Source organism: Paraburkholderia sp. J69-1 (genome assembly GCF_905220255.1).
Classification (GTDB): Bacteria; Pseudomonadota; Gammaproteobacteria; order Burkholderiales; family Burkholderiaceae; genus Paraburkholderia.
In genome coordinates this window covers 1-52,261 of the sequence record NZ_CAJMZG010000035.1, presented here as the reverse complement: position 1 = coordinate 52,261, position 52,261 = coordinate 1, and the positions used below count along the sequence as shown (strand labels likewise).

General features: G+C 55.7%; 35 protein-coding genes and 1 pseudogene. 24 read left to right on the top strand and 12 right to left on the bottom strand.

Annotation, left to right across the window (positions count from 1 at the left end; all coding sequences use genetic code 11):
- The first annotated feature begins 1,351 nt into the window (after positions 1 to 1,351).
- From U5A67_RS38280 to U5A67_RS38235, 10 genes are all read left to right on the top strand, one after another.
- On the top strand, positions 1,352 to 4,042 hold the full coding sequence (locus U5A67_RS38280) for a type VI secretion system Vgr family protein (protein ID WP_321818647.1): 2,691 nt from the start codon (positions 1,352 to 1,354) through the stop codon (positions 4,040 to 4,042).
- 25 nt (positions 4,043 to 4,067) lie between these two features.
- Complete coding sequence (locus tag U5A67_RS38275) at positions 4,068 to 6,011, top strand: alpha/beta hydrolase (protein WP_321818646.1); 1,944 nt, start codon at positions 4,068 to 4,070, stop codon at positions 6,009 to 6,011.
- A 77-nt stretch (positions 6,012 to 6,088) separates the two neighbouring features.
- Positions 6,089 to 7,045 (top strand): T6SS immunity protein Tli4 family protein, encoded by a 957-nt coding sequence (locus tag U5A67_RS38270; RefSeq protein ID WP_321818645.1) that lies wholly within the window; start codon positions 6,089 to 6,091, stop codon positions 7,043 to 7,045.
- Between the two features lie 10 nt (positions 7,046 to 7,055).
- Positions 7,056 to 7,343 carry a PAAR domain-containing protein gene (locus tag U5A67_RS38265; RefSeq protein WP_321818644.1) on the top strand — a complete coding sequence of 96 codons (288 nt, stop codon included), beginning with the start codon at positions 7,056 to 7,058 and terminating at the stop codon, positions 7,341 to 7,343.
- Between the two features lie 362 nt (positions 7,344 to 7,705).
- A complete protein-coding gene (locus U5A67_RS38260; RefSeq protein ID WP_321818643.1) occupies positions 7,706 to 9,055 on the top strand; it encodes a type VI lipase adapter Tla3 domain-containing protein in 1,350 nt (449 codons plus the stop codon).
- Positions 9,056 to 9,496: 441 nt separating this feature from the next.
- Positions 9,497 to 11,704: a UDP-forming cellulose synthase catalytic subunit gene (gene bcsA / locus U5A67_RS38255; protein ID WP_321818642.1), complete on the top strand. Its 2,208-nt coding sequence runs from the start codon at positions 9,497 to 9,499 to the stop codon at positions 11,702 to 11,704.
- A complete protein-coding gene (locus U5A67_RS38250; RefSeq protein WP_321818641.1) occupies positions 11,701 to 14,028 on the top strand; it encodes a cellulose biosynthesis cyclic di-GMP-binding regulatory protein BcsB in 2,328 nt (775 codons plus the stop codon). The genes bcsA and U5A67_RS38250 overlap by 4 nt, the downstream gene beginning before the upstream one ends.
- A 319-nt stretch (positions 14,029 to 14,347) precedes the next feature.
- On the top strand, positions 14,348 to 16,849 hold the full coding sequence (locus U5A67_RS38245) for a cellulose synthase subunit BcsC-related outer membrane protein (RefSeq protein WP_321818640.1): 2,502 nt from the start codon (positions 14,348 to 14,350) through the stop codon (positions 16,847 to 16,849).
- An 810-nt stretch (positions 16,850 to 17,659) separates the two neighbouring features.
- Positions 17,660 to 18,349 (top strand): MotA/TolQ/ExbB proton channel family protein, encoded by a 690-nt coding sequence (locus tag U5A67_RS38240; protein ID WP_321818639.1) that lies wholly within the window; start codon positions 17,660 to 17,662, stop codon positions 18,347 to 18,349.
- A gap of 307 nt (positions 18,350 to 18,656) precedes the next feature.
- Positions 18,657 to 20,159 (top strand): diguanylate cyclase, encoded by a 1,503-nt coding sequence (locus tag U5A67_RS38235; RefSeq protein ID WP_415768260.1) that lies wholly within the window; start codon positions 18,657 to 18,659, stop codon positions 20,157 to 20,159.
- A 624-nt stretch (positions 20,160 to 20,783) separates the two neighbouring features.
- Here the strand turns inward: U5A67_RS38235 and U5A67_RS38230 are convergent.
- The 3 genes from U5A67_RS38230 to U5A67_RS38220 all read right to left on the bottom strand — a co-directional run bounded on the left by U5A67_RS38230 (position 20,784) and on the right by U5A67_RS38220 (position 22,427).
- Complete coding sequence (locus tag U5A67_RS38230) at positions 20,784 to 20,945, bottom strand: hypothetical protein (protein ID WP_321818638.1); 162 nt, start codon at positions 20,943 to 20,945, stop codon at positions 20,784 to 20,786.
- 525 nt (positions 20,946 to 21,470) lie between these two features.
- Positions 21,471 to 22,091 carry a hypothetical protein gene (locus tag U5A67_RS38225; protein WP_321818637.1) on the bottom strand — a complete coding sequence of 207 codons (621 nt, stop codon included), beginning with the start codon at positions 22,089 to 22,091 and terminating at the stop codon, positions 21,471 to 21,473.
- A gap of 66 nt (positions 22,092 to 22,157) precedes the next feature.
- On the bottom strand, positions 22,158 to 22,427 hold the full coding sequence (locus U5A67_RS38220; RefSeq protein ID WP_321818636.1) for a hypothetical protein: 270 nt from the start codon (positions 22,425 to 22,427) through the stop codon (positions 22,158 to 22,160).
- A gap of 785 nt (positions 22,428 to 23,212) precedes the next feature.
- Between U5A67_RS38220 and U5A67_RS38215 the strand changes: the two genes are divergently transcribed.
- Both U5A67_RS38215 and U5A67_RS38210 read left to right on the top strand, forming a co-directional pair.
- Positions 23,213 to 23,704: a hypothetical protein gene (locus U5A67_RS38215; RefSeq protein ID WP_321818635.1), complete on the top strand. Its 492-nt coding sequence runs from the start codon at positions 23,213 to 23,215 to the stop codon at positions 23,702 to 23,704.
- A 74-nt stretch (positions 23,705 to 23,778) separates the two neighbouring features.
- Positions 23,779 to 26,043 (top strand): TonB-dependent receptor, encoded by a 2,265-nt coding sequence (locus tag U5A67_RS38210; RefSeq protein ID WP_321818634.1) that lies wholly within the window; start codon positions 23,779 to 23,781, stop codon positions 26,041 to 26,043.
- Positions 26,044 to 26,194: 151 nt separating this feature from the next.
- On the opposite strand, the gene U5A67_RS38205 is transcribed toward U5A67_RS38210, so the two are convergent.
- Positions 26,195 to 26,767, bottom strand: coding sequence for an MFS transporter (locus U5A67_RS38205; RefSeq protein WP_321818633.1), 573 nt, complete (start codon positions 26,765 to 26,767; stop codon positions 26,195 to 26,197).
- A 278-nt stretch (positions 26,768 to 27,045) separates the two neighbouring features.
- Here U5A67_RS38205 and aepX point away from each other — a divergent pair, with 278 nt between their 5' ends.
- The 5 genes from aepX (at position 27,046) to U5A67_RS38180 (ending at position 32,697) form a co-directional block, all read left to right on the top strand.
- Positions 27,046 to 27,954: a phosphoenolpyruvate mutase gene (aepX, locus tag U5A67_RS38200; protein ID WP_321818632.1), complete on the top strand. Its 909-nt coding sequence runs from the start codon at positions 27,046 to 27,048 to the stop codon at positions 27,952 to 27,954.
- Between the two features lie 42 nt (positions 27,955 to 27,996).
- Positions 27,997 to 28,833 (top strand): methyltransferase domain-containing protein, encoded by an 837-nt coding sequence (locus tag U5A67_RS38195; protein WP_321818631.1) that lies wholly within the window; start codon positions 27,997 to 27,999, stop codon positions 28,831 to 28,833.
- Between the two features lie 23 nt (positions 28,834 to 28,856).
- Positions 28,857 to 30,029, top strand: coding sequence for a TauD/TfdA family dioxygenase (locus tag U5A67_RS38190; protein WP_321818630.1), 1,173 nt, complete (start codon positions 28,857 to 28,859; stop codon positions 30,027 to 30,029).
- A gap of 216 nt (positions 30,030 to 30,245) precedes the next feature.
- A complete protein-coding gene (locus U5A67_RS38185; RefSeq protein WP_321818629.1) occupies positions 30,246 to 31,682 on the top strand; it encodes an aldehyde dehydrogenase family protein in 1,437 nt (478 codons plus the stop codon).
- A 178-nt stretch (positions 31,683 to 31,860) separates the two neighbouring features.
- A complete protein-coding gene (locus U5A67_RS38180) occupies positions 31,861 to 32,697 on the top strand; it encodes a DMT family transporter (RefSeq protein ID WP_321818628.1) in 837 nt (278 codons plus the stop codon).
- Positions 32,698 to 32,744: 47 nt separating this feature from the next.
- On the opposite strand, the gene U5A67_RS38175 is transcribed toward U5A67_RS38180, so the two are convergent.
- From U5A67_RS38175 to U5A67_RS38155, 5 genes and pseudogenes are all read right to left on the bottom strand, one after another.
- Positions 32,745 to 33,332: an IS110 family transposase gene (locus U5A67_RS38175; RefSeq protein ID WP_321818627.1), complete on the bottom strand. Its 588-nt coding sequence runs from the start codon at positions 33,330 to 33,332 to the stop codon at positions 32,745 to 32,747.
- Positions 33,333 to 34,150: 818 nt separating this feature from the next.
- Positions 34,151 to 35,008: pseudogene (locus tag U5A67_RS38170) on the bottom strand (L-serine ammonia-lyase); the annotation flags it as partial.
- A gap of 112 nt (positions 35,009 to 35,120) precedes the next feature.
- The gene (locus tag U5A67_RS38165; protein ID WP_321959812.1) at positions 35,121 to 36,497 is read right to left on the bottom strand and encodes a hypothetical protein; all 1,377 of its coding nucleotides are present in this window, start codon (positions 36,495 to 36,497) and stop codon (positions 35,121 to 35,123) included.
- Between the two features lie 471 nt (positions 36,498 to 36,968).
- The gene (locus tag U5A67_RS38160) at positions 36,969 to 37,277 is read right to left on the bottom strand and encodes a hypothetical protein (RefSeq protein WP_321818733.1); all 309 of its coding nucleotides are present in this window, start codon (positions 37,275 to 37,277) and stop codon (positions 36,969 to 36,971) included.
- Between the two features lie 156 nt (positions 37,278 to 37,433).
- Positions 37,434 to 37,652, bottom strand: coding sequence for a hypothetical protein (locus U5A67_RS38155; protein ID WP_321818744.1), 219 nt, complete (start codon positions 37,650 to 37,652; stop codon positions 37,434 to 37,436).
- Positions 37,653 to 38,066: 414 nt separating this feature from the next.
- On the opposite strand from U5A67_RS38155, the gene ligD reads away from it, so the two are divergent.
- From ligD to U5A67_RS38140, 3 genes are all read left to right on the top strand, one after another.
- Positions 38,067 to 40,586, top strand: coding sequence for a DNA ligase D (ligD, locus tag U5A67_RS38150; protein WP_321818734.1), 2,520 nt, complete (start codon positions 38,067 to 38,069; stop codon positions 40,584 to 40,586).
- A 72-nt stretch (positions 40,587 to 40,658) separates the two neighbouring features.
- Positions 40,659 to 41,591: a Ku protein gene (locus tag U5A67_RS38145; protein ID WP_321818735.1), complete on the top strand. Its 933-nt coding sequence runs from the start codon at positions 40,659 to 40,661 to the stop codon at positions 41,589 to 41,591.
- A 47-nt stretch (positions 41,592 to 41,638) separates the two neighbouring features.
- On the top strand, positions 41,639 to 42,427 hold the full coding sequence (locus tag U5A67_RS38140) for a tetratricopeptide repeat protein (protein WP_321818736.1): 789 nt from the start codon (positions 41,639 to 41,641) through the stop codon (positions 42,425 to 42,427).
- A gap of 61 nt (positions 42,428 to 42,488) precedes the next feature.
- Here the strand turns inward: U5A67_RS38140 and U5A67_RS38135 are convergent, their stop codons facing one another.
- The gene (locus U5A67_RS38135; protein ID WP_321818737.1) at positions 42,489 to 42,692 is read right to left on the bottom strand and encodes a cold-shock protein; all 204 of its coding nucleotides are present in this window, start codon (positions 42,690 to 42,692) and stop codon (positions 42,489 to 42,491) included.
- A gap of 1,170 nt (positions 42,693 to 43,862) precedes the next feature.
- Positions 43,863 to 44,222, bottom strand: a complete 360-nt coding sequence (locus U5A67_RS38130) for a hypothetical protein (protein WP_321818738.1) — start codon at positions 44,220 to 44,222, stop codon at positions 43,863 to 43,865.
- Positions 44,223 to 45,684: 1,462 nt separating this feature from the next.
- Between U5A67_RS38130 and U5A67_RS38125 the strand changes: the two genes are divergently transcribed.
- From U5A67_RS38125 to U5A67_RS38110, 4 genes are all read left to right on the top strand, one after another.
- A complete protein-coding gene (locus U5A67_RS38125; protein ID WP_321818739.1) occupies positions 45,685 to 46,932 on the top strand; it encodes a hypothetical protein in 1,248 nt (415 codons plus the stop codon).
- 202 nt (positions 46,933 to 47,134) lie between these two features.
- Positions 47,135 to 47,629: a hypothetical protein gene (locus tag U5A67_RS38120; protein WP_321959811.1), complete on the top strand. Its 495-nt coding sequence runs from the start codon at positions 47,135 to 47,137 to the stop codon at positions 47,627 to 47,629.
- 3 nt (positions 47,630 to 47,632) lie between these two features.
- Positions 47,633 to 48,319 (top strand): C39 family peptidase, encoded by a 687-nt coding sequence (locus tag U5A67_RS38115; RefSeq protein ID WP_321818741.1) that lies wholly within the window; start codon positions 47,633 to 47,635, stop codon positions 48,317 to 48,319.
- Positions 48,320 to 48,327: 8 nt separating this feature from the next.
- Complete coding sequence (locus U5A67_RS38110) at positions 48,328 to 49,047, top strand: hypothetical protein (RefSeq protein WP_321818742.1); 720 nt, start codon at positions 48,328 to 48,330, stop codon at positions 49,045 to 49,047.
- Positions 49,048 to 49,073: 26 nt separating this feature from the next.
- Here U5A67_RS38110 and U5A67_RS38105 read toward each other — a convergent pair whose 3' ends face one another.
- Complete coding sequence (locus U5A67_RS38105; protein WP_321818743.1) at positions 49,074 to 50,477, bottom strand: acetate kinase; 1,404 nt, start codon at positions 50,475 to 50,477, stop codon at positions 49,074 to 49,076.
- Between the last annotated feature and the right edge of the window lie 1,784 nt (positions 50,478 to 52,261).

The window sequence follows — 52,261 nt, the reverse complement described above, 5'->3', positions numbered from 1 at the left end:
CCCGTCCTTTCCGCCTTCTGGCGGCGACCGAAGGTCGAGGGCGGGGAGGATGTCAAACGCGAATGAATAATCCACAAGGACGGCCGGCCACTTGGGATGGCAGTGGCGATTCGCAGGAGTCGATACCGGTGATTCGTCTATCAAGACGACCGGCACGAAGGCTGACGGTGCTTGCGCGATAGCATCACGTGAAACGCCGATAACTTCCCGTCGTTCTTGCCGCTGTACCCATTTGCGTAACTGGTTCGCATTGAACCCAACTTCAGTGCCAGACCAGCCAATGACGCGTCCGGTTGGCGGCAGGTTTCGATCAACTTACGCTTGTCATCCGCGCACGTCCGGGTCAGAGATAGTAGTCGTTAGCGCCAACAACTGCGCAGCTTGGCCATCAGAATCAACCTAAGGGCGTTGGGGAGCAGCGGCAAGCCTTTCGCTGCTGCCGGCAAACTTCCGGTATCGACCCGTTGCGGCCGTTCGCCGCTGCCCTGAGCAATGGCTGTTAGCGGGGTAGTGCGGTCGTTCCAACGGCAGGTTCGTCCGCTCGTTAAACGGCTGGTTATGTCAGAACCCCGCCGCAGCCCAAAGCACTACGGGCACCGAACCGTTTCCAACTGTGCCGGCGAGAGGCGAGCATCGCCAGTGTGGCCCAGTTGGTGATCATCGATGGGACCATCCTATTCCCTCGGAAATTGTTTGTCTTGGCTTCGTCGCTTTTCGCTTAACAAGTCAACTGTCTCAGCGGTTATCCCGGCCGTAACAGTATCCGTTGCCAGCTTCACCCGTGAGGCTCACAGTCTTGCGATATTCAGCCCGGTTTGTTCGAATAGATGCGACGCCTTGATGCAACGAATGCGATTAGAGAGTTTTACAAGGAAAAACGCGTCTCATTCCTGAGGGTATGATCGATTTGGCATATTTTTTAAATCATTCGTGACGATGATGCTATTTGCATATAATTAGCTATGAATGTTGGGGCAGTGACTGGCCGAGTCTGTGCTTGTAAAAAAATTCATTGATTGCCTATACTGGCTTGATGTACTCAGATTTGTGCCGATTCATGATGTGATGGTATTCACATGCGGCTATCTAAACCGCATCGTCATGCCATCGTCTTAAATGCCGACCTCAGCACAACGTTCAGGCAATGTAGGTAACATCAGCGCGGTGCTGGACATCAAGAGATGTCGCAGATTTTTCGTGACAGTGATACGTGCATTGCGCGGAGGGGAATCTCCGTAGTAACGTGAAAATTTTCAAGATTAAATTTTTGAAAGGTAGATTTTTATTTATATCGAATTTTCTTTTCTAAAAATCGCGAGATATAACGAGCGTAATTAATTAGAGAGGCGGTATGGGCACGGGGGACTTGGCTATCGGGGCGATCGTGGGCGGCCTTTCGCAGAGCGGGCGCCTGCTGAAACTGGATACGACAGCAGGTGATGGTGTATTGCTGCCACATCGCGTAGAAGGCCGTTCTCGAATAGGTCGTGATTATCTTTTCACGGTCGACTGCGTTTCCGTCTCGGACAACGTAGAACTGAAAACGCTGGTCGCCCAGCCTGTCACGCTCTGGATCCACCAAAACGATGGCTCTTATCGGCCGCACAACGGCTACGTTCATACCGCACGTCGTCTGGGTGCCGATGGCGGCTTGACCAGTTACCAACTGGTGTTTTCTTCGTGGATGCATTTCCTGAGATTTCGCCGTGACCAGCGGCACTGGCAAGATATGAGCGTCGACGAGATCGTCACCGACGTGTTCAACCAGCATCCGCAAGCCCAAGGCATGTATCGCTTTGTCCTGTCACAACCGCTGCCCACGCGTTCGTATTGCCGGCAGGACGATAGTGACTGGAATTTCGTGCATCGACTGCTGGAATCTGAGGGGCTTTATGGCTTCTGGCAACAGGCAACTGACGGCAAGTCGCACACGCTTGTCATTACTGATCGTCTAGATACGTTCCCGTCACTGTCACCCGCAACGGTCGGCTTTTATCGTGCGGGCACACGAAGCGAGGTCGATGCGATCACGCAGTGGTCGGGAACGCGGACGCTGCAATCCGTTCTGCTTTCGACGCGCACCTTCGACTATAAGAGTCCGCCTTCTCCATTCAATCCCAAGGCAACGTCCACCCCGACACGTGAAAATCAAGGTGCACTGCCGGCTCAAATGGAAGTCTATGAATACACGGGTGGCTATACCTATGCCGAGCAAAACCGAGGTGATCAACTATCGAGGATTCGGATGGAGGAGTGGGAGTCCCGGGCGAAGCGGTTCTATGGCATCGGGAGCCTCCGAGGGGTGGATTCTGGACAGCGATTTACGTTCTCAGGTCATCCGGAGCATGACCGGGACGAGGTGGATCGGCGCGAATTTGCGACCATCGAGGTCGAGTGGGCAATCGAAAACAATCTGCCTCTTGCCGGGCACGATGCGAATTACCCTCACAGCCTGGGTCAGCAACTTGCTCTAGTGCGTGCTGACGATGCTGCCCAAACATCGAGTGTGCGTTACCCCGACGGATCTACGGGCTTCTATCGTGTCGGTATCGAGGCGCAACGCACGACGGTGCCGTACCGCAGTCCATTCGAGCACTCCAAGCCTGAAGCAAAGCTGGAATCGGCAATTGTGGCCGGCCCGAAGGGGGAAGAGGCATATACGGACGAATTAAATCGGGTGAAGGTACTCTTCATCTGGGATCGGATCAACCAGGGCGATGAACGTGCGTCCTGCTGGGTGCGCGTCGCACAGTCGGACGCCGGCGACGGCTACGGTGGCGTCCATATGCCTCGCGCTGGCGAGGAACTGCTTATCGGTCATATCGGAGACGATATTGACCGTCCGATAGCGCTTCATCGTGTATATAACGGGGCAGTGAAACCGCAGTGGCATTCAAATGCTTTGCTCTCCGGCTATCAATCGAAAGAGTTTGGCGGCGCCGGCTATAACCAGTTGGTCATGGACGACTCGAGCGGCCAGAGCCGTATGAGAATGATGAGCAGTCACGGCATGAGCATGCTGCACATCGGCTATCAAATCATTCAAGACGGCAATTCGCGCGGTGCCTATACCGGCAGTGGATTTACGCTGAGAACCGACTACGCCGGCGCGGTCCACGCAAGTGACGGGCTGTATATCAGCACGCATCGGATCGGCGCAGACGATCAGCCGCTCAACACTACTGAGCCACGGGAAATTCTGGCGCGAGCGGATTTGCTGATTGAATCGCTGTCTTCCGCTAGTTCGATTGCCAAGGCCGAGGACTTGAAGCCGGGTCGGGAAGCACTTGCGCAGTTTGCCAAGGCAACCGAGCACAACAAAGCTGGCTCTGCGAACGGCAACAACACGGCAGGCGGCGGAACGGGTAACGCAAATGGCTTCGCTAAACCAGTCATGCTGGCTTCGAGTCCGGAAAGCATGGGTCTCACAACGCACGCGTCGGCACAGCTTGTGGCGGATGATCATCTGAACCTGGTCAGCGGCAAAGATACGTATTGGGCCGTCGGTAAGTCGCTGGTTGCCAGCGTGGCCGACAAGATTAGTGTGTTTGTGCAACGTGCGGGTATGAAATTGATCGCCGGTAAGGGGACGATCGATATTCAGGCGCTCTCTGATCAAATACGACTGCTCTCGGAACTCGGCCTGTCACTCAAGAGCAATAACGGGAACATCGAGATCGATGCAAAAACCGAGTTGATGCTCAAGTGTGGCGGTTCGTACATTCGCATCACGCCACAAGGTATTGAAGACGGCACGCGTGGCACTCGCACGATCAAGTCAACTTCATTCAGCCGGGAGGGACCAAGTTCAGTAGCCGAGCATCTGAACAGCCTCGAAAAGCCGGCGTTCAATGATAAGTATCTGTTGCGCGACCGTATCACTGGCAATCCATTAAAAAACCACCCGTACGAAATCATCCGCGCGGACGGTTCCCGCCTGAGTGGTGTAACTGACGAACTGGGCCATACCAGCGAGCAGAAAAACAACGACATCGAAACCGTGGTGATCCGGGCGTTACGCCCTGGCAAGAGCAACGCCTGAGCGGACTAACCATCAGCGAGAATCCATGAGCAATACTCAGTCTGACAATGCTGACTCGACGGGCCAGACATCTGGCGATGACGCTGAACAGGAAGTCGTTCGCCTCGCCTCGCGGACCGACAAAGACGGTCACTCTTCTGCTCAGGCGCCGTTGACGCCAGCCGATGACACGCGTGTCAAAGAGACGCTTCATTGCATACGTCCTACGATCCCTGTGATTTTCATTCCAGGCGTGATGGGCTCGCCGCTGGCCGCCAAAGACAGCGGTGAGATGGCATGGTCTGCACCGAATACCGACACGGTTTCTTCAACGCTTTCCGGATTATGTTCTCTTATTGCCGGGTGGTTTCGTAGCGCATCTTCGCGCGAGGAAGTTTTTGATCCTCATATCGTCACTGTGACACCTCTCGGTCCGCTGATTGACTTCGACGAGGAAAGTCCACTTACAGAGGACGAGGCGAGGCGCCGCGGCTGGGGTTCGGTCTATAGGACCAGCTATCAACCTGTCCTTTTGTGGCTCGAACACCAGTTGAACAATCCGAAGCATTTGGGTGAGTTGCAAGGCGCCTGGATCGATGGTGATCCTACGGGGGAGAAGTGGACGCTCCATCCTGTGCTAGGCACTGATCCGAAAACATACGGTGCATTTGGAGAGGGTCAACCAATTACCGAGGACTCAGCGGAGTTCACCCAGTTCATGAAGTACGCTTATCGCGTATACGCGATTGGGTACAACTGGCTACAGTCCAATAACGATTCCGCACGTGATGTGATGAGCGGTCTGGACGTCGTTGACCCGAAGACAAAGAAGACAACGCGCCTAATGGGTGTGACCGAGATCTGCAAGGAAAATGATACTGGGAAGGCCATTATTCTCACGCACTCTATGGGTGGTCTGGTGGGGCGCTTCGCCGTGTTGAATCACGGGCTTGAAGATCTGGCACACGGCATATTTCACGGCTGTCAGCCGGCGACAGGCGCGCCGCTGGCCGCTAAGCGATTCAAAACCGGCGGCGGGCCTGAAGGAGGCCTGAATGGCTTCATCAACGGGAGTTTGCTAGGGCGCGACTCCAACGAATTTATGGCAGTGATGGCGAATGCACCTGGGCCGATGGAGTTGACACCGATGCCGGATTATCACAACGGCGAACCTTGGTGGATTTTTGCGCGACCGGATGGGAGCGTAGTGATGCAGTTTCCTGAGGAGGGAGACACGTATAACGAGTTGTATGTGAATTCCCAGTGGTATGGGCTGATGCCGGATAACGATCAACTCGATCCAGCGGGGACGGTGAAAAAGCGGCTTGATAAAGGCGGAAGTCACCAGACCGTGGTGGGCAACTATAGGGAAACAATGGCGACTGTTGTGTCCAATCAAAGTCAGCTGAAAAACAAATACCATGGCAACACTTATGTCGCATATGGCGTCGGCGGCCTTGACTTCATGTCGGGGCAGCCTGCCGAAAAGGCAGGGAACGCCAATGGTGACAAGCCGACGATCGAAAAAGGCGCGCCGACAAAGGGCCTATTGACTTGGGGTAATGCCGTTTGGACGGGGGACGTGCCATCGGACGCTACGAAAGACGAACTCATGAGAGCCCGCTTGTTACACAACTCAGGTAAGGGCGAAATCCGGGTATTTCTGGAGCAGCGGCAACTAAGTGTTACCTTCACGGTCCAGAAGACAAATACTTTGCCAGATGTCAGTGCCAATATCGATTGGGCCAGAGTAGCGGCGAGGACGGGCATTATTCGTGGTGATGGCACCGTGCCGTCCTGGTCAGCGGATGCACAGGCGCGTGGATTGAAACCTGATGTGCCCGGTGACCGGGCTCAGGGGGTCCAGGTCGCCTTTGTTCAGGGCGGATACGAGCATATGAAAAGCAATGCTCACTCGTGGACTCATTGGGCCATGCTCTATAGCACAGTTCAGATCGTGAAGCATATTGATGTACCGGGAGCATGTTAATGGTTCGAGTCTTTCGAAGTTTATTTTTGCTGACAGGTCTTTGCATCTGTTCTCTCGTGCTTTCAGTGGAACCGACAATGAATAATCCGCTTTTATTGAAAATGCGCCCATGGTGTGTTGGTCGACTTGTATTTGATCGCCCCCTGAAAAGCGAAATTTCTAACCAGAATTATTCGTATAGGGGAAATAAAATCGAAACGACTCACAATGTTTCTCTTGATGCTTTCAACGAAAGAGTTCATGTGCGTGAGACTGAGCTGCGGACGAAGCAGCGACATAACCCTGCAAACTTCGATGAGAAGACTGGGAAAGCATGGCTTGAGGAGGCTTTTTCGCCCGTCGCTGATTCTCGCGTATTCGTCTATCAAGAGGCAGTGGCGAAGGTTAAATTGCCTTTCAAATCAGAAGGATTTCTCTTTTCAAATAACACTCTTTTTCACACGATAGGGGGTATTGGCGAGGATGGCCTCTACGACGCTCAGAATATATACAACGACATCTATCGGCGTATCAAAGCGCGGGATAACTCGGCAGTACCCACAGAAACCGGATTTTGTATTGACGGCGGAATAGTCACAGGGGCGTCTACGCATACTGAAGAGGTGAGCCAGTCGTTCGCCCTGATGCCGGGGCGAGCGGCACTGTTGTTGATCAAGCTCCGTGATTCGATGGACGATGATCAACGCCAGACACTCACCAAGAACCTGTCTGACTTGCGCGCGCAACTCGATCGTATGCCCGGCAGCTATCGAATTTTGCGTAAGGGGAAACGGGTGGTCGCGGGCATGGACGCGGAAGAGGTTCTTTTTGAACTTCATGATGGTCCAGTGACGGTTTTCCGTTTTTATCTGCTGGCGCCAGGCAATCCCGCGACGCTCGCACAACCGCATACTTCGATTGAATTGTTGCTGGGAGCGCCATCACAAGGTGATCTGCCACCCGATCAGGCAACTTCGCCGGTCGACGAAGCAGGCGCGCTGCAACTGTGGGATACCTTGCTGAACAGTCTGCGCCCCAGACCGGGTGCCGTGTAAAGGGGGAACGATGCGACGTTACGACATCCTAAAAGGAGACCTGACGACGGTGGGCGGTGTCGTACAGAGCGGCGACGGACAGGATCTTCTCATCGGTCGGGAGCAAGCTTACGAAGCCGACCCGGTCTGGTGTCCCGTCTGCAAGACCACGGGACAAATCAAATGTGAGGGGCCGCGCATTTCCACGACAGGACCAGATGGGCGGCAAGCGGCATTGAGCGACGATCTGTGCATCTGTCTTTGCACGCCGCATCCTCACCTTGTACCGTCACAGGATAAATCTTATGTCGACGTGTAGTTGCGGCATGTGCCAGAGCTAGCTCAAATTTCGGCTTGCATAGCCTGTCCGCTTCTGGCAGTCACTTCTCGAACCGCCCGGTGCGGACCGGCATGCCTGGTGGTGTGGCAGGGGCGCAGCTAACTGCTGCCCCTATGCCGATCAAGAGCGCGCAAGCAGCGATGGGCGACTATCCATAGCATGTTATTTTCGGGAGACTGTATTCAATGGGCGTCTTGTCTATGCCGCAACGTTTGCTCATTCGTTTCACTCCGCTCCTCATTGCGGCTGTTGGCGCAATAACTTCCTGTGGATATGACCGTCCGAGCGGTGGGTCAGCGAGCGGTGCTCGCGATAGTGTGCTTACGGCGAGCTCGTCAACATTGAGCACGACGATCTCTTCTGTGGGTGACCCGCAGTTCACGCTGGAGATACAGCGGGTTGGTGTGGTGGTGGACCGATTCCGCCAACGTGCTTTGCTGATGCGGCTTGAGGAGGTCGGGCCGAATGGCGCTGTGCTGTTGACCGACCCCAAAGATTACGAGTGGTCCTTCATGACCCGCATGCTTCAATTCGGCAGACGGTCGAACAACGTCGTGAGCTATACCGTTCTCGACTGGGTTGACTACTGGCCTATTCCAACGGTAATCGTGGGGCCGCCGATGGATGTGTTTAACAAGGATGCTGAACATCTTGACGGATTTCTTGGAGACGCCGATAACGGCTCAGGCGTGGGCAATAGTTTTTACATCCGCCTGAGCGATCTGAACACTGCTGACGGCTCAGAAGTGGTCGGAAAATTGTTCCAGTTTTTCGATGAGCACCCAGACCTTCCAGCTATCTTCGTCCTTGTTCAGGACGGAGCGAATACACGCACCTTTACCAGGATGCCCGGTGGTCAGGTGCCGGGAAACAACGAGAATGCAAACTTTGTACCGACACGCCCCGACGCGATCGTCGCGCTAATGGTCACGCGCACGGATCGTGTCGACCGGACCATCCGACCTTATACGACTAAGACCCGGGGAATCATCGAAAAGACCAAGACCCAATATGATGTTGTCAAGCTGTCTAACTTCTACTGGAAGGAGCAACGGGCCTACCCGAAACCTGCGTCTGATGTAGATAATCCTACCTTCGAGTACTGGCAGTCAAAGCTGCCAGAGTTTTACAAGACCGAAGCCCTCAATTTCCCGAAGGGATTCAAGCCCACCCCGTGGGTGCCGGTGCCATGGACAACCTGGCAGCTAAAAGAATACGACCAATGGCCGGTGCTTGCATACTTGCACCGCCCTGTAACGGTAGATCTTTCCAAAGGTCATAGCGCACCCGCGAAAAATGCTGACAGGATCAAGGCACTGCGCAATGGCTGGCAGCAGGCGTTGACCACGTTGCCATCGGGCACACAGCCGGAGCGTATGTTCTACGACACGGGCGCGTCGACGGCGAATCTCTCGCTGCTCCTGCAATCGTTGCACGACAACGAACAGAAGATTGATCTGGACGATGCGGCAGACGGTTTTGACATGCAACGTCGCATCGGCGCAGACACCGGGATTAGTTCTACATTTGTGCAGATTGCGCTTGCGACCATGATGGGCTACGGCGATGGCAAGACGAATGCACTCGTCAATTTTCGCGACCCTGAGCACGTGACCATCATGATGGTCAGCCCGCCGGATAAAGCCTCGCGTCAGGCCAAGCCACAAACGTTCAGTTGGAGTGCCCCGTGATTCGGTACGAGCATGATTGATGCGCTGCTTTCGCGACGGCGACCCGAGTCGACGTAGATAGCCCCGTCCGTCACGTTGCGCATCTGAGCCTAATTGCCCGCCGATCCTCCAGGACTGACGAGATAACCCAGTTTAACGATTCCGCCTTCCCTCCGATTGGTGATCTTGGATCCTGCCGTAAGCAGGGTTACGAGACTGCTGAAAGTCGATGAAAGGGTTTCTGTGCGGTAGATTTCCCCGAATTACTATTTCCGATGCTATCGTGACGAGCCATTTTTACTGCTGTGTCTGCACATCACTGTGGAAAAACTCGTCAATACGGTTTCTGGCGCATGCGCACGGAAGCGAAGCGAGAGGGAGGCGGAGGCGGAGGCGAAGGCGTGCGGGGCATCGCCGGGATCCAGAGTGCCCTCAAGGCTAACCACTCGAGGGGCGGGCGTCGTGCTTGCATGGGGCTTTACGGTTGCTGCGGTGGGACTGGCGGTGGCACTGAAGGTCGATCTGGCTGCCCAGTTCACGCTTTCGTATTCTATTCTTGCTGCGATGATCCTGTTGAGGCGAACCGGCCACTTCGAGCATGTTCGCCTGTTTTTTCTGCTCTGCTCTGCATTCCTTACGTTTCGATATCTCTACTGGCGTACGACGTCGACACTTGACTACTACGGGGTGGCGGACTTCATATTCTCCATGCTGTTATATGGCGCGGAGATCTACGGCATCGTGGTCGCATCAATCGGCCTGTTCGTCAACAGTCGTCCGCTCAATCGTGAGGTTGCGCCACTAATCACCCGTGCGGGACCGGTGCCGTCGGTGGATGTGTTCATTCCGACTTATAACGAGTCGCCAGAGTTGCTGGAAACGACGCTGCGCGCGGCACTCGACATGCGTTATCCGAGCGGGCGTTTCAACGTCTATCTGTTAGACGATGGCGGTACGCAACAAAAACTTACTCAGGCTGACCTCACCAAAGCTGCCGATGCGCTCGCGCGCGCACAGGCCTTGCGTGAAATGTGCGCGCGCCACGGTGGCCGTTATCTCACACGTGTTCGCAATGAACATGCGAAAGCAGGCAATATCAATGCCGCGCTTGGACAGACTCATGGTGACCTCGTCGCGATTTTCGACGCCGATCACGTGCCTACTGCCGACTTCCTTGAGAAGACCGTTGGTTTTTTCCAGCGGGACGAACAGCTTTGCCTGGTGCAAACGCCGCACTTTTTCACCAACCCGGATCCGCTTGAAAAGAACCTTGGACTGTTCGGTAAGATGCCACCCGAAAGCGAGATGTTCTATTCGGTCATCCAGCCCGGACTCGACTTCTGGAACGCCTCTTTTTTCTGTGGTTCCGCCGCATTACTGAGCCGTCGTTGCGTGATTGAAATTGGCGGCATTACCGGCCAGTCGATCACTGAAGATGCAGAAACCGCACTCACGCTGCATTCGCGTGGCTACAGGAGTCTGTATCTGAATGAGCCGCTAATTTCTGGGCTTCAACCGGAAACGTTTGCGAGTTTCGTCGTGCAGCGCGTGCGTTGGGCACAGGGCATGATCCAGTTGCTTTTGTTGCGCAATCCGCTGACGATGGACGGGCTCTCATTGCCACAGCGAATCTGCTATTTCTCCAACGCGTTTTTCTGGTTCTTCTGCTACGCACGGGTGGTGTTTCTGGTTGCGCCCGCCATGTATCTGCTATTCGGATTGCAGTTCTATCACGCGACAATTCCGCAATTTTTCGCGTATGGCTTACCGCAAATGATCGGCGCTATTCTCACTACCGATTATCTCTTCGGCCGCCATCGCTGGACCTTGATTTCCGAAATCTACGAATTGCTTGTGTCGATGTTCTCGCTGCGTGGCGTGATCTCGGTGCTGGCCAAGCCACGCGCGCCCACTTTCAACGTGACGCCCAAAGGCGAGCAGATGGAGCAGGATTCGATCTCCGAGCTTGCTGGGCCTTTCTACGTAGTCTATCTCTGCGTGCTGGCCTCGGCGATCGTGGGCATCTGGAAGCTCGTACACGGCGCGCCACACGCGGATGTGATCGGTGCCTCGCTGGGTTGGAGCGTGCTGAATCTCGTGCTGCTGAACGCCTGCATCGGCGTGCTTTACGAGCGCAAGCAGCGGCGCGCGACGCCGCGCATTCCGACCGATCTCGCCGCGAAGCTTCATATCGACGGGGCGGAAGACGGGATCGATTGCCGGATCGCCGACATGTCGGCGGGCGGTGTGAAATTGATCTTTCCCGGCGATTTGCAAACCTCATCGTCCGCGAGCGCCGTGCTGGAAGTCTTTAACGCCGCGCTCGGCCGTCTGAGCCGTATCCCGGTTTCGCTCCGCATGATCATCGCCGCGCGCGACGGCACGCACTCGGTTGGCGCCCAGTTCACGGACGCCAGCGTGGCGGGCCTTTCCGAACGCGTCGCGCTGGTCTACGGTGACAGCGCGCGTTGGCGTGACTTCCGCGAAAGCCGGAACCGCCGCATAGGTATTCGGCGGAGCTTGGCGATGGTCGTGTATCTCGGCACCGTCCATGCCTTCGGACATTACCGCTTTTTCTTTGCCGGTATGGCGGTATTCGTGCTGCGCCAATTGCGCGCCTCAGTGCGCGCGCTTCGAAGTTCTCTTTCTTCGCACCTGTCACGTTCATGACGCTGATCTCTTTCTTGCGCGCCACTGCGTGCTTCTCTTTCGCGCTTGCGGTTTCTGCCACCCATTCTGCATGGGCCTTAGCTGCTGCCACGAACGCAAACGTTTCACCGGCGCCATCGTCGGCGGCGGCTCTGACGGCTGCCCCGCCGGCCAGCGTTGTTCAGCCTGTCACGTTGGCGACGCTGGGCAACCTTTCCGGGCCGATCCGGCTCGTCGGCGAAACCGGCTTGCGGTCGATGAGCGTGCCGATTTCGGCGCGTGAGAAGGTGAATTCGGCGGTGCTTCATCTGGTGGTCACAAATTCAGTTTCCTTATTGAGCGATCGGTCTGAACTTGCCGTGCGCGTGAACGATCGCACGATCGCGCAGATGCAGCTATCGTCGCGTCAGCCCGAACTCACCGCCGACGTCCGCGTGCCCGCCGATCTGCTGCGACCAGGTTACAACACGCTGACTTTCGCCGCTGCGCAACACTCGACCGAGAATTGTGAAGACCCGAATTCGCCCGAACTCTGGTCTGAAATCGATACGAATGCTTCGACGCTTCAACTGCAAACCGAGCTCAAGCCGCTCGCGCCGCAGTTGTCCGATCTGCCGGATCTGATCGATCCGAAGCAGCAGCACGGCGGCGCGTTGACCATCGTCGCGGCTCAGCATCCGGCTAATGATACGGCGCTGGGCACTGGCGCGCTGCTGGCGCAAGGCGCAGCGTTGCGCTTGCGCTATCTCAGCCCAACGCTGCGTGTGTTAGACGCCCAGGCTGGCAAGGGCGGCGGCGTGCTGCCCGGCCTGTCTCTGGCGAAACTCGCCGATACCGACGTGCTGCTGTTCGGCACCCGCGATGCGTTGCGCCCCTATCTGGCCGCCGACGTGTCAGCGCGCATCAAGGGTGCCTTCCTCGGTATCTATCCGAAGCCCGACGATCCGCGCCGTTTCGTGCTGGTGGTGAGCGGAGTGAACGATGCGCAGGTGCAACTGGCTGCACGCAGTTTCGCGCATCCGGAGTTCGCGCAGCCGCATCTGGCCGAAATGGTCATTAACGCACTTGATGAAGCACGCATTTCGCGTTATTCCGCACGTCGTACGCTCGTTGGCACGCAGCCTCACTCGTTCCGTTCGCTGGGTTTCACGTCGCGTACGCTCGGCGCCTCCGACCGTGTCGATCTCGATGTGATGCTGCCCGCAGACATCTACGCGCCGGAAGATGCCCAGGTGACGCTCGATCTGAACTTCACGGAAGGCGCAAAGATGCGGCAGGACTCGGTGCTCAACGTCTATCTGAACGATCGGTTCGAGCAGGTCATTGCGCTGGACCAGCAGCAGGGCGCGTTGCTGCGTCACTATCGCGTGAATATTCCGTTGCGAAGTTTCCGGCCCGGCGCCAACGTGCTGTCCTTGCGTCCCGTGCTCGTGCCGTTGCTAACCGAGCACTGCATGCTACGCGAAACGCGCAACCTGCTGCTTACGGTGTTCGACGATTCGTCGATTACGCTGCCTCCGGCTGCACACTTCACGACCATGCCTGATCTGCGCCGCTTCGCGCAGAGCGGATTTCCATACACGGTGAGCCCGGACGGGTCAGGCCTTGCCGTGCACCTGGGCGCGTCGGACAACAGTACGATCGCCTCCGCCTGGAGCCTGATGGGCAAGCTCGCGCAGAGCCAGCGCTGGCCGCTGACAGCTGCCCAGGTGACGACCGGCACGCCCGAAGCCGGCCGCCAGACGATCGTTATCGGCAGCGTGGGCGCGCTTTCCCAGTGGGCGTGGCAGGGCGCGCCCTGGCAGCCTGGCCATGTGATGACGCTTGCCTATCGCGCGGATGAGACCGACAATGCCGCGCCTCATGCGCGGGAAAACATCGGTACCCTAGGCCGTTTGATGCGCGCGGGCTTCGGCGCGCAGCCGAGCGATGCCGATGCGCCGCCTTCGACATCGGTGCTTGACGCCGACGCGCCGCTTTCGGAGCAGTTGCTGGTGATGCAATACAAGGGCAGCAGCGGCAACACCGTGACGGCCTTTACGGCGGCTAATCCCGATCAACTGGTGGATGGCGTGCGGCGCATGATCGAGCCTAATTATTGGGACAATCTGGGTGGGGACGTGAGTGAGTTGAGCTTCGATAGTCCGGAACTCTGGACCGGTCGCAGCGGCGCGCGCTATGACGTCGGCAGCCTGAATGCTTACGATCGCATGGGATTCGAAGTTTCGCGACACCCGTGGTGGGGTTATGCGGGCGTGCTTGCCCTGCTCGCGCTCCTGTCGGTGCTGACCGTTATTCTTCTGCGACGCCGTCACCGGAAGCATCATGGTGGTTCGCAGGGCTAACGCGCGCGCTCGGCGCGCGGGCAGTGGGTGGAGGAGGTGGGGCGCAATGTTGTCAGCAGCGTTGTCGTGCGTCGCACACGCCGGGCAGGACAACCTGCTCGGCATCGACCGCAACGTCACCCAAGGGGCATCTGCGGCGTGGGCGCCGGACGGCACGCATACGCCACAACAAGCGATCACACAGGAGAGCGCCCAAAGCAACGGCGTGTGGGTTGAGCACAGCGATCAGCGGAGTCTGATTGTGCCGGTACTGCCTGCGAGTGACGCGGTAGCGACCGCGTCTTCGACACCTGCAATACCGTCAACGCTTTCAGCGCCTATGACCCCACCGGCGCCCGACGAACGTCCGCTTTGGGCTTTGCTGAATGCGGGCCGGCTGGATATCTACGACGCACAGGTCGAGCGCCTCAAACATCAGTTCGCCGGCTGGCGTCCGGCGTCCGCACTCGTTGCGGAGCGCGCGCGCAGGCAGCAGGCCGACGAAATCGACGCGGCGCTCAAGGGCAATGTGAATCTCTTGCACGAGATGGTTGCGCACGCTCCCGACGAATTCGGCTGTGCGCATATTGACCGTGCCTGGCGCGCGGCGGAGATCTTTGCCAAGGCGGCTGACAGCGACGCCGTTTTAGCGCTCTATCGACGGCTGATTCCCGCCTGTGAACCCGCTCGCAATCGTATTGCGACGCTTTATATGGCGGGGCGGCAGCTTCCTGCTGCACAGGTCGATGCATTGATACAGCTCGAAGCGCAGCATGGCGAACGCGACCGCGAAACCGACCTCGTTTTCGATCGACTGCGCTACCAGCGCGCGCTGGCCGTGCTCGCGGCGTTGCCGCCTGATGATCCCAGTATTGGCAACAGGCTGGATGCGCTCGCTCCCGCTATCCGCGCAAATCGCGACGCGAAGGCGGCGACCCAGGCGGGCTGGCTTGCCTTCGAGCAGCATCGTCCCGACGCCGCCACCAGCTGGTTTGAAGCCGCGTTGAGCTTCGCGCCGAACGATGTAGATACAACCATTGGCCTCGCTCAAGTTCGTCTTTCGCAAGGAAACCTGAAGGGGGCGGACGCCTTGCTGGCGCCGCCCGCCGTGGCCGCCGATGCGCGTGCCCGGCCGTTGCGCGGCCAGATCGCCATGGCGCGCGCCAATGAAGCCTACCGGGAGCATCGCTATGACGAGAGCATGCGGCAACTGGATATCGCGGTGTCGCTCGGTGTCGGCGACGCGTCGACAGGTGTGCTGCGGGGCTGGGCGTTGTACGGCCAGAAGCGCTTCGCACAAGCCGAACAGATCTTCCGCGCGCGCTATCTGCAAAGCCATGACGACGACAGCGCCGAGGGCCTGGCGCTCGCGCTTGCGGCGCAAGGCGAGCGTGTGCAGGACGCCTTGCCCGGCACGCCGGGGCCGTTGCAGAACTACGCGCATGCGCTTGCGGCGCAGCGGCTCTATTACGACAAGTCGTTCGTCGCCGCGAAAGCCGAACTGGACGCCGGCACGCAGGGCGCAGCGGACCTCCAGCACATCGTGCGCTACATCCCCGCCGACCTCACCGGCATCGACTCCCCTTCGGTAGCAGCGGGCCTGACGTGGGCCGATCATATCGGCGCGCCGGGACAGGGTCGCCTCAATACCGTATCGCCCGCAATGCGCGCGGAATGGATCAACGGCACGCAGCAATTCGAATTGCGCTATCGGCAGCTGTTTCTGAGTTCGGGGAGTGCGTCACTGAGTCAGCGCCTGCCTGGCAAGTTTCCGCAAGGCTGCACCTCGCAGCAGACCGACGCGGACGGCTCGTGCGCCTCTGGTGGAACCGTGTCGCAAAACCTGTTGAATCGCTATGCGGCGCTACCTTTCGGTGGGGCGGAGGGCGGTGAGGAAATCGAAGGGATGATGGCCGATGTAGCTAGTCTGGGCAACGACCGGCGACTGGACTGGAGCGCGTCATTTGGCGCAACCCAGGGACCGCCCACGGGCGTGATGTTCGACGGCAAGGTGCGTGTGGGGCAGCAAGGCCCTTGGGGAGCGTGGAGCGCGTGGATCAGCGTCGATCCCGTGCGTGATTCGCTGCTGTCATGGCGTGGTCAGACACTGCCGGGCACGGACTGGAGCTGGGGAGCGGTGCGCCGCATGGCGAGCGGCGCGTCGGCGCGCTGGCAGATCCTGCAGCGCTGGAGCGTGAGCAGTGCCGCCGAGTATCAATGGCTGACGGGCGCCAACGTGGTGGGCAACGAAGGCGCATCGGCCGATCTGTCCGCCGACTATGATCTGCGCGTGCCGGGTTTCGATTACTTCAGTGCCGGTCCTGCGGTTCACTACTTGGGGTATCGCCGCAATGAGAACTTCTACGTCCCCGGTCAGGGCGGCTATTACAGTCCGCAATGGTCGGTTGCGACGGGTGCGGCGCTGCACATGCTGTCCGAAGAGGGGCGCAATTTCCAGTGGCGTGCCACGCTGGAGAGCGGGTGGAACGACAGTGTTCAGGACTCGACCTCCTGCTTTCCGAATTCGTCGGGCGCGCTACAGGTAGCCGCTGCTGCGGGTCTTGGCACGTCCACCGCACAGTCGCTCTTAAGCGAGACCTGCGCCGGCAGTCACGATCACGGTCCCTATGTCCATGCGCAAATGGCGGCGACTGTCAAACTTTCGCCACATGCACAAGCCGGCGCGCTGGCGGACGTAAACATCACGCCGGGCCGCGACAAGCAGATCACTGTGATGGCCTTCGTTCGATTTTTCTTTGATGCGCACTCGCAGGTTTTCAGCCGCGACGTCGCGCGCACCACACGCGACTTCTACATGCAACTTGACGACGACCATAACTAGATTTTCTAGTCTCGTATGTGGGAGCTGCCAACGTTACGGGGCGAACGGACAGCAGCTTTCGTCGCGAAGAGCCCGCGCATGTTCATCGTGAGGATGCTAGTGCAGGTCGTCGGTGACTCTATGCGTCACCAGATGTGCGGGAAGTGCCGGAGTTTAGTCCGGGGGCGAGAGCTCGGACGCCGCAGGCGTTCTGGTGGTGCGCTTGCTGCTCCTCAATGTAGCGCCGAAGCGTATCTCTCGGCGCACCAGCGCATGACGAGGCAAAATAGAACCGGGGCCACGATACTCGCCGCCGCCGAATCCAGCGATCCACAAGGAAAGGACCGCGTTTGTCAGGAAACATGCAGCAATCTTCGTAGGCAACGTTCACGCGAAGGCGCTGGAAAAAACAGGTACGGCGAAGTCCGTGCTCGATGCCGCGCGGATGACGTTCAGGACACAACTCTGGGGTCGGTAAAAAAGGGGGATCGCTCGACTCACGTGCGTGGCATGCAAAATTGTGACAGTCTGGTTGACTGTATTTCTCTGCGAGCCGCAGCGCACTTTGATCGCCAACGGATCGATTCGGCTCGGAATCAGAAGAGCGGCCAATGGCTGCCAGGTGCAGCATTCATCTACGAATTCTCGTCGGGGTGTGGCCGTAGTTGGGCGCGTTCGTGACCCGACGCCAGGATGCCAGGCTAGTATTGGGCTTGCGGATGCTCAGCGCAAGCCGCGCCCGGCAAGAGCCGGATACGGATCCTGGCTGTGTATGGTCACTTGCCTTCAGTCTGGACTGAGGTGCCAACCTACCTGAGAAAGGCAACCGAAATGGAGCACTATGGGCTGGCCAACGTCTGGCAGCAGGGCGACTTTGTTACACGGGGCACTCTTAGCGCGTTGCTTATCATGTCGCTGACGTCGTGGACCGTCATCATCCTGAAGCTCAGGGCCCGCATGCGCCTCAGACGTACCTTCCGTAATACAGAGCGGTTCCTCTCATATTTCGAGGGTCTTGACGCTCGGCTCGACATGCTAAATGACGACGATTCGTCGTGTGCCAGCGATCCGTTCCTGGCACTCGCATTGTCTGGCAGGCTCGCGACCGAGCACCATCGTCAGACGCAACCCCAGTTGCATGACCGCATGGACGTTTCCGACTGGATAACGCGCTGCCTGAAGGATACTTTGGACGACATTGTGGCGCGGTTACAATCTGGACTTGCGATTCTCGCATCGATTGGCAGCACGGCTCCATTCGTTGGCCTGTTTGGCACAGTGTGGGGTATCTATCATGCGCTGGTAGCGATCGGTGCGACGGGTGAGGCAACTATCGATCGCGTCGCTGGCCCGGTCGGCGAATCGCTGATCATGACCGCTTTCGGTTTGTTCGTCGCGATACCTTCAGTGCTTGGCTACAACGCGATTAGGCGCTCCAACAAGGGCGTCGTGACGAAGCTGAACCGCTTCGCACACGGGCTGCTTACGTATTTTGTGACGGGCTCGTCACTGGACCGGTAGCACACGCTGATATGGAGGTGGCGGCATCCCCGACAGAAGGCGGTGAGGTCACATGGCAGTAAGTCTGCGTTTCTATCGGCAGGACGTTTGTGGATGAGTGGCAATTGCGTATCGTAGTTGTCTGCCTCGCAAAGTGGGATCGGACGAGTCTCTCGTAGGCTCGCACCTGGTTGGATGACAACTAGGCGCCGACTCGGGCGTTTTGTCCGAATGCATTTTCCGGGGGGATCGGGCGTGGCGCGGACACATCGCGTCGCTGATAGCGGCGGAGCGAACAGGCAATCAGGCTGACTACAAGATGATCCGAATGGAGAGGCACCAGGACAACCATTTCGCAGTGCGCTTTCAGCGCATTCTTTCGACGTCTTCGTTGATCGTTGGTGTCTGCGCCGCAATTGCGATGGTCATGGTAGGTCTGTGCGGGATTGTCCTGTACCAGGGGCGGCAAGATGCAATGGAGCACACACGCGATACTCTGCGTGATATCTCCCTGATTGCGCAGCGGGACATCGAACGCAATTTTGAGTTTTACGCACTCTCCCTGCAGGCAGTCGTTGACGTCCTCAGCGATCCAAACGTGATGGCGTTGCCGCCCCGTTTGCGACGGCTGGTGCTGTTTGACCGCGCAGCGAGCGCCAGATATCTCGGTGCGATGCTTGTCCTGGATGCTGCTGGCAACATCATTCTAGACTCAGCGCACGATATCCCTCGCAAGGGTAATTTCGCCGACCAGACTTATTTTGTCGTCCACCGGGATCATCCTGATTTCGGCCTCTATATCAGTGACCCCGTGCAATCAGGAGACGGACCAAGCATCGTCCTGACGAGACGGCTTTCCCATGCCGATGGATCGTTTGCCGGGATCGTGTTGCTATCGATCAATCTCGAGTACTTTCATAACCTGTTCGCTGGGTTGTCTCTTGGCCCTCACGGCACGATGTCACTCACTGGTCGTAATGGTGTAATGATCATGCGGCAGCCATATGACACCAGGAACATTGGTCGGAACGTTAAAGGTGCGAGTACATTCGCCCATTTTCAGACTGCGGTGCAGGGGAGTTTCATTGAAACGTCGTCGATTGACGGTACGCGGCGTCTCTACTGGTTTTCCAATTTTCCCCGCTATCCACTGATTATCACGGTCGCAGCCGCCGAGCAGGACATCTATGCCGCCTGGTGGCACCGTACGCTGCTCATCGGTTCGCTAATGCTCATATTTGGCTCTGCTTTTGTGGCGTTATCGATATTGCTTGGCATCCAGTTGCGCCGGCGTATGCGTGCAGAATCCGAACTGCAGTTACTGGCGAGGACCGATGGGCTGACTGGCCTGAACAATCGGCGTAGTCTCGGCGAAATACTTGAACGAGAATGGCGCCGCGCGAGACGAAACCGTAGCGTGATGTCATTGCTGTTTGTTGATATTGATCGCTTCAAGGCCTTCAACGATACCTATGGCCACCAGGCTGGCGACGATGCACTAGCAGCCGTCGCCCGTTGCATTAGCGCAAGCATCCGGCGCCCTGCAGATTCTGCGGCACGTTATGGCGGTGAGGAATTTGTGGTGGTGTTGCCTGAAACGTCGGCGATGGGTGCTACCGAGATAGCGGAACGAATTCGAGGAGCGATTTCGGGCTGTGGCATCGAGCATGCGACTAGCGAATACGGGCGCGTGACAGCAAGTATTGGTGTGGTCAGCCGGGTGCCGGGTACGGACGATGATTTAAGTGCAGCAATCAAGGCCGCCGATGAGGCGCTATATTACGCAAAATCGCGCGGCCGCAACCGAGTATCACTTTCGGAAACGACCTGACACGTGGAAGCTGTTGCGAAATTAAATTTTCGTGAGGGGCGCGTCGAGGCGATACTTGACCTGCGGCAGCTCGCCGCGGACCTCCAAAAGCCGGCAAGGAAAGGGCAAGCCGGCCTGGACAGGCTTGAGGCGCAACAGCGCAGGTGCTGCCTGGGCTGATCTGCGGACGATGCGGAAAGTTCTGAAAGGTCGGCGGACGTAGGGCCCGTATGGTGGGCGAACTCGACTATCTGTTCCAGTAAACACAAAAAACATGCCTATCAAACAGAAAAGTCTTTTTCTGCTTCTCTTACTTTCGCAGGCTGCTTTCGCGGAAACCAGTGTTCAAGCGTTGGGCGTTCCGGCCATACAGGCTCAAACGCCCTACTCGAAGGTCAGGCAGATCATGCTCAGACATGGATGGGCACCTTTCCATGGGAATAATGCGTCGACATGCAGTCCGGGAGATCCGGGAGAGCGAAAGTGTCAGGGACGGCCGGAAATGCAAGCTTGCTCCGACGTGGGGGTTGGCCAATGTACGTGGCTTTGGAAAAAAAATGGCAAGATCATCGTTATAAATACACAAGACGATGATCTGTTTCAAGGGGCCACACCGTTTTACGGGAAATAAATTATTACAGTGGTCTACTGGCTCCGGCGTTTGAGCTTTCCCGCGCCAACAGAGGAGGATGCTTCGTTGATAAAAAAAACCGCAGAGGCGACTCCGCGGTTTTGAAGTTTCACGTCGCGGCTAGGGATATCGCGAGCCGCCTGAAAAGTGTAGGTGAGCCATTGACGCTTTTCCATAGGATTATCCCTGGACACCAACGTAAGTATGGATTCCTCATCAGCTTACTCAGTCACTCTCAATCTTGGATTACCAAAGAGTGTTTTCCGGACTTATAGGTCGGCTTTCGCTCACAACGGGAAGGTAAAGCATCTCCTGTCGGTTCAGCGGCAGAAGCATCGGCATGATGGATATCAAGCGACGTTGTTGGCTGAAATTGTCGTTTGCATATGTTCTAGCCAGATAGGGCGGCGACTAGCGATCGACATGAGACGAAGGTAATTCGACGTGGTGCGTTTAGACTATAGCTATGGGTAAACCGTCAATGCGATGATAGGCAAGCTATGCTTGCGAGCGTCGCTCAAGCATATGTCGGTACTCGATTCTCTGAATTGAATGGCATTGCTGGATTGTCCGGTGAGAGAACGGGGGCTGGGCGTTGACGAAAAAATGCCCGCTCCATGGCGGGCAGGAGGTAAGGAGACCGAGGGCTGTTGGGGACTGCCCTCAATAGGAACTCTAGCGCACCACCAATTGACGCGCACCTACCCAAATGGACAGGGTGGTGGGTCTATACCCGTCCGTTGACGAGTAGCCAAAAGCGACCCATGAGCCATGCTATTGCCAGCACCTGCATTGTCGGCGTAACGTCTGTATCGGCGCCAGCTACGCTTCCGTGCGTTAAAGCCTTCGCGGGCATTACAAACTGAGGTCGACGTGCGTTTAGCTTTTTTGCGGTCGGGGGCTGCTAGCATGCAGTGCAGTATCACCAATGGGCGCAACGGACACGACTCGTGAACTTGCCATTCGTTGAGCCTTCGTCTCTGATAGACGGCCTGACCACGTGCGATTGCACGAATAAAGGCGAATCTGCCAGCGAGCCGCATTAATACTACGCCGATCAAGATCGCGAAGGTTGCACACACATGAAACCGTGCCGTTTCAAACTCGGTGATTGGAGCGTCAAAGGCTAAAATAGCGATGATGGCAGCCGCTTGCAGCGCGACAGCGATCATTGATGCGATGACAAGATGCGCTCGCCACTGCTTAAAGATGCTTATATTTTCGACCATTAAATCCCCAAAAAAGTAAAAATGCAGTGTTGCCTTCTCGCAAAGCCGCACCCTCAGTAAGGCAACGCGACGCATTGAAAGGCGATGGTGCACATACTCTCCATGGCGGCAGGGTTAGAGGGCCGCCAGCGAAAACCGCCGGCCCTCTTGTACACAGAGTTACTGGTCCTTCGCGTCCTTTACTCGTGCGTCTGCACGTTCCTTGTCTGCATCGGCTTGCGCATCAGTCTTTTTCTTGTCCGCTTTAGCCTGAGCGACTGTGGCTTTCTTGTCAGCCTTTGCTTGCTCTTTCTCTGCTTTTTTGTCCGCGTGCGTGACGGGGGCAGTTGTTGAATCGAGGCTTGTCTGTGAGAAGGCGTTCGGTGAGATCGCTAAGACGCTAGCGACGACAGCTGCGCATATGCAATTCGTAGGTTTAAGGGTCGTCATGGATTCTCCGTTTTGAGAAAGTCGGAGGCTTGTCGAGCAATCGCCGTACCACCTGTCCAGGAGAGAGGCGATTCTTCAGCCCCTATTTGACTGTCGCAGTAACATAGGGGAATCGCAACAGACGCGTGTCTTGTCGAGTTACCCGCACAGGAAAAAACTCTCACCATTCTGCGCATGCGGTTTGCTGCATTCTTGCCACGAGTCATGGATTGCTGGAAAAGGAACTCAGGGGGGCGAGGATCTTTCCGATGAACCTGTACCGCGAATTTTTTCGTCGCCGCGCGTTTCGCACCTCCGAAGAGTCCGGGTGGAATTCTCGATGATGATGTTTCAACGCCGCGGGGTCTCGCCATCATGATCTCGGACATCCAGGGTCCACGGCTACCGGTATTTCGACCCATAATACTCAGCGCTTTGTGGTGTTGAATGCGCCGTGTTTCACGGCGCGACGCCCAAAGATTTTGCGAGCAACCCTAAGTTGCGTGCGTAGACCATTAGCCCCCGAAGCCCCAAGGGCGCTCTCCAGCATATTGGGTGGGAGCCGAACGTATCTTGCCCGCGCGTGATCGGTTCAAAAATGTGCGCCAACCTAATACTTTGGATGGCTGCCCCGAGACTGCTAACCTCAATCGAGACGTGGGTCTCGTCCCTACGACGCTCACGCGGACCGGGGTACATGCCCTTCATTATTTGAGCTTTTTACGATGGGCTGAGACATCGCGACGTGTAATATTGACTGTGTTGCCGGCGAGATTACTAGCCGAAAGCTTGGTAACATACGCGCCATGTTCTCCCTTCGCCGTTTCCTGCTGCGAGGTGGCACGGCGAGCCGGGTATTGTTTCTTGCTGCTTTTGCCATCCTTCTTGCGCGCGCGCTCCTGCCGGGCGCCGTCATGCTTGACCCGGATCCGGGGGCGCAGGGCGGTTTCGCACTCGTGATGTGTTCCGGCCATGGCCCGATGTTTGCCAAAAATTCTGGCGTGATGCCGGATATGGCCGACATGATGCCCGACATGGACATGAGCCACATGGCGGGCATGATGCACGACGGCATCAGCATGCACGGCTCAGCGGCTCACGACACGATGGCGGGAGACAACAGCGTCTGTCCGTTCAGTGCCGCGCTGGTCGTTGCCTGCGTGAGCATCGCGCTTGCCGTGGTGCTCTTCACGCTGACACGCGTCACCCAGTTGTGGAGTGCAAGTCTTGCACGCCCGCTGGTACGCATCTCACTGCATTTCCGGCCGCTGTCGCGGGCGCCTCCTCTTTTCGGCTGAAATCCGTCTCCATGCTGCGCGCGCCGTGAGGGTGCCGCGCACGCACGACTATTTCTTTTCGCTGAATCGATAACATGAAGACCAGACAACGACCGCTGCGCGCGGGCGGCGTCGGCACGCGCGCGCTCGTGACGTGCGGTGCCAGCCAGGATTTTTTGGGGGCGCAGACGCGCTTTAAGGCTCTGCCGTTGGGCGTGGCGGTGGCCATTTTGTGCGCGGGTTTCGTGGCCGAAGCTCACGCACAAACAGCCGATCCGGCGACGTCCTCAACGACCACAAAAACCGATGCACAGACGCCCCAGTCGGGTGCTACGGCATCGGCAACAGGTCATGAGCCGGTCGCAGCAGACAGTCAGTTGCCCTCAATCAAGGTCACGGCCACGGCGGACTCGAGCTATAGCACCGACACGGCCACGAGCACGACCAGGACCGATACGCCGATCAAGGACTATGCGGCCTCCATTCAGGTCGTGCCATCGGAAACGTTGCAGGACCGCGGCGTGACGAGCATCGACCAGATCGCCGATAACGTCAGCGGCGTGCACGCTGAGGCGAGCTACGGCGGCAATGGCGCGACGTTCTTCAATATCCGCGGCTTCAGCGAAAGCAACGGCTTGCGCGACGGTTTCCGCAACTACGGCTACTACGCCTTTCGCGACGTTCAGAACATTGACGAGGTCGAGGTATTCAAGGGTCCGGCCGGCGCCCTGTACGGTGGCATCGGTGCGGTAGGCGGCTATATCAACACCGTGTCCAAACGGCCGGAGTGGGAGAACTTCGGCGAAGTCAGCGCGACGGCAGGTAGCTACGGCCTCGGCCGCACGACGGTCGATGTCAATCGCGTCCTGAACGACGACCTGAGCATCCGGCTCAATGCGTCGGCCGAGACCAACTCGACGTTCCAGGACAACGGCGGCTACAAATCGTGGTCGATTGCACCGGCTATCACCTGGGACAATCATCACGGCACCTCGGTGACGCTCTTGAGCGAGTTCAACCACCTGAACCGGGATGGCTTTGACTTCGGTGTGCCTGCCGTCGCCAACTATCAGCAGCTTTCGCGCTCCCGCTATTACGGATTCCGCGACGGCGATTACGGCCGAAACGATACCGTTTCCGAGACGCTGTTATTCGAGCATGCGCTTTCCGAGAACTGGAAACTGCGCCTGGCAGGGCAGTATTCGTACGCGCGCCAGCACTCGACGCAGTCGTTCCCTGACAGCACGAGCGCTACGGACAATCTCCTCGAATACTCTGTCTACAGTGATGCTAACGAAGTCTCGCGCCAATACTCGGCCCGAGCCGAACTGGTGGGCAACTTCTTCACCGGTAGCCTGAAGCATTCGTTACTGGCGGGCGTCGACTACGGCTATCTGGAAGTTGGCAGTGGGGGTTCGCAGGTTTCTACGATGACAGTGGATCTCTTCAATCCCAGCTATGTCTCCGGGCTGACGCCAGCCGGTTCGTTGGCAGGGCATGAGGGGCGGGGCGCCGACTACGGTGTCTATGTGCAGGACCTGATTGATCTGACGCGACAGGTCAAGCTGCAGGTCGGGTTGCGGGCGGACCGGTTCATCAACAGCGCTGATGAAGCCGGTGAGCCGACGGGCCACGGTCAGCAGACGGCCTTCTCGCCACGCGTCGGTCTGGTCTGGCAGCCGACGGCCAGTACGTCGTTCTTCACCGACTGGAGCCGCAGCTACGCGCCGAATGTGAGTCATAGCGGCAGCAACGTCACCTACGCTGCGGAAGTCGCGGAGCAGTACGAAATAGGCGTGAAGCAGGAACTCATCAAAAACCGGCTGAATGCCAACCTCGCGTTGTTCAATATCAACCGGAACCATATCCTGACCACGGATCCCACCAACCCTTTGCTGGAAGTGCTGACGGGCAAGCAGAGGAGCCAGGGCGTGGAGCTTGACATTACTGGCAACATCACGCCGCAATGGAAGGCCATCGTCACGTACGCGTACACGCTTGCGAAAGTCACGAGTGATACGACATATCCGGTGGGCGACAGCCTTAGCAATGTTCCACGCAACAGCGCAAGCGTGTGGACCGTCTATCAGTTGCAGTCGGTTCCGGGCTTGCAGGTCGGGGCGGGCATTTATTACGTTGGCCCGCGCGAAGCGACGCTACCCAATACCTTCAAGCTTGCTGGCTATGTGCGCACCGATGCGATGGCTTCATATCAGCGTGGCCCATGGAAGGCGCAGTTGAACGTTTTCAATCTGTTCAATCGCAAATACTACACCGGGGGCTCGGCCGCGACCTTCGACTACACGCTGACGCCTAGCCCTCCCTTGTCGGCACAGGTGACTCTTTCGTACCGGTTTTAAACTAGGGAACGGAGCGTCGCTCTGGCGCGCGACGCTCCGTCCATATTGTCGGGTTATCATCGGCGACTTTTTTCGCCTTCTAACTCGATGAAATCCGTCCTTCTCTACAATGTCCACGTCTTGAAGGCGTTGGCCGCCGGGACGGGGCGCGTCAGATACTGGCGCGCTTCTTCAACCGCATTGTGCTGAAGATGCAGCCGAGGAGTGCACAGGCACCGCCAAGACACAACGCCATGCGGGCCCCCGAGACGGGCCACAAATGAAAGCACTGGGCGACCAGCCCAGCCCCGAGGGTCTGCCCCATCAGCCGGGAGATCGCGACGACGGCGCTGGCTCCGCCGCTGCGCGCCCCGGTCGCTCCGTTCATGATTTCGCGCATGTTCGGCGACTGAAACAGCCCGAATCCAATTCCGCAAACACCGAGTCGTACGGCGATACCCAGGCTCGACGCGCCGCTGCCCATCGTCGCCAGCAACACCATACCCAGCGTCAGGAGAATGAGCCCAACGCTGCAAAGGAGACCGGATGGATACCGGTCGCTAAGCGGCGCGACGACCACGGCCATGACCGCCACGAGCAGCGGCCATGCGGCAATGACGAAACCGGTTTCGGTCACCGGCATGCTGAAGGCGCCTTGAAGCAGAAACGGCAGGGAAACGAGTGCGAGCGATTGCGTAGCGAAAGCGCAGATCGACGTTGGCCAGCGTTTTAGGGTGTTGGGCATCGGCGTCGCGGAAACGACGCAGCGAACAAGGGAGTATCGCGCTGTCAATCGCATAGTGACGGGCTGGCCGGATCACTCGCGGATACGAAACAGGCTGCCCTCGAAGTATTTTCAAATATTTCAAAAGTATCCAAATATCATTTGGATATCGAAAAATATTCTATTGATTGTCTTTGACAATCCGAGGGGTGGTGAGCAATCATCATACAAATACGCAAATAAAAATATCTAATCTGTATCGAAAGTTAACTATAGAAAATCAAAGTATGGAGACTAAGATGAGCGAGAGTATTTATTCTAGAAGAAATAGACCGACCAATGCCGCCCGTGTATCTGCATTGCGAGATGCAATTAATAAGAATAAATGCGTGAGAATTATTGAGGCATTCAGCCCTCTCACAGCATTGATGATCGAATCCATCAAAAATGGTCGCGACGACGGATTCGATGGATTTTGGTCTAGCTCATTGACGGACTCCACTATTCGCGGTAAGCCTGATATTGAGTTATTGAATTTAAGAAATAGACTCGAAAATATCAACGAGATATTTGAGAACACGACACTGCCATTGGTAATGGATGGCGATACTGGCGGCCAGGCTGAACATCTTGCGATCAATATACCGTTGATAGAGGCAGCCGGTGTTTCATCGATAATTATTGAAGATAAAATTGGATTGAAAAGAAATTCCTTGTTTGGAAATGAAGTTTTTCAAGAGCAAGACGATCCAGATTTTTTTGTTGATAAGATAAAAGTTGCAAAATTGGTGAAAATAAGCTCCGATTTTATGGTTATCGCCAGAATAGAAAGTCTTATTCTTGAAAAGGGGATGACCGATGCTCTGCATCGAGCATACAAGTATACTGAATCTGGAGCAGATGGGATTATGATTCATAGTCGAAAAGAATCCGCAGATGAGGTTTTCGAATTCGCACGGCGTTATCGAAAAGCTTTTCCGAATATCCCGCTCGTCTGTGTGCCGACGAGCTACAACTCGGTGCGCTTCCATGAATTCTCAGAAGCTGGATTCAATATTGTGATTTATGCGAATCAGCTTCTTCGCGCTGCATTTCCCGCAATGGAAAAAGTCGCAAAGTCAATCCTAGAAAATGGGCGCTCTCTCGAGATTGAGCCCACCCTACAGCCGGTCAAAGAAGTGATTTCCTTGGTGCCGAGCCCCGTCTGACGTGTCTATGTCAAATTGATTTTGCGCAGGCGTAATCAGAGAGTGCAAGTTGTTAAATTTCCCCCAACCCAACTGGAAGATAAGGTGATTTCAAATCCAAGCAATATTGGAGAGAGCTATGCCGAAATGAGGTATAGCAGTGCTCATAACATTCTTCGTTCTGAATCAATTTATGGTGACGGATTTCAAAGCCCGGGAGGACTGTCCGGATTTATATCTGAATTAGGCGATAAGATAAAAATCGAATCGGGGAATAAGATTATTGATGTTGGTTCCGGATTAGGTGGTGCGGCATTCTACTTTGCGAATGAATTTGATGTGGAGATCGTAGGGTTGGATACCTCTCCGATCATGACGGACATCGCGATTTCGCGCCAGAAAGTGCGAGATCCATTTCAAAGGGTTACGTTTCTTAATACTGATATCCATTCTGCTGATATCAAGGAGAAGTCAGTCGATATTATTTATTCAAGAGACACGCTGATGTATGAAAAAAATAAACAATCGTTCTTCGAACGGTGCTTTTCAATTTTGAGGCCCGGAGGTTTGATATATATTACCGATTTTTGTAAAAATGACAAATCGAAGGATTTCGATAATTTCGAATCCTCCTCTGGCTATGATCTGAAAACGATTGCGGAGTATTCCGAGATAATATCGAATTCGGGATTTGATTGTTTGGCTTCCGATGATATCAGTCAGAGTACAATTGAGAAGCTATCTTCCGATTTGCGCGAATATAAAAATAAGACTCAAAAGAATAGTGACTTAATAAAGAAGCAGGATGCTGATCATATCGTTGGGCGATGGGTGGAGAAAATTAATCTGCTAAAAAGTAGGTGTTTGGCCCAGGGATTCTTCATTGGTGTGAAATCTTAATATAGGCAAATTGAGTAAATGTCATGCTAAAGAAAAATAGTGATCATCTAGAATTGTCTTGGCCAGACGGGGAAATTTTCAGATTTCATTGGCTGTGGCTGCGTCAAGCATGTGAATGTTCTGACTGCTTTAACAGTTATGCTCGGCAGCGATACTTTGATCCCAGCATCTACTTCTCCGACGCAGATCCTGAATTTGTAGTCGAAAAAGGTGACGTTTTATCTATTATTTGGAAAGATGGACATGTAAGCGAGTATCAATTGGACTCGCTTCGTCGAAATTCGTATTCAGGAAAAAGCACAGCGCCGTTAGGTAATAAAAGAATAACGTGGGCTCGTTGGCCACAAGATGAATTGCCTCATTCGATTCATTTTAAATTAAATGAGGCATTGGAGAGTGATCTTGTTATTCATAAAGCATTAAGTTCGCTTTTCGAGTTTGGACTGATTGTATTTAAAGCGGACGAAAATTCAGTGGTTGATTCGACCAGAATATGCGATCGACTTGGCGGGTTGCTAGATCGTTCTTATTTTGGTGATTATTTCGATATAGAGGCGAAAGATGAAAGTACTACTGATAGCGTCGCCTTCAGTACACGAGAACTTCCGTTGCATACAGATGTTCCATATTATTCTCCGCCACCAGAATACCAATTTTTGTATGGGCTGGAGGTCAATAATCTTGCAACATCGTCAAAATCCGGAAGTACTCGATTCATTGACGGTCTGACGACTGCACTAGAGATGAAAGAGTCAAATTTTGAAGATTTTCGGATTTTGTCCGAAATTCCGGTTGTGAATAGGGCGGCGTTTCCCACAGCAGATAGGATCTACGAAAATAGAACTTCGATTATTAAGATCGGTAGGGATGGTGAAGTCGAACGACTGATGAACAATCCATCAAAAATGTTTTTCGACGATGTTGGGTATGACGATATGCTTCCACTTTTTAATGCATATAAGAATTTTAAAGAAAGACTTTCACGTTCAAAAAATTCATACTCGCACACATGGTCAACAGCAGATATGGTTGTATGGGATAACCGTCGGATCTTCCACGGGCGCGAAGAATTTAGTGCCCCAGGTGTAAAGAGATTTCTTCGTGGCGGTTATTTTAAAGAGGTGGAGTTATATTCTAGGGCGCGTTATCTCACTAAGAAATTTAGAGCCGATGATATGATGAAGTTCCCGTCCTGATTCGCAGTATTTAATAAATTAATTAAAGATATTTGTGATTCTTGGCAATTGGAAGTAGGTCGGTTGTCCAAGTAATTAGAATTTTGGCATGACTTCCATATTGCCATTTTTGCTTCTAAATTATATCTAGATAATTAATTTATTTGATTTTTTCTATTGATGAAAAACTAAAAGTAACATGGTGTTTATTGTCACACTATTTTATAGTCCGCGAACATGCAAAAATTCGATAATCTGATTGCAGGCCATTGGTGTGCTGGTGTGAAATACCGGCCGAACGTGAATCCGAGTGATTTATCAGATATAGTTGGTCAGTATACGCAAGGAGATGTTGCCCATGTAGACGCCGCAGTGGAAGCCGCCAATTTGGCATTTCCAGCGTGGTCTGCTGGCAGTATTCAGGACAGAGCCGATGTGCTGGATAAAATTGGTAATGAAATTCTTGCGCGCAAGGAAGCTCTTGGCGTGTTGCTGGCGCGTGAGGAAGGTAAGACCAAATCAGAAGCTATTGCGGAAGCGAATCGGGCCGGGCAAATCTTTAAATTCTTCGCGGGCGAATGTCTGCGCTTGGCTGGAGAGACGTTGCCTTCGGTGCGATCAAATATTGGGATTGAGATTACGCGTGAACCCGTAGGCGTGGTTGGGCTAATTACTCCTTGGAACTATCCGCTTGCCATTCCCGCGTGGAAGATTGCTCCCGCGCTGGCCTTCGGAAACTGCGTGGTATTGAAGCCGGCAGAATTGGTTCCCGGGAGTGCTTGGGCGCTCAGTGAGATCATTAGTCGCTCCGGAATTTCTGCAGGGGTGTTCAACCTCGTGATGGGCAGCGGCAGCGTGATCGGGGATGCACTCGTTAATCACCCTGGGGTTGACGCCATTAGTTTTACGGGTTCGGAAACTGTGGGTCGACGCGTTGCGACTCAGTGTGCTACTCATCATAAGACGGTACAGCTGGAAATGGGTGGGAAGAATCCCCAGGTGATCCTTGACGACGCGGACTTAACCGTAGCAGTCGAACTTAGTGTGAAGAGCGCTTTCTATTCAACGGGCCAACGCTGTACAGCAGCTAGTCGACTCATCGTGACAGAAGGTGTCTACTCAAAATTCGTCGAAATGATGAAGCGGCGCATGGCTGAGATCAACGTTGGTGATGCTCTGGCCGAGGGAACCGATGTCGGTCCCGTTTCTTCTCAGCAGCAACTCGAACAAGATCTTGACTATATAAGGATTGGTCTAGACGAAGGAGCCACCTTGGCCATTGGAGGCGAAAGGATTAAAAGGGAAGCGGACGGATACTATCTATCGCCGGCGCTCTTTACTGATTCCTCCGCCACTATGCGTATAAATAGGGAGGAAATTTTCGGTCCCGTTGCTAGTGTAATTCGCGTAAAAGACTACGAGGAAGCCCTGTTCACGGCAAACGATAGTGAATATGGCCTATCGGCAGGAATCGCTACCACTTCCTTGAAATATGCGATGCATTTTAAACGTCACAGTCAAGCGGGAATTGTGATGGTTAACCTGCCGACTGCGGGATCCGACTATCACGTGCCATTCGGTGGCCGTAAGAGATCAAGCTATGGCCCACGGGAGCAAGGCCAGTATGCTAAAGAATTCTTTACTTCCGTGAAGACAGCATATATAGCAACTTGATCCGTGATGACTTCGCTTGGATCGGAGTATTTTTTTGTTAGTCAATTTTAATTAATATTCGAATGTAATTTATTTAGCAAAATAACCATTGGGGATTTTATCCGGTTTTTGTGTGGTCGATGTGTGGACGTGTTATATCGAGATAAATTTGATTATTGATCAAGAAGTATTTTAAAAAATGACTATAACGATTATTGGGTTGGTGATGTTTGCAGCACTACTGCATGCTGTATGGAATGCAATATTACGAAGTGGTGAGGATCCGCTCTGGTCGGTCACAGTTAAAAGCTTCGCCACTACTATTGGCGCAGCAATTTTTGCTCTATTTATTCCGATTCCGCATAAAGAAAGCTGGAATTATTTGATTATTTCGTCCGCGTTGCAGTTGGGTTGCTCGATATTTTTGGCATATGCGTATAAAAGCGGTCAACTGTGGCAAGTTTACCCAGTAGTAAGAGGCAGCATTCCTCTATTGGTTACTCTTGGTGGCATTCTATTTATGAGGCAATATCCGAGTGCGACTTCTTTGATGGGCGTGCTTCTGATTGTGGCCGGAATCGCGAGTCTCATTTATGGACGAGGAGGTTCTTCGATACTATCGGTTCTATATGCGATAGTTGCGGGCCTGTTCGTTGCTAGCTACGTCTCAATCGATTCGATTGGCGTTCGTTTAGCAGGAAATCCGCTTTCCTACGCCGCGTGGATGTTTTTGATTTACGGGATCATGACGCCAGTTGCATTTATTGGATTGCGTAGAAAATCAATAAAGAATGTTGTCACACAAGAGGCACTAAAGGCGATGTCTGGTGGGGTAGTGTCGCTGACGGGATACGCAGCCTTTACGGTTGCCTTGTCACTTGGTCCCGTCGGGCCTATATCTGCTCTTCGAGAAACCAGTGTCGTTTTTTCCGCAATTATATCTTGGCTATTCCTCGGAGAAGCGCTAACAATTCTTAGAGTTCTATCTTGTGTTGTGGTCTCGATTGGCGCGGCGTGCGTGGCGTTGAAATTATAGATTGCACGGCGATTGAAAAAATCGGGCGCAGTGTGTGAGCTGCTCCCCTAGAGCAGCACGCTGAAGGTGTAGAGTCCGTTCCAGAAAGAGCTGCGATGAAGAAGTGATTCATCGAAGAGCAGATATTGGTATGCTGAGAGAGCGATGCGCTGACAGGTTTCACTGCCCTTAAAAACCGAATCGATACGTCTGTCGAATCCGACGTTACGCTTTTCCAACTCACGTAACTGATCCATCAGATCGGCTAGCATCTCGCGCGCGAGCAGCGTCAAGGCATTCGAGGTGTCGGTGACGACGACAGGAATCTCCCGACGCGCACGGGTAATCGATTGCGCGAACACGATACCTCGCTCAGCGAGAATACGCCGCATCTGACTCACAAGTCCTGTGCGATTGCTGACAAGGCGTTTACAGGCGTGGTGAAGACTTTGGACATCCTGTTGCTCAACTGACTTAATCGGCACAAAGCGTATTGACGGTCGTTGCAACGCCTCACAGTTCGCCTCTGCATCCTTGCTGTCAGTCTTGTTTCCCTTCACAAAGGGCTTCACAAGTTGAGGGCCGATGAGTTTGACCAAATGACCTTGCTGCTGGAACTGTCGCGCCCAGTGATGAGTACTTGAGCGCGCCTCCATCCCCATAGTGCATGGCGCAAGCCGGGGAACCCGCTCTGTCAGTTGTGCGCGGCCGACGCGGCGTCACAGCACAGGTTGCCAGTGGCATCAACACCGTACACCTGAAAGACATTTTTCGCTAAATCCATGGCAAGGAATCGAATGGTGTCCATGACAACACTCCTGTAAGCGAGAGCACCTGCAGCGCAGTTCGCGCAGGCGCAAGCAACAAAGGAATTTTCAACCTCGGATTCCAATTACGCTTCGTACTAAAATTGGGGGACAGGTTACGCTTCCCAAACGTCCAGCCGCCGCCTCGGTCGCTGCTCTTTGCTCGATCGCTCAGGTCGTGCATACGCCGCACGAAATTCTCGCGCTGATATTCATCTCGATCACAGCGCTGAGAGGGACGTTCGATACACGGCGCCAAGCGCAAACTAATAGCTAGGTGCAGGTACCATGGATGGGGCCTGTATCTCTGGCAAATCTAATCAAACAAGGCGGTTCGAGGTGTCGTCGTCTGCCCAATTTCATTGGTATGGGCTGAGTCCTGTATCCCAGGCCCGCCGTCGAGCGCGGGAGTACGTTTTGCACAACTGCGCTAATCGCCGCGTCAGAAGACATTTGAGCGGCACGACCGCGTTACAACCGGGCGACCGATTACTAAGGCCACCGTGCAGTCAACGTGCTACGGCGTGGTTGCTAACGCAACAATGATCGTGCCGCACGCAGATACTACAAACTTCCACAACAATCGAGATACCCGCAAGCGCCAGAGCCGACTATGTCCATTGCTTTGGAAACGATCGTAATATTTCCGCTCTTCGGCCAGTATCGAGTCAGCAGAGCACGACATTCACGGCGAGCCCACCGAGTGCTGTCTCCTTGTATTTCGCCTTCATGTCCGCGCCGGTTTGTGCCATTGTGCGAATCACCGAGTCGAGCGAAACGTGATGACGGCCATCGCCATTTAGCGCCATACGTGCGGCATTCACGGCCTTGACCGCACCGATCGCATTGCGCTCGATGCACGGAATCTGGACCGATCCGTCCACAGTATCGCAAGTGAGTCCGAGGTTGTGTTCCATGCCGATCTCAGCAGCGTGCTCGACCTGCCCCGGTGTGCCGCCCAACACCGCAGCCAGCGCACCCGCAGCCATCGACGTTGCGACCCCGACTTCGCCCTGACAACCGACCTCGGCGCCGGATATCGACGCATTTAGCTTGTACAGCATGCCGATCGCTCCTGCCGTTAGCAGGAACTCGCAGATGCCGTCGTCGTTGGCACGTTCGATAAAGCGCACATAGTAATTCAGTACGGCCGGCACAATGCCGCTGGCGCCATTGGTCGGTGCTGTCACGACGCGCCCGCCTGCTGCGTTCTCCTCGTTGACTGCCATCGCGAACAGATTCAACCAGTCCATCCTGTCGAACATTGCGTCGGCGGTCGTGCTGAGCGAGGCAAGCGCGCGATACAGCGTTGGGGCGCGACGTACAATGCCCGACTTCGGCAGCGCGAAACTATCTGGATCGTTCGGCCCCTCGCAACCGCGCTGTACACACTGCCTCATCGGTTCCCAGATAAGCAGCAAATCGGAGCGTACTGTAGCAGGGTCGGCACGAGCACATTCGTTTGCTAAGGCAAGCTCGGCGATTGACAGACCGCTTTCGCTGCATCGTGCTAATAATGTGTCGCCCGCGGCGTCCGTCCTCTCGACCGGACTAATCTCCGGGGCTTCCCGACATCTGGTGGTAGCTTTACTGCGTCCTCTGGCGGCCTAAGTTCCTCGGCGCGCTACTACGACCCACTTATAGCCGTATCGCCTGCTGCAGCAGTTCCAGGGCTTTCAGTTCGTCGAGGCGACCGGTGCGTGCCTTGCCGGCCAGCGTCTTGATTAATGCTTCCGCTATCGGCGCGATACCGTGAAGATTGTCCAGGCTCGTTACCAAAGCGACGGGGAGCGCCGCCTGGTTTAGCTGCGGTACTGCGGAGGCCGCAAACGACTCTGGGCTCGCCGGTGTGGCTACCGGGGCACCGTCACCACTGTCTTCAAGGATGTGATCGAACGAGTTTTCTTGCGAGTCATTTACGTGATCTTGCGGGTCGGTAGCGATCGCCTCTTTCGCTGCTGCAACAACCGCCTGAACAACTGGGGGATTTTCTGGCTCGACCACCGGTGTGCGTCGCGCACGCGCCTTTGCGACGGCGGTCTTCGTCGGTACGGCATCCTTTGTTACGGACGCAAGCGATTCGTGCTGTTGAGCGGATGCGCGTGCGCGCGACGCAGGCGCAAGCATACGCGACACAGACTCCGGAATTTCCTCTTCGGAGCGGGGGGTGTCCAGCCAGCCACTTGGCAAACCCAGCCGCTCCGTGAACCGGTTCGCTTCGACAGTGTCCAGGCGTTTTTTGCCATGCAGTCGGTGGGCCATGTTGGACCCACTCAATTCCATAACGACACCAAGTCTTGCTTTCGATCCGTTGCGACTCGTGAGAACGTGAAGGTTGGCGCGTCGGACGTTCTCTATGTCGGCGCCGTCGTTTAGTGCCAGCGATTGCTGCAGGGTCGCTTCAGGGGCCGCGCCATTTTTCGAACGCGGGCTTTTTTTCGGCATCTGTGCCTTCGGCTGTCCGGCTGGTTCGCCCAGACTCGTCTTGACGGCCTTGGGGCTACCGCCAGTTGCTTTTCTGGGCATTTGCGCTTCCTCGGACAAACTGTCTTTAAGAGATGGTTGCTGGTCGACGGGCAGGGCGGAAGCCAGCCTGAATGCTTCGTGCTCCGCGTCAGGTTGGTCGTCTGTTTGAATAAAGTCGAGTGGTGATTTGAGCCGAGCGATGGTCTCGGCTGTGAGCCCAGGATTGGGCTGGTCAAAAAAACCTTGCGGCAACCCGAGTGTAGTTTCCATATGAAAGGCTGTCTCAGGTGTGAACCTCTCGCCCTTCAACAGTTCGGCTACGCGCGACATGCTGGACTCAAGCGCGATTGCGATGTTTTCTGCGCCCACTGCATCGACGAGAAACTGAAAAGCTCGTGTCTTGAAAATGGAAGCCGTCTGGGCGGGCTCCTGGGCAGGAGCCTTCACATACGGCGATTTCTGTCGATTGGGCTGAGGCTTTTTTTCGTGGCGAGGATGGCGTTGGCCGCTGTCGCGGGATCCCGCATATCGCCCGCGGGCTTGATTCATAAGGTAGGGCTCCATGCGAGCGTTAATTTCCTGAAGGTCTTCATTATAGACGCAGCGATGTTGACATTCGTTGCGTTATTAGCGTCTGGAGTGAAGCTGTACGCCAGGATGCAGATAGCGGGATTTTGGAAGTACTTGATCCCCATGAGCAGATGACAGACGACAAGGATACCGAACGAAATTGCAATAGGATCTAGCCAGTCATCGAGCCGCGATGAGATGGGGGTCTTCCGACGCTGACGACAGCAATCCGACTTTCCTTTCAAGGCGGTGCGAGGTTTTTCGCGTACTACCGCGAACCTGTGCTCCAACAAAAAGGCCGGCCCGGCCGGACCCACCTACGGCGCAAGCGATAGTCTACCGGTTGCTCGATAAGTCTCGCGTTTTGCCTGAAGACGGTCAATGCGCCTCCGACGCACCACCGCCGTCAGTTGCGCCCGTTGCTCCAAGAATGAAGCCGCACCGTTCACGCTAACTACGACCCTTTAGCGTGAACGGTGCGAGAAGCGACTGAACGTCCACCTGCTGTCCTTGCAGTAGGAGCAGTCGCGCGTGCAGGACGGTATTTTCCAGAACAAGCTTGGCCGTGCTGAGAAGGTACAGTGCATGGATGTCGGAGGCCGGCATGCCCTCTTCGACGACGTGGTGTCGCTCGACGAGCGAAATCATCACGAGACGCCTGAGTTCGTCCTCCCCAAATGGTAAGTCGGCATAGTCAATGGGGTCCTCTGCTTCGACTTCGCGCAGCATTTCAACCAGGGTGTCGGTGCTCACCTGCATGTGTGGCTCCTTAACATCGGGTCGCGAAACACTTTCAGGCTAACGGCTTCCTCGGCGAGTGTCCAGCGGGCAAACTAAACCGGCCAAGCTCGCGCGGCCTGCAGTTCGTGGGCAGCGAGCGCGGCGCGAACTCTGGTAGGTGTCGAGGCTCAATGGCTATCCGTGCTGGTCGACCCAAGCAAGAGCCCACTCTAAACCGGCACTCTGAGCATCATCCTCTGAGACAAACGTCCCTATGACGCCAGAGGACTCAATGAGCCGATTATCCCGGGTGATAGTACCGCTCGCAGCATAGCGGTCGGGGGCAAGAAGTTCGTCTTGTTGAGCAATTGCATGCCCCCATAGCACGTAACCTTTATGGGTAGCCTGTTGCATCGTCTTCATGTTCCTGTAAGGGTAATGTTATCACCATAAGCTAGCACTCTTGGTGGGGATTCACCAGATGACCGTCAGCGCCCGGGCGCCATATTCGACCACGTGGCGCTAAATTTCCTAAAATTTGGTTTTCCTGCTCGGATGGTGGCTACTCGAAGGAGGAACATGCGTCATGAGCAAGTCCTGAGCTGGACAAACATTATGGATGTGCGAGGTGGGACGTTTGCCTCGCAGTTGTCTGCCATTACAAGTTCTATAAGCACTATGCAGGATACAACCATAAATGTCTTTGTTGGCGGGAGACGTACCCGGTCGTGACAGTTGGTGAGTCTAGGCAGGGGGCAATCCTCCAGGATGGATGGCGGCGTGGTTTGTGCTACTCCGTCGGAAAGCGGCATTTCGGGAGATTGCGCAATGGTCACTCCTCGCGATACGACATCGTTACCTTTCTCGCGCTACCGAAAGCGGAGGGATTTCACAATCACGCCCGAGCCGGAGCCTGCCAATTCGAGCGCAGCCGTAAATCAGAGCGGCTTGCGCTTCGTTATCCAAAAGCACTGGGCGAGCCGGCTGCACTACGATTTCCGCCTCGAACTGAATGGAGTGCTTGTGTCCTGGGCGGTGCCCAAAGGCCCTTGCTATGACCCGAAGGCCAAACGGATGGCTGTACATGTTGAGGACCATCCTGTTGAATACGCGGGCTTCGAAGGCACGATTCCGGCGAAGCAATATGGCGCAGGCGATGTGATCGTCTGGGACCGTGGAACCTGGGAAGCAGTGGGTGACGCTCAGAAGGGCATGGAGGCAGGCAAGCTGGTTTTTCGGCTCCATGGCGAAAAGCTGGCTGGGTTATGGGAACTGGTGCGTATCTCGAAGCCTGATGATAGGCAAAGCCAGTGGATGTTATTCAAGAAGCGAGACGAGTGGGCGCGCTCACTTGTCGAATACGACGTCATCAAGGCGCTGCCGGACAGCGTCGTTGGCCATCCGCTGGGACTCGTCGAAGAGCGCGAGCCGAGGGCACCGCGGGCGGTGCCGGCCCCGCACCGCGATGAATTAGAAATCGACTGGTCGGCAGCCGTGCGTGTGCCGATGCCAACGATGCTCGAACCCCAGCTCGCGACTCTCGCGACTTCGCTGCCGACGAGTGGCGACTGGATAACGGAAGCGAAACTTGATGGCTATAGACTTTTGGCACGTGTCGAGAAAGGGCGCGTGCAGATCATCACTCGCGGTGGTAATGACTGGACAGCGAAGTTTCCAGCGCTCGCGAAGGAGATTAAAGATCTGACCGACAAAAGCGCATGGCTGGACGGTGAAATTGTTGTGCTAAAAGACGGGATACCAAGCTTTGCTGCGCTCCAGGATGCGATAGCCGGGCGCGCTAATCAGGACATCGTTTATTTCCTTTTCGACCTGATGTACTTCGACGGGGAAGACTTAAGGAACGTGCCGTTGTGGGCGCGTCGTGCGCGGCTCGCGCAACTGATCGAAAGCGCTGGAGAACAGCTTCGTTTCAGTCAGGATTTCAAGGCACCGCCGGCACAGGTGTTCGAAGCCGCGTCGGGGCTGGGTCTCGAAGGGTTGATGCTTAAGAAGCGCAATGCCCCCTACGAATCTGGGCGGACGCAGACCTGGTTGAAGGCGAAATCGCGGCTTCGTCAGGAACTGGTCATTTGTGGCTTCACGGCGCGCGGCGGCAAGGACGGAGAGATTGGCAGTCTGTTGCTTGGATACTACGCCGGCGACGAACTGCACGACGCCGGCAGCGTTGGCACAGGTTGGGGCTCGCGAACCGCGCAGGAAATCTGGAAACGCCTTGTTCCACTGGAGGTGGATAAGGAACCGTTTGACGTCGCACACACCAAACCGCGCCGTTGGTCTCGACGCGCAGCGGGCAGCGAGCGCTGGGTTAAGCCGATCCTGGTCGCGGAAGTCGAGTTCGCACAATGGACGACGGACGGGGTCATCCGGCAGGCGTCGTTCAAGGGACTGCGCATGGACAAGCCCGCGAAGAGCGTCGTGCGGGAAGGCGGCAAGACGCAGGAACCAAAACTGCTCTCGCAACTCAACATTACGCATCCGATGCGGGTCATCGATGCGGCGAGCGGCATCATGAAGGTCGACGTTGTTCGCTACTACGCGAGCGTCGCAGAGCGGATGCTGCCGCATTTGAGAGGCCGCCCCGTTGCCCTGGTTCGCGCGCCTTCGGGAGTCGCTGGCGAGCTGTTCTTCCAGAAACATTCTGAGCGCACCGGCATGCCTAGTCTGACGATTCACGAGCGCGACCTGTGGCCGAATCATCCGCCGTTACTAAGCATTGATACCGTCGATGCGCTGTTATCGGCTGCGCAGATGAATGCGGTCGAATTGCATACGTGGAATTCGACGGTGCGTTGTCTGGACAAGCCCGACAGAGTCATATTCGACTTGGACCCAGGCGAGGGCGTGAAATGGGGACATGTACAGGAGGCGGCATTGTTGGTTCGAACGCTTCTGTCGGAACTGAAGCTGAATGCCTGGATAAAGACAAGCGGGGGGAAAGGTCTTCATGTCGTTGTTCCGCTGACGCCGCGGTTGGGGTACGAGCAAGTGAAGGCATTCTCGCAGGCGTTTGTTCGACACATTGTGAAGATGATTCCCGATCGGTTCTCTGGTAAGTCGGGGCCGTCGAACCGTATCGGCAAGGTGTACGTCGACTATCTGCGTAACGGGATGGGGCAGACAACGGCGGCGGCTTTCTCGGCTCGCGCTCGCCCTCACATGGGCGTCTCGATGCCAGTTTTCTGGGAGGAGCTTGGTGATTTGAAAAGCGGGGCGCAATGGACCGTGCAAACAGCGCGCGAGTATCTAAGCTTCCAGACTCAGGATCCGTGGGCGGATTACTGGTCATCCCGACAGACGTTGTCCGTCGCAATAAAGCTACTAAAATGATTTGATCACAGGGCTGCCGAGGCACGGAGCTTGCACCGAGCTGTGCGATAGCGTTCCCGCGAGGAGATAGTCATGCCTGCCCGTTCAATCGCTTCCCTCTCGCTCTCCTTCGGGCTTGTATCCATACCGGTGAAGCTTTACACGGCAACAGAGAGTTCGTCCGACGTCCGCTTTCACATGCTTGCGCCTGACGGCTCACGCGTGAAGCAGCAATATGTATCCGAGAAGACAGGGGGCGTTGTTGAGCGCTCAAGCATGAACAAGGGCTACGAGTTCGAAAAGGATCGGTTCGTTGTTTTCACCCCCGATGAGCTTAAGGCACTAGAGGATGGCGCTAGCCATGTTGTCGAAATCATGGCGTTCATTCCTGAGAAGGCTATCAATCCAGTGTTCTACGACAAGGCCTATTTCATCGCGCCGGACAAGCGCGGAGGCAAGCCCTATAGCCTGCTTCAGAAAGCGCTGGCCGTAAGCGGGCGCTGCGCACTCGCCAAATGGGCGTCGAAGGGTCGCACGCGAATCGTGCAGGTGCGTCCGGAAGAAGACGGTCTTGTGTTTCAGCAACTTCTCTATGCAGACGAGGTTCGTTCGTTGAGTGATCTGCATATTGAACATATTGAGGTCTCTGCTTCGGAACTCAAGCTCGCCCTGCAGATAATTGAGCAGGGAGCTGAGGAAAATTACGACCCAGCCGCGTACGAGGATGAAGAGAAGAAGCGCGTTCTCGCGGCCATCGACGAAAAGATCGAAGGCAAGCAGGTTGTGACGCACGAGCCGGCAGAAGCGACTGCGGCTGGCGGCCAGGTCATCGACCTCATGGACGCACTGCGCGCGAGTCTGAAGGGCACGGCAAAGGCGAAGGCCGCTGCGACACCCGCGTCGAAGCGCAAGGCGGCAGAGCCCGTCGCTGACATTTCGGCAGTGACAACACGAACTCGCAAGCCAGCCGCTCGCGCTGCGAAGACGCCTGTAGACGCGCCAGCAAAGGTCCGGGCTCGCAAGTGATATCCAAAGCAGTCCCTCGGGAGATATCGACGCGCGAGCTGCAGACTATGCTTGGCGTTTCCAGGCGCGTTGTATCGGGTCTTGTCGCCGCGGGATTCGTGACACCCTCGCGCGGGCCGCGCGGGGAATATCGGTTCACTTTCCAGGAAGTGGTGCTGTTGCGCACGGCGCTGCAGCTGCGCGTTGCACGCATACCGCCGCGCAAAGTGATCCAGGCACTCTTACGGCTGAGGGACGAACTGCCTGACGAATTGCCCCTGAGTGGCATTCGCGTGTCGGCCGTCGGCAATGACGTCGCTGTTAGAACTGGCCCGTCGCAATGGGATGCCATTACGGGCCAGATGCTGCTTGACTTCGAGGTTGCGGAAATCAAGGGCGATGTCGCGTTTCTCGACACGGCGCCAGCACCACAGGACCTCGCTCATCAGGCAGAGGAATGGTACGACCTCGGCGAGCAGCTCAGGGCCTCCGACCTCGATGGTGCCGAGCGGGCCTATAGACGCGCAATCGATTTATCTCCGCAGCCGTTCTATGCGGCTTACGTCGATCTAGGCGCATTGTTGTGCGAACGAGAACATCGCTGCGCGGATGCGCTACAGGTTTTCGACGTCGCGTTGGAGCATTTCCCCGAGGACGCTGCACTTCACTTCAATCGTGCAATTGCGTACGAAGATCTGGGCCAGCTAGGTGCTGCAGAAGAGAGTTATCGACGCTGTCTCGAGCTTGAGCCGTCCTATGCCGATGCTCATCACAATCTGGCGATGCTGCTCGAAAAGCGCGGTGACCAGAAGGGTCTCGTGCGACATTTCAACGCCTACAGGCGACTAACGACTTAAACAGATTGCGCCGCGCTCTCCCGGCAGTAAGTCTAGGGATGCACGGCACAGTCCGCTGCAGTTAAACCGGCTGGATGTTCGAAGCCTGCTTGCCTTTGGGGCCTTGTTTCACTTCAAAAGTGACCTTCTGTCCTTCCTGAAGCGACTTAAATCCTTTGCCTTGCACTTCGGAGAAATGAGCGAAGAGGTCCTCGCCACCATCGTCCGGGGTGATGAAGCCAAAGCCCTTCGCGTCATTGAACCACTTCACAATACCCGTTGCCATTTTCTTGGAGCCCCTGAAGTTAGCCGGGTTTGGCGCGCTTCTCGCCAAACCCGGAAGTCGTTAGATCGCAAAATTTAGCGCAAACATGTGTCATGAGCAACCCTCAGGCTTAATTCTCAGGTGTGAGCGCGAAATGTGAGTTGCCACCTCCGAATTTGGCTGTGTGGACATACTGACGCTCCCGCCGCGGAACTGTGCTCAGATGACCACGCTGGTCCGTGATATGCGTCATGCATGAACCGAGATGCCTTGACTCTTCGACGTGGCGGCTTTGGTCAGCTTAATCTCGGCAACCCGACCACTATGGGGCCGGAGGTCGGGATTCGTTGGGGCGGGCAGGCGCGGGGAGTGTCGAAGTCCACGATCGGGGTGAATGCAACCTTGGTACCCGTCTATGGGAGATCATAAAAATTGTCTGATTTTTTGCTAAATTCGGTATTCTTTTAATTCGTTGTTTATTGCGCGAGTGCGATCGCTTTTGTGGGCGATTGTCAAGTCAGTCGTTTGCGATCAGCGCACTGGGCACCACATCAAAGGCGAGCGAGTCAAGTGCGTACGTGAGCGCCGCCGATACCCTCGGTCTGACCGCGACTCACTTTGTGACCGACCATATTGCAATCGAAGGCGCATTCCTCCGCGCATGAAACTGACGGGCACCGGCATGGTCGGGGATAGGCCAGTTAAGCAAGGCGTATGAGTCGAGCCCGACGCTGCTCGCAAAATACTACTTCAGTGACGCGAAAATTCGCTTTCGCCACTATGTAAGGGGCTGGCGGTGCATATGTGTGCTACAGCGGCGTCAAACTGAGCGGTGCCATGTCCAGTAGCAGCTTTCTTTGTTCGCCCAAATACCAATCGGCGCTTGAGGGTCCCACCACTGCGAAGCTCAGCAGTTGATTCGCTCTCGTGCTGAATGCGCGTTTGGTCTACAACATTAACGATCACTGGTCGCTGAATGCATTCGGTTTCGTATATGTGGTTGTCGGCGCGTGTCATCTTGACTATTACGAAAAACCTGACGTCAATTTCGTTTCCTCGCGCAATTCTGTGGTTGCATGCTTGTGAGCCGCTTGTCTGGACACCGCTGTTGCCTTCTGATGCACACCCGCAGCTATGACGCCGGAATGATAGGCCGGAGGAACCGGAGGCGTGATCACGCAGCGATGCGTGTCAGGGTTTCACGGTATGCCACATTCCTTTGAAGCCATCGCCGTTCATCTGCCCAGGCTGTTTGTCCTGCGCGAAGCGATACAGAGGATGGCCCTTGTAGGTCCATTGATTTTTTCCGTCACTGGTTGCGATAAAACCCCAATCGCCGTTTGCCTTGTCATATGAATCCGCAATGGCGGCGGGCCACATTGCGGCACAGGCTCCTGCGCAAGCGCTTTTTCCGGGAACGGTGTCCTTGTCAAAGGCATACAGCGTCATGCCGTCTTCGTCGACCATCATTCCATGCGAAAGCTTTGGGGTTTCCGCGAACGACGCGACGGGCAAGGCGAAAGCAATAAGGCATATCAGGGCGCTTTTCATGGTCTTTGTCCTTTTAGGGAGAAGGCTGCAACGTGACCGCATGGCTGGACGACGTGCAGAACCGACCAGACCCTGTAACGTATCCTGGCTGTAGGGATCCACACGGCCTTATCGACTAAACGATCGACCTGGAAGTCTTATTCCATAATTCATAAGAATTCTATCGTCACTGGCCGACTGCCTTCCGAGAATGAATTCGATTCAGCGCTTTGTAGCGCCAGTGATAGTCGCGCCAGCACCGTACCGGCTTGCTCAGTACGATTGCATATCTTCCACACGATGCCAAAGTCACGTCCACACGTATATAAATGCTTCCTGCTTGCGTAGTTCTGCCGTGCAGGGAGATTTCCGGCTATCAACGGATATCTGAATTCCGCGAAGGGCAGGCATGAGGCTTGCCGCGTCGACAAATGAACTATCAGCTGGATGTGATTGCAGCGTGTTCGCTTGCACGTGGCGTAATCGTTTGTGCAACGAGGGGGAAATGTTGACAGGGGGAATTGAGGTCGAGCACGAGTCCGACTTCTCGGTCAAGAGATCACCTGAGCGAGCGACTGTAGTTGAAGGCATATCACACGTGTATGGCGCGATGCGGTGTCGATGATGCCAGGAGAGCTCGTTGGCTGCTTGAAGCTAAGCCCGGCGCCAGCGCATGCCGCATCCTTATTGCCGGCAACGAAACAATACACATGGATGAGAAAGGTAGATGAAGTTTGCTAGCGAACACAACTATGCTTCGCAGAGGAATTTTCGGTGTCACGACATCAGTTGTACATGGCATTCGACCGTGTTCGATTCTCGTTGATAAACGCGATGAAGCCCAACTCAAAGTTCTATCTTCGTTCGATACAAAAACCGCAGGATGAGATGTTCTGAAATGTGCGGAATCGAATAGAGTGACTAATTAATCGTATTAGAATTCGTATGTGCGAAACGTATACATCATGTTATTGTCAATCTTCATTCAGAATACGCTCATTGAACGCGGTGGAAAATTGTGACAAGTGGCACGTAAAAGATACGTTTTTGCCATGTTCAAATAACTCGGTTTTTTATCGGTCTGAAACGGTCAAGTATGGCAAGAGATAGTGCTGGTGAGGCTCTCGGGGCAAGAGGTTGAACCTGTTAATAAACGAATAGGCCCAGACGCTATTTTTTGTGCATCAGACTAGTTACGTTTTAAAAATTCTCGAATCTGCATTAGGAAAAGTGTGTATCAATTTGAATTCAAATAACTTCTACTGCTGAGTCGTCTTCTGAAGCGGCTGCAACGCCATTTTCGATGTTGCATTTGAGAAACATTAGGCGCAGGTGAAAGCGTTTACAGATGCGAACGCATGCCCATCGATAAAAAATTTCCTTTTTAATTCAATGCATTGTGTGCGTGGCACTGCCTATGCATCTGGGGCGGCGGATTGGCGCACGTTGCCAACCCACCCCCCAGGCTCAACAGGAGGTTCCTATGCGCAAGACAATACTGGCGTCCGCTGCGATCCTCGTCTTTGGCTTCAGCGGCTACGCAATGGCAAACCCATGCCAGGACGGCTCTTCGTCCTGTAATCAAAGCACCGATATCGGATCAAATTCGTCGAGCATTAGCGCGTCGTCAGCGCAGCAGAGCACCACAGGGAGCAACGCGAATGAAGGTGGAATCGCGGACGCTTACAACAGCACGAAGGTTGTTGCACTCAGCAGGCTCGACGGTGCAGTGTCCGGCGTCTCGGTTTCTGGCATTGGTAACGTCGCCCAAAATTGGGGCAATGCCAACGGTGGTAAGGGCGGTCGTGGCGGAGACGGCTACGGCTTAGGCGGCACGGGCGGCAATGGTGGCTCCGGCACCGGCGGCAGTGGCGGCAGCGGTGGCAGCGCGAGAAACGGCAGCGCGACTGCAGGTGCCTCCACGAATGGCAGCGCTACGGCAGGTTCCGGCTACGCTGCTACGGGTGCCGATGGCGGTAATGCTTACGCTCATACCAAGGGCGGCTCTGCCGACTCCTCTGGCGGCAACGCAACAGGCAAGGGTGGTGGCGCAACTTCTTACTCGGTCGGTATGGGTGGCGGTGCCAGCGGTCGCGGTACGGGCAGTGGTTCGGGTTCTGGTTCGGGTACTGGTGGTGCAGGTAGCTCATCAGCGAGCTCTGGCACGGCTGGCCTTGGCGCGAGCACGGCTACCAACACAGGGGCAGGCAGTGGTGGCGCCGGGTCCGGTTCCGGCACGGCCCTCGGTAGTGGGAGCGGTAGTGGAACCGGTGGGGCAGGCTCGGCCGGCACAGCGACGGCTTCCGGCGGAGCAGGCTCGGGGACCGGCGGAGCAAGTTCGTCCACCGGTGGTGGTGGTGGCACGGCAACGGCTAATGCCGGCAACGGCGGTGCAGGCGGTTCTGCAGTTGGCGGCAGCGCCTCGAACGGCAGCTCGTCGACGTCCGCCAGCAACGGCAGCGCAACCGCTGGCAGTGGCGCGCTCGGTGCAGCAGGCACAGGCGGCGCGGGCGGAACCGGCAACGGTGGCACTGGCAACGGTGCAGTTGGCGGCGCAGGTGGCGCAGGCGGAGCTGTAACTGTCGATGCAGGCACGTTCAATATGTCGAACACTATGGGTAGTGCTGCGTCAGGAGCAGCAGGCATCACGGTGATGAGCCAGAACAGCGGTATGGCATCTCTGATCCAGCAGGCCGTGACCGTTCAGGCTAATCTGACTGTCGGCCACTAGACGGTGTCGAGCCTGTTGAAGTAGGTCGTGCGATTTGCCGTGAGGTACGCAGTTTTTCCTCACGGCAGTCGCTCCGTTGCCATGCGGATGCGGTTAGCCTGAATTCGCCGAAACTGGCGATATAGTTCGCATGACGAAGCACTCAACCATCAAACCTTCTGTGCTGCTTTCATTGCATCGCACAGAGGGCAAGGAGCCCGCCATGCAAGCGCAAAAATGGTTTGCGCAGCTGGTCACGCCTTTTGCTGTTGTATTGTCCGGTCTGATTCCTCAATTGGCCGCCGCCGAGACGCCCGAATCCCAGTCACCGCCTGTAGCCTCGAATTCCCATACGCCGAGCGCAGTGCTTGTTGGCGCGGCCAGCGCAAATCTTGCGGCTGTGGATAGTTCCTCACCGATTGATCAATCGGCGCAGACGACGTCATCGACGCCTACGCAGCCTTCCGATGCACGCTTTGGCGTTGCGTTGAATTCCGATCGGTTAGACGACCTGCGAGGCGGTGATGCGCTGATTGGACAGAACTTTCTGAACGGCACGGTTGCGGATAACGTGGCGAACCGTGTGGTGACGGGATCGAACACGATTAGCGACGGATCGTTCTCGAGTTCAAGCGGCTTGCCGACTGTCATCCAGAACACGGGTTCGAACGTGCTGATCCAGAACGCGACAGTGCTGAATGTGCGCTTCGGGAACTAGGCGATGAAGAACGCTGCTGCGCTTCTCGGCATCGCATTGAGCAGTTGTTTGCTGGTTGCCCGTGCCGACCCCATTGACGTCACTGACCCGTCGGGCGGGTATTACTCGTTGCATGTGACGAGCCTGAAAGAAGCCCGATTCAAGCGGACCATCAGGCAACAATATGACTTCAGTTGCGGTTCCGCTGCAGTGGCAACGCTGCTGACATATCAATACAATTATCCGGTGACCGAGCAGCAGGCGTTCATTGAAATGTTCCAGCGCGGCAATCAGGACAAGATTCGCCGGGAAGGTTTCTCGCTGCTTGATATCCGTACTTTCCTGATGTCGCGCGGCTTTGAAGCCGATGGCTATGAAGTGCCACTTGAAAAGCTCAACCAGACGAAGACGCCCGCGATCGTCCTGATCGTGGAACACGGCTATCATCACTTCGTCGTCGTCAAGGGAGTACGCAACGGCCGCGTGCTGGTCGGTGATCCCGCCACCGGCACTCGCGCGATGTCGCGGGAAAGTTTCGAGCAAAAGTGGCAGGACCACATAGTATTCGTCATTCACAACAGGCATCAAATGGCGAGCTTCAACGATGCTCGTGACTGGCATGTCGCGCCCGAGGCGCCGCTTTATACCGGCATTCCGCATGACAGCCTGTTCAACGTAGTCGTACCGAAACTCGGCCCAGGCGAATTCTGAGGATAACGATGAAATCCGGACACCTCAAACTGGCCGGCGTTGTCACAGTATTCTGTGGCAGCATGTCTTCGCTCGATACATGGGCCGCTGCAGGCGATTCGCCGACAATCGCGACTGGTGAGGTCACGACAATACAGAGCGAGCCGAAAGACTCGGCGTATGTGTATGTAATAGATGACGAGGTCCGGCCACAGCAAAACGTCGTGGCAACGGAGTCCCAAAACCCGCCAGACGCGATGCAAGTGGATGAGGCGGATGTTGTGACGCCAGCCCGTGAATCCCGCGCGGAGGCTGCCGATTCGTCGTGGGGGGCTGCGGATCTCGTCGCGGTGAGCGAGAGCAGGCTGGACGACATGCGCGGCGGCTTCGACTTGCCGTCCGGTCTGGTTGTATCTTTCGGCGTATCGCGGGCCGCGTTCGTGAACGGGAATCTCGTCGCGCAGACAAGCTTCAACATTCCGGATATCGCCAACATGACGGCTCAGCAGGCGCAAATGCTCGCGAGTGCGAACACCGGAGCACTTCTTCAGGTCGGACCGCATAACTCCGTGCAACAAGGGGCGCTGCCGGCTTTGACTGGCTCGGTGATACAGAACTCTTTGAGCGACCAGCAGATACAGGCGCTCACAACGATTAATGCGGGCGTCAACTCGCTTGGCGCGTTCAAAGCGATGAACTTCCTGTCGACAATGAATAGTGCGCTCGCCGGCGCAGTCCGTCCTCGCTAGTCGTGGTGGCGTGAGTGTCGAATAGGTTAGAAGGACATCGGCACACGCAGCGTGAGCGTGAGGTCCGGTGTGTCGCGTGTGAGGCCGGCGCCGATCGAGAAGTTGAGCGTGGTCTTCGGTGACAAGCGGTATGAATAGCCGATCAGAAGCGTAGCGAGTACGACGCGCACGGAGCCGGGAACAGTTTGGCCGTTCTGGGAGGTTGGCAACACGATGCTCTGGTCGTAGCCGATGCTCACCGATGCCTTCTCGTTCAAGGAGAGGCCCATGCCAATATTGAATCCCCAGATATCGCCCGGCTGGATCTTTCCAAGGGCCTCGGTCACTCCGTTGAGCAGCGTGAGACTTTCGTCCTTCCCGAAACTGTGCAGGTAGCTGAAATTGCCGAAGAACACGACCGGATCGGTGGGGAATAGCCAGGTGAGGCCTGGTTGGACCGCAAGGAAACCCGAGCCGGTCGGTTGCTGCAGCGGCAAGCCTGTATTGGCAGTCGTGCTTGCAACACACGACGCGACACAATCCGTTACGACGTCGAACGGGCTCTTGCCGGTAGCCGTCTTGAAGCGTAGCCAGCCAACGTAGTAGAACTTGTCCGGACCACCTTGATTGAACTGATAACGCAGCGTCATTTCGACGTCGCCGATGTCGTGCCCGCTGCTGCTGATTGTGGTGTTTGCAGCCGTGCCAGCGAAGGGCTCGCGCGTTACAACGTCGTTGGTCTGATACACGTACGGGACACGGACTTCGAACTCCAGGCGGTTTGTAATCCCGTAGCGGAATGCGACGCCGCCGGTCAGCGTCGTAGTCTTCACCTCATTGACGTTGATTAGCCCGATCAGGAGCGCAGGAATGATCGTGTACCCAACGAGCGAGATCTGGTTTTGCGACGCATAGCCAAATTGGAAGTACGGCTCGACGACGAACGAATGACGTGGCGTGAGCACGCCGGGCTGGTCGAAGATTGGCGCAACTGCAGGCGGGTGCGTGTCCGCGATGGGGGCCTGGCCGACCGGCGTGGTCGGGGTGGCTTGCTGGGCTGAGTTGTTGGCATTGGAGCTTGGATTCGGGTCGCTTTGTGCTGCGGAATCGGCCTGCGCAGCCTGCACGGCGGCGGTCGCGCCCCCCTCAGCAGCAACGCCCACTGGCATACCGTTGGCATCTGTGCCGCCTGTGGCGCGCTGGGTGTCAAGCTGGCCAGCATTTAGTCGGCGGCTGAGTTGCTGGAAGTTTGCCTCTTCGTCGGCAAGCTTCTGCTTGAGTGCTTCGAGTTCCTTGAGGCGCTGATTGACTTCGTTGCGTAGTGCTTTAATGTTTGCCTGGTCAGTGTCTGCGGCCTGTGCTTCAAGCGACTGTCCATATGATTCGACGCTGCACGCCAAAAGCGCAGCGTAACTAATGGCGCGTACCTGTCGAAATCGCATGCACTTCATGGGGATCTCCATGTCAGGCTTGCAGTTCTACTTCTAATCACCTTGAAAACAGGCCAATGCCAGCGACCAAGTACGCTATGCGCCAAGCGTGGGGCAGATGCAAGAATCCTGAACGGATGTCGCTATGTACCGACGTCCAGGAACGCTCAACCTGGCGTGCGAATCCAGCGTCAAATAACCCGTATCTCGCTAACAGGATGCTAGTGCAGGAGCGATCCAATTTCCAGCATCCTCTTTCCCTTAAGGTATCAGCAATTCTCCTGTTCGCGAAGCTGCTGACACTCGTCGCCACGGCGTACAAAGATTCAGCCAAGAGCAAGGCCAAGGAACCATTTAGCGCATTGTTGGCAGGTATCTGTATTGTTCTTATGCGTCTGGTGGTGCAACTGTTGCCGGCGTGCTAGGAATGATAGTGCCATGATGGCGCAGAACAAGCGTGGTCTTTACATGTGAGGGTTGGCCCGCAGTTTCGCGGATCAGACGATGCTTCAACCCTGATGGCCACATTCGTTAGGAGCTTCTGTGGTGAGTGTCTGAAGAAAAGGGATTGGTAAATCGCACCAACTATGTGAAACATGGCGAATGAAAGCGAACCTTCGAAGTGTGCCGCACTCTGCTATACGGTCAAAAGCAAGCCATTTGCGACGCGTTCAGGATAATTTTTCGGTAACCTGGGTCGAACAATTTTTGATATGGATAGGATCACTTATTCTGAAGACAAATAGGTAAGTCTGGAGAAATCTATTGGACTAGGTGTTTTTTCATCCAATTTTGCTTATTTTAAGTGGCATACTTTGTCTGGAGATTCTGAGGCGATCCAATGTCGGGATGCCGGATTCGAGGACTGTTGCGTTGTTAGTGGTCTATGTCTTTTCTAGAAACAACATGATGTTGAGTGCCCACGAAATCTTCACCTCGGCGACGCGCGGCTGGGTGCAATCGGACGTGCACACTGAGTGTGGCCACGTTCAGGGATACGTGGTTTGCATGCCGGCTATATTTGTGCTTTGCGCTGCCCGCGGTGGCGGGCAGGGTCAGTGCTGCAGCGGAGGCTAGTGTGGATGAGACCTGGATGGGAATAGCAGTGGGCTCCATCGTGTTTGTCGCCGTAGTGGTTAGCGTCACAACACACTATCGGCGAGAAAAGCGCCGAGCGGAACTCCTTCGCAATCTCGACCACCATGAGTGGTGGCAATGGAGTCGCCCGCGCCGCTGAATCCTGATACAGCAAGTCGCCCTGTGGGGATCGCAGGCTAGCCAGCAATCGCAGACTGATTGCAAGAACTTGCTGAGTCACCGTCTGCGCGAACGCATTCCGGTTCACGAATGAGCCTTTGTCTCCGGCGCGGAAGCAGGTCGCGTTTGCGATGTTTCAGGTCGGCTAAAGCGCGACATCGGGGTCTTTGACTGACACAACTTGAGCGTTTCTAAGAGCGCCTCGGGCAAGATAATTAGGCTAGACGATGAGACGACGTTGACGACAAAGCCGTTTCCCGTCCTGTATTAAGCGCCCCTTTGAAACCGCATCCCTATTTGGCCTAATTGAAGCCCGTGACACACATCATCGAAACGTCTTTCTCGGTGAAAGTGAGAAGCGGATCATTGCGTATCCAGATTGCATACCTCGCGATGATGTCAAGGCCGCCCGCAACGCCGACGGTCCCTCCGACCGTATTGAAAATCGTTTCGAGTTCGGCAACTTTAACACCTCAGTTTGCGCAGAACGCCATTGGCGCACACCAAGTGCAACGCACACGTTGATTGCCAAAAGACGCCGACGCAAG

Bases quoted from the DNA above. Each gene is read 5' to 3' on its own strand.
- U5A67_RS38265 (WP_321818644.1), top strand. From the start codon at position 7,056: ATGCGACGTTACGACATCCTAAAAGGAGACCTGACGACGGTGGGCGGT.
- U5A67_RS38220 (WP_321818636.1), bottom strand. From the start codon at position 22,427: ATGACGACCCTTAAACCTACGAATTGCATATGCGCAGCTGTCGTCGCT.
- U5A67_RS38120 (WP_321959811.1), top strand. From the start codon at position 47,135: ATGCAAGCGCAAAAATGGTTTGCGCAGCTGGTCACGCCTTTTGCTGTT.
- U5A67_RS38145 (WP_321818735.1), top strand. From the start codon at position 40,659: ATGCCTGCCCGTTCAATCGCTTCCCTCTCGCTCTCCTTCGGGCTTGTA.
- U5A67_RS38280 (WP_321818647.1), top strand. From the start codon at position 1,352: ATGGGCACGGGGGACTTGGCTATCGGGGCGATCGTGGGCGGCCTTTCG.
- U5A67_RS38115 (WP_321818741.1), top strand. From the start codon at position 47,633: ATGAAGAACGCTGCTGCGCTTCTCGGCATCGCATTGAGCAGTTGTTTG.
- aepX (WP_321818632.1), top strand. From the start codon at position 27,046: ATGAGCGAGAGTATTTATTCTAGAAGAAATAGACCGACCAATGCCGCC.
- U5A67_RS38210 (WP_321818634.1), top strand. From the start codon at position 23,779: ATGAAGACCAGACAACGACCGCTGCGCGCGGGCGGCGTCGGCACGCGC.
- U5A67_RS38235 (WP_415768260.1), top strand. From the start codon at position 18,657: ATGGAGAGGCACCAGGACAACCATTTCGCAGTGCGCTTTCAGCGCATT.
- U5A67_RS38155 (WP_321818744.1), bottom strand. From the start codon at position 37,652: ATGCAACAGGCTACCCATAAAGGTTACGTGCTATGGGGGCATGCAATT.
- U5A67_RS38110 (WP_321818742.1), top strand. From the start codon at position 48,328: ATGAAATCCGGACACCTCAAACTGGCCGGCGTTGTCACAGTATTCTGT.
- U5A67_RS38240 (WP_321818639.1), top strand. From the start codon at position 17,660: ATGGAGCACTATGGGCTGGCCAACGTCTGGCAGCAGGGCGACTTTGTT.
- U5A67_RS38140 (WP_321818736.1), top strand. From the start codon at position 41,639: ATGCTTGGCGTTTCCAGGCGCGTTGTATCGGGTCTTGTCGCCGCGGGA.
- U5A67_RS38275 (WP_321818646.1), top strand. From the start codon at position 4,068: ATGAGCAATACTCAGTCTGACAATGCTGACTCGACGGGCCAGACATCT.
- U5A67_RS38160 (WP_321818733.1), bottom strand. From the start codon at position 37,277: ATGCAGGTGAGCACCGACACCCTGGTTGAAATGCTGCGCGAAGTCGAA.
- ligD (WP_321818734.1), top strand. From the start codon at position 38,067: ATGGTCACTCCTCGCGATACGACATCGTTACCTTTCTCGCGCTACCGA.
- U5A67_RS38215 (WP_321818635.1), top strand. From the start codon at position 23,213: ATGTTCTCCCTTCGCCGTTTCCTGCTGCGAGGTGGCACGGCGAGCCGG.
- U5A67_RS38250 (WP_321818641.1), top strand. From the start codon at position 11,701: ATGACGCTGATCTCTTTCTTGCGCGCCACTGCGTGCTTCTCTTTCGCG.
- U5A67_RS38135 (WP_321818737.1), bottom strand. From the start codon at position 42,692: ATGGCAACGGGTATTGTGAAGTGGTTCAATGACGCGAAGGGCTTTGGC.
- U5A67_RS38245 (WP_321818640.1), top strand. From the start codon at position 14,348: ATGACCCCACCGGCGCCCGACGAACGTCCGCTTTGGGCTTTGCTGAAT.
- U5A67_RS38270 (WP_321818645.1), top strand. From the start codon at position 6,089: ATGAATAATCCGCTTTTATTGAAAATGCGCCCATGGTGTGTTGGTCGA.
- U5A67_RS38185 (WP_321818629.1), top strand. From the start codon at position 30,246: ATGCAAAAATTCGATAATCTGATTGCAGGCCATTGGTGTGCTGGTGTG.
- U5A67_RS38130 (WP_321818738.1), bottom strand. From the start codon at position 44,222: ATGAAAAGCGCCCTGATATGCCTTATTGCTTTCGCCTTGCCCGTCGCG.
- U5A67_RS38230 (WP_321818638.1), bottom strand. From the start codon at position 20,945: ATGGAAAAGCGTCAATGGCTCACCTACACTTTTCAGGCGGCTCGCGAT.
- U5A67_RS38165 (WP_321959812.1), bottom strand. From the start codon at position 36,497: ATGAATCAAGCCCGCGGGCGATATGCGGGATCCCGCGACAGCGGCCAA.
- U5A67_RS38180 (WP_321818628.1), top strand. From the start codon at position 31,861: ATGACTATAACGATTATTGGGTTGGTGATGTTTGCAGCACTACTGCAT.
- U5A67_RS38190 (WP_321818630.1), top strand. From the start codon at position 28,857: ATGCTAAAGAAAAATAGTGATCATCTAGAATTGTCTTGGCCAGACGGG.
- U5A67_RS38125 (WP_321818739.1), top strand. From the start codon at position 45,685: ATGCGCAAGACAATACTGGCGTCCGCTGCGATCCTCGTCTTTGGCTTC.
- U5A67_RS38205 (WP_321818633.1), bottom strand. From the start codon at position 26,767: ATGCCCAACACCCTAAAACGCTGGCCAACGTCGATCTGCGCTTTCGCT.
- U5A67_RS38175 (WP_321818627.1), bottom strand. From the start codon at position 33,332: ATGGAGGCGCGCTCAAGTACTCATCACTGGGCGCGACAGTTCCAGCAG.
- U5A67_RS38105 (WP_321818743.1), bottom strand. From the start codon at position 50,477: ATGAAGTGCATGCGATTTCGACAGGTACGCGCCATTAGTTACGCTGCG.